Origin of the sequence: Brevibacterium sp. FME37 (assembly GCF_014897485.1) — a bacterium.
In the GTDB taxonomy this organism is placed as follows: Bacteria; Actinomycetota; Actinomycetes; order Actinomycetales; family Brevibacteriaceae; genus Brevibacterium.
Window position 1 is genome coordinate 1 of sequence record NZ_JABUYE010000021.1, and the last position, 47,753, is coordinate 47,753.

At 58.2% G+C, this 47,753-nt stretch carries 48 protein-coding genes and 2 pseudogenes; 35 read left to right on the forward strand and 15 right to left on the reverse strand.

Annotation, left to right across the window (positions count from 1 at the left end):
* Positions 1-69 precede the first annotated feature (69 nt).
* From INT29_RS18125 to INT29_RS18150, 6 genes are all read left to right on the forward strand, one after another.
* Positions 70-1,530, forward strand: coding sequence for a hypothetical protein (locus tag INT29_RS18125; protein WP_193072768.1), 1,461 nt, complete (start codon positions 70-72; stop codon positions 1,528-1,530).
* A complete protein-coding gene (locus INT29_RS18130) occupies positions 1,530-2,918 on the forward strand; it encodes a MinD/ParA family protein (RefSeq protein WP_226842201.1) in 1,389 nt (462 codons plus the stop codon). Before INT29_RS18125 ends, INT29_RS18130 begins: the two co-directional genes overlap by 1 nt.
* A gap of 34 nt (positions 2,919-2,952) precedes the next feature.
* Positions 2,953-3,255 carry an ArsR/SmtB family transcription factor gene (locus tag INT29_RS18135; RefSeq protein WP_193072770.1) on the forward strand — a complete coding sequence of 101 codons (303 nt, stop codon included), beginning with the start codon at positions 2,953-2,955 and terminating at the stop codon, positions 3,253-3,255.
* Positions 3,256-3,420: 165 nt separating this feature from the next.
* Positions 3,421-3,738 (forward strand): ArsR/SmtB family transcription factor, encoded by a 318-nt coding sequence (locus INT29_RS18140; RefSeq protein ID WP_193072772.1) that lies wholly within the window; start codon positions 3,421-3,423, stop codon positions 3,736-3,738.
* A 628-nt stretch (positions 3,739-4,366) separates the two neighbouring features.
* Entirely contained in the window at positions 4,367-5,413 is a 1,047-nt protein-coding gene (locus INT29_RS18145; protein ID WP_193072774.1) for a helix-turn-helix domain-containing protein, read from the forward strand.
* 32 nt (positions 5,414-5,445) lie between these two features.
* Entirely contained in the window at positions 5,446-5,994 is a 549-nt protein-coding gene (locus INT29_RS18150; RefSeq protein ID WP_193072776.1) for a hypothetical protein, read from the forward strand.
* 247 nt (positions 5,995-6,241) lie between these two features.
* Here the strand turns inward: INT29_RS18150 and INT29_RS18155 are convergent.
* Positions 6,242-6,727: pseudogene (locus INT29_RS18155) on the reverse strand (recombinase family protein); the annotation flags it as partial.
* Between the two features lie 254 nt (positions 6,728-6,981).
* Between INT29_RS18155 and INT29_RS18160 the strand changes: the two are divergent.
* Positions 6,982-7,452, forward strand: coding sequence for a hypothetical protein (locus INT29_RS18160; protein ID WP_193072778.1), 471 nt, complete (start codon positions 6,982-6,984; stop codon positions 7,450-7,452).
* 102 nt (positions 7,453-7,554) lie between these two features.
* Here INT29_RS18160 and INT29_RS18165 read toward each other — a convergent pair.
* Positions 7,555-7,833: pseudogene (locus INT29_RS18165) on the reverse strand (hypothetical protein); the annotation flags it as partial.
* A gap of 164 nt (positions 7,834-7,997) precedes the next feature.
* Positions 7,998-8,597: a recombinase family protein gene (locus INT29_RS18170; RefSeq protein ID WP_096161814.1), complete on the reverse strand. Its 600-nt coding sequence runs from the start codon at positions 8,595-8,597 to the stop codon at positions 7,998-8,000.
* Positions 8,598-8,851: 254 nt separating this feature from the next.
* On the opposite strand from INT29_RS18170, the gene INT29_RS18175 reads away from it, so the two are divergent.
* Positions 8,852-9,094 carry a hypothetical protein gene (locus tag INT29_RS18175; protein WP_101584756.1) on the forward strand — a complete coding sequence of 81 codons (243 nt, stop codon included), beginning with the start codon at positions 8,852-8,854 and terminating at the stop codon, positions 9,092-9,094.
* Complete coding sequence (locus tag INT29_RS18180; RefSeq protein ID WP_101584757.1) at positions 9,091-9,633, forward strand: hypothetical protein; 543 nt, start codon at positions 9,091-9,093, stop codon at positions 9,631-9,633. The genes INT29_RS18175 and INT29_RS18180 overlap by 4 nt, the downstream gene beginning before the upstream one ends.
* Before the next feature lie 83 nt (positions 9,634-9,716).
* On the opposite strand, the gene INT29_RS18185 is transcribed toward INT29_RS18180, so the two are convergent.
* Positions 9,717-12,731 carry a Tn3 family transposase gene (locus tag INT29_RS18185; protein WP_114320267.1) on the reverse strand — a complete coding sequence of 1,005 codons (3,015 nt, stop codon included), beginning with the start codon at positions 12,729-12,731 and terminating at the stop codon, positions 9,717-9,719.
* 161 nt (positions 12,732-12,892) lie between these two features.
* Between INT29_RS18185 and INT29_RS18190 the strand changes: the two genes are divergently transcribed.
* The 18 genes from INT29_RS18190 (at position 12,893) to INT29_RS18275 (ending at position 30,012) form a co-directional block, all read left to right on the forward strand.
* Complete coding sequence (locus tag INT29_RS18190; RefSeq protein WP_193072780.1) at positions 12,893-13,480, forward strand: AAA family ATPase; 588 nt, start codon at positions 12,893-12,895, stop codon at positions 13,478-13,480.
* Positions 13,481-13,482: 2 nt separating this feature from the next.
* Entirely contained in the window at positions 13,483-13,767 is a 285-nt protein-coding gene (locus tag INT29_RS18195) for a hypothetical protein (RefSeq protein WP_193072782.1), read from the forward strand.
* A 516-nt stretch (positions 13,768-14,283) separates the two neighbouring features.
* Positions 14,284-14,544, forward strand: a complete 261-nt coding sequence (locus INT29_RS18200) for a hypothetical protein (RefSeq protein WP_193072784.1) — start codon at positions 14,284-14,286, stop codon at positions 14,542-14,544.
* A gap of 56 nt (positions 14,545-14,600) precedes the next feature.
* On the forward strand, positions 14,601-19,769 hold the full coding sequence (locus tag INT29_RS20695; RefSeq protein ID WP_193072785.1) for a helicase-related protein: 5,169 nt from the start codon (positions 14,601-14,603) through the stop codon (positions 19,767-19,769).
* Between the two features lie 72 nt (positions 19,770-19,841).
* Positions 19,842-20,414, forward strand: a complete 573-nt coding sequence (locus INT29_RS18210) for a hypothetical protein (RefSeq protein ID WP_193072789.1) — start codon at positions 19,842-19,844, stop codon at positions 20,412-20,414.
* An 85-nt stretch (positions 20,415-20,499) separates the two neighbouring features.
* A complete protein-coding gene (locus INT29_RS18215) occupies positions 20,500-20,757 on the forward strand; it encodes a hypothetical protein (protein WP_193072792.1) in 258 nt (85 codons plus the stop codon).
* Positions 20,754-21,881: a zeta toxin family protein gene (locus INT29_RS18220; RefSeq protein WP_193072795.1), complete on the forward strand. Its 1,128-nt coding sequence runs from the start codon at positions 20,754-20,756 to the stop codon at positions 21,879-21,881. Before INT29_RS18215 ends, INT29_RS18220 begins: the two co-directional genes overlap by 4 nt.
* Before the next feature lie 392 nt (positions 21,882-22,273).
* The gene (locus INT29_RS18225; protein ID WP_193072797.1) at positions 22,274-22,546 is read left to right on the forward strand and encodes a hypothetical protein; all 273 of its coding nucleotides are present in this window, start codon (positions 22,274-22,276) and stop codon (positions 22,544-22,546) included.
* A 60-nt stretch (positions 22,547-22,606) separates the two neighbouring features.
* The gene (locus INT29_RS18230) at positions 22,607-23,200 is read left to right on the forward strand and encodes a DUF6349 family protein (RefSeq protein ID WP_193072800.1); all 594 of its coding nucleotides are present in this window, start codon (positions 22,607-22,609) and stop codon (positions 23,198-23,200) included.
* A gap of 89 nt (positions 23,201-23,289) precedes the next feature.
* Positions 23,290-23,559, forward strand: a complete 270-nt coding sequence (locus INT29_RS18235) for a hypothetical protein (RefSeq protein WP_193072803.1) — start codon at positions 23,290-23,292, stop codon at positions 23,557-23,559.
* A gap of 57 nt (positions 23,560-23,616) precedes the next feature.
* On the forward strand, positions 23,617-23,838 hold the full coding sequence (locus INT29_RS18240) for a hypothetical protein (protein WP_193072806.1): 222 nt from the start codon (positions 23,617-23,619) through the stop codon (positions 23,836-23,838).
* Positions 23,828-24,364: a hypothetical protein gene (locus INT29_RS18245; protein ID WP_193072808.1), complete on the forward strand. Its 537-nt coding sequence runs from the start codon at positions 23,828-23,830 to the stop codon at positions 24,362-24,364. The genes INT29_RS18240 and INT29_RS18245 overlap by 11 nt, the downstream gene beginning before the upstream one ends.
* Positions 24,361-24,678 carry a hypothetical protein gene (locus INT29_RS18250; protein ID WP_193072810.1) on the forward strand — a complete coding sequence of 106 codons (318 nt, stop codon included), beginning with the start codon at positions 24,361-24,363 and terminating at the stop codon, positions 24,676-24,678. The genes INT29_RS18245 and INT29_RS18250 overlap by 4 nt, the downstream gene beginning before the upstream one ends.
* Positions 24,679-24,726: 48 nt before the next feature.
* On the forward strand, positions 24,727-25,080 hold the full coding sequence (locus tag INT29_RS18255) for a hypothetical protein (protein WP_193072812.1): 354 nt from the start codon (positions 24,727-24,729) through the stop codon (positions 25,078-25,080).
* Positions 25,077-25,493 carry a hypothetical protein gene (locus INT29_RS18260; RefSeq protein WP_193072813.1) on the forward strand — a complete coding sequence of 139 codons (417 nt, stop codon included), beginning with the start codon at positions 25,077-25,079 and terminating at the stop codon, positions 25,491-25,493. The genes INT29_RS18255 and INT29_RS18260 overlap by 4 nt, the downstream gene beginning before the upstream one ends.
* A gap of 50 nt (positions 25,494-25,543) precedes the next feature.
* Positions 25,544-25,723 carry a hypothetical protein gene (locus tag INT29_RS18265; protein WP_193072815.1) on the forward strand — a complete coding sequence of 60 codons (180 nt, stop codon included), beginning with the start codon at positions 25,544-25,546 and terminating at the stop codon, positions 25,721-25,723.
* A 393-nt stretch (positions 25,724-26,116) separates the two neighbouring features.
* Positions 26,117-26,887, forward strand: a complete 771-nt coding sequence (locus INT29_RS18270) for a hypothetical protein (RefSeq protein WP_193072817.1) — start codon at positions 26,117-26,119, stop codon at positions 26,885-26,887.
* 281 nt (positions 26,888-27,168) lie between these two features.
* A complete protein-coding gene (locus INT29_RS18275) occupies positions 27,169-30,012 on the forward strand; it encodes an SAM-dependent DNA methyltransferase (protein WP_193072819.1) in 2,844 nt (947 codons plus the stop codon).
* A gap of 74 nt (positions 30,013-30,086) precedes the next feature.
* On the opposite strand, the gene INT29_RS18280 is transcribed toward INT29_RS18275, so the two are convergent.
* The 3 genes from INT29_RS18280 to INT29_RS18290 are packed head-to-tail and all read right to left on the reverse strand — an operon-like array spanning position 30,087 to position 33,067.
* Entirely contained in the window at positions 30,087-30,992 is a 906-nt protein-coding gene (locus tag INT29_RS18280) for an AAA family ATPase (protein WP_101596691.1), read from the reverse strand.
* Complete coding sequence (locus tag INT29_RS18285) at positions 30,979-32,421, reverse strand: Mu transposase C-terminal domain-containing protein (protein WP_226842207.1); 1,443 nt, start codon at positions 32,419-32,421, stop codon at positions 30,979-30,981. Before INT29_RS18285 ends, INT29_RS18280 begins: the two co-directional genes overlap by 14 nt.
* A 19-nt stretch (positions 32,422-32,440) precedes the next feature.
* Positions 32,441-33,067 (reverse strand): recombinase family protein, encoded by a 627-nt coding sequence (locus INT29_RS18290; protein WP_135538707.1) that lies wholly within the window; start codon positions 33,065-33,067, stop codon positions 32,441-32,443.
* 238 nt (positions 33,068-33,305) lie between these two features.
* Here INT29_RS18290 and INT29_RS18295 point away from each other — a divergent pair, with 238 nt between their 5' ends.
* Both INT29_RS18295 and INT29_RS18300 read left to right on the forward strand, forming a co-directional pair.
* The gene (locus tag INT29_RS18295; RefSeq protein WP_101596696.1) at positions 33,306-33,707 is read left to right on the forward strand and encodes a VOC family protein; all 402 of its coding nucleotides are present in this window, start codon (positions 33,306-33,308) and stop codon (positions 33,705-33,707) included.
* 160 nt (positions 33,708-33,867) lie between these two features.
* A complete protein-coding gene (locus INT29_RS18300; protein WP_101596698.1) occupies positions 33,868-34,242 on the forward strand; it encodes a VOC family protein in 375 nt (124 codons plus the stop codon).
* Positions 34,243-34,398: 156 nt separating this feature from the next.
* On the opposite strand, the gene INT29_RS18305 is transcribed toward INT29_RS18300, so the two are convergent.
* From INT29_RS18305 to INT29_RS18315, 3 genes are all read right to left on the reverse strand, one after another.
* A complete protein-coding gene (locus INT29_RS18305) occupies positions 34,399-34,908 on the reverse strand; it encodes an NUDIX hydrolase (RefSeq protein WP_319020939.1) in 510 nt (169 codons plus the stop codon).
* A gap of 43 nt (positions 34,909-34,951) precedes the next feature.
* Complete coding sequence (locus INT29_RS18310; RefSeq protein ID WP_101596701.1) at positions 34,952-35,620, reverse strand: DUF402 domain-containing protein; 669 nt, start codon at positions 35,618-35,620, stop codon at positions 34,952-34,954.
* 186 nt (positions 35,621-35,806) lie between these two features.
* On the reverse strand, positions 35,807-36,511 hold the full coding sequence (locus INT29_RS18315; protein WP_167854374.1) for an O-methyltransferase: 705 nt from the start codon (positions 36,509-36,511) through the stop codon (positions 35,807-35,809).
* A 290-nt stretch (positions 36,512-36,801) separates the two neighbouring features.
* On the opposite strand from INT29_RS18315, the gene INT29_RS18320 reads away from it, so the two are divergent.
* The 3 genes from INT29_RS18320 to INT29_RS18330 all read left to right on the forward strand — a co-directional run bounded on the left by INT29_RS18320 (position 36,802) and on the right by INT29_RS18330 (position 39,556).
* Positions 36,802-38,259, forward strand: coding sequence for a hypothetical protein (locus INT29_RS18320; protein ID WP_193072821.1), 1,458 nt, complete (start codon positions 36,802-36,804; stop codon positions 38,257-38,259).
* A gap of 201 nt (positions 38,260-38,460) precedes the next feature.
* Entirely contained in the window at positions 38,461-39,060 is a 600-nt protein-coding gene (locus tag INT29_RS18325; protein WP_226842209.1) for a recombinase family protein, read from the forward strand.
* Between the two features lie 271 nt (positions 39,061-39,331).
* Complete coding sequence (locus tag INT29_RS18330; RefSeq protein WP_193072823.1) at positions 39,332-39,556, forward strand: glutaredoxin domain-containing protein; 225 nt, start codon at positions 39,332-39,334, stop codon at positions 39,554-39,556.
* A 59-nt stretch (positions 39,557-39,615) separates the two neighbouring features.
* Here INT29_RS18330 and INT29_RS18335 read toward each other — a convergent pair whose 3' ends face one another.
* Positions 39,616-39,912, reverse strand: a complete 297-nt coding sequence (locus INT29_RS18335) for a hypothetical protein (RefSeq protein WP_193072825.1) — start codon at positions 39,910-39,912, stop codon at positions 39,616-39,618.
* A 256-nt stretch (positions 39,913-40,168) separates the two neighbouring features.
* Here INT29_RS18335 and INT29_RS18340 point away from each other — a divergent pair, with 256 nt between their 5' ends.
* Genes INT29_RS18340 through INT29_RS18350 form a run of 3 tightly spaced genes read left to right on the forward strand, consistent with a single transcriptional unit; the run spans position 40,169 to position 43,232 of the window.
* Entirely contained in the window at positions 40,169-40,552 is a 384-nt protein-coding gene (locus tag INT29_RS18340) for a MobC family plasmid mobilization relaxosome protein (protein WP_226842211.1), read from the forward strand.
* Complete coding sequence (locus tag INT29_RS18345; protein WP_193072829.1) at positions 40,549-42,174, forward strand: relaxase/mobilization nuclease domain-containing protein; 1,626 nt, start codon at positions 40,549-40,551, stop codon at positions 42,172-42,174. Before INT29_RS18340 ends, INT29_RS18345 begins: the two co-directional genes overlap by 4 nt.
* On the forward strand, positions 42,171-43,232 hold the full coding sequence (locus tag INT29_RS18350) for a hypothetical protein (RefSeq protein ID WP_193072831.1): 1,062 nt from the start codon (positions 42,171-42,173) through the stop codon (positions 43,230-43,232). Before INT29_RS18345 ends, INT29_RS18350 begins: the two co-directional genes overlap by 4 nt.
* Before the next feature lie 51 nt (positions 43,233-43,283).
* Here INT29_RS18350 and INT29_RS18355 read toward each other — a convergent pair whose 3' ends face one another.
* From INT29_RS18355 to INT29_RS18370, 4 genes are read right to left on the reverse strand one after another with little or no spacing between them, the layout of a single operon-like run.
* Positions 43,284-44,045 carry a hypothetical protein gene (locus INT29_RS18355; RefSeq protein ID WP_193072833.1) on the reverse strand — a complete coding sequence of 254 codons (762 nt, stop codon included), beginning with the start codon at positions 44,043-44,045 and terminating at the stop codon, positions 43,284-43,286.
* Positions 44,042-44,479, reverse strand: coding sequence for a DUF4913 domain-containing protein (locus INT29_RS18360; protein ID WP_193072835.1), 438 nt, complete (start codon positions 44,477-44,479; stop codon positions 44,042-44,044). Before INT29_RS18360 ends, INT29_RS18355 begins: the two co-directional genes overlap by 4 nt.
* The gene (locus INT29_RS18365; RefSeq protein ID WP_193072837.1) at positions 44,472-46,211 is read right to left on the reverse strand and encodes a type IV secretory system conjugative DNA transfer family protein; all 1,740 of its coding nucleotides are present in this window, start codon (positions 46,209-46,211) and stop codon (positions 44,472-44,474) included. The genes INT29_RS18360 and INT29_RS18365 overlap by 8 nt, the downstream gene beginning before the upstream one ends.
* Position 46,212: 1 nt before the next feature.
* Entirely contained in the window at positions 46,213-47,502 is a 1,290-nt protein-coding gene (locus INT29_RS18370; RefSeq protein WP_193072839.1) for a hypothetical protein, read from the reverse strand.
* Positions 47,503-47,753: the final 251 nt, after the last annotated feature.

The following is a 47,753-nucleotide window of genomic DNA, read 5'->3' on the forward strand; positions in this document are numbered from 1 at the left end:
CAGGCAGGCCAAAAAGGAGAAACTCATGCAATCTGAATATGACACCCCACCGGTATACGGACTAGACAAATGAGCACATTCAATCCCGACCACGTTCCCCCATTTCCGATTCTGCAACTGGAATACGACGGCGATACGGTCACTCTCGACAAAGTGATTGTCGAGCCGGCCCCTGGCACTTCTGCAACCGATGCCGGGGTTGAAGCGGTCGCTCGCAAAGCCCAAGCGCTGGGACTGGATGCAGTTCGAGTCCGCGCCGCGACTCCTGACGGCACCCATATGATGGTCGTGAGCTCAGAGGGAGAAGCCATTGATGCCACTCCCCCAGAAGCCTCAACCGGTCGACCCCGCAATAGGCGTGCGTTCATCCTCATCACCGCTTGTATCTGTGCTGTGGCACTGACTGTGGCTGGTGTTGTGATTGGGAAATCCGTCATTGCTTCCCAGGAAGAACCAGTCGCAGCTCCTGCACCGCCCATTCCTGGTGAGGGTCAAACTATCCCGGTTGGTCTCCCTGCCGGATTCTCAACCGAAGCAACATGGGCCGTACCCATTGACGATGGCACCGACCCGCTCCCCCTGTCGAACGGCAACGTTCTCATCACCACTGCTGACAACCGGCTCCAGATTATTGACCAGAAACGAGCCACCGCCGTCTGGTCATCCGCTCAGGCACCGAATGGGACTAAACAGATAGTGGAAACGACATGGCGTGGTCGCCCCGTCCTCGCATCGTTTAGCGGCCGTCAGCTCACGCTCTGGCCACTCGACCTGCCCGATTCCACTGATGTGCCGCCAGTCTCTCTCGATGCTGAAGCTACCGGTGAAGCGTCGTTCGCGGGAACAGCGCCACTGATCGACCTTGGCGACTACACAGTGGCCGTTCCAGCCGATGGCACCGGGTTTAACCGCACCACCATTCCCCCAGGAACTCAACCAGTGGCAGCCGGCACCGACATCATCATCGCAGTGGGAGACAACACGATCACGCACACCGCCATCACTGAGGCGGGAAAGGATGCCTCGATCAGCTTTGACCGGCCCAAAGGAACGCGAGGAGCACCGACTAAAGCAGTGGGTCTTACTCCCACTCGCGCTCTGCTGACTTGGGAAACCGATAAATCTGCGATCACCGCAGTCCTTGATACCGAACACGGCGACATTCTTACCACCTTGGAAGGAAGCGCACCTTCGGACCAGACCCTCCCTCAAATCGACGCTGAAGCGAACACCGCTCTAGCCGATCCCTACTTCATCAACATGAGTTCAGACCATCCCGAGATTGTCGATCTGGACCTCGCTGCTTCCACAGACCTCACCTTGGCTGGGAATCACGTTTACACCACCAACGGTGACGGTGCTCTCGACCTGGCAGTGGAGGGCAAGAAGGTTGTTCCAGAACAGTGGGAAACAATGTCCGATGACGATCCGCCACCATCCGCTGTCTCCGCTACGGGAGCGTATGTCGTCGCGGAAAAAGTAGACACGTCCATTCTTTACCGAGCACCACGAGTCAGCCAGGAGAAATAATGATTGATATTCATCTTGACGCAGACGGACAGGGACAAATCACGCTGCCGACCGGCGCACGGACTATCGCGGCCAGCTCACTCAGTGCCGCGCGTAGTGAAGTCATCGTGATCCTGACCAATCATGCCCAAACCAGTGGGCGCATTCTCAACGCCACAGTCACTGCCCCAAATGAAGGAACCACGGCGCTTGAAGTCCACCCCAACGGCACGATCAATGAGCTTGACCAACCAGTCCAGCAGGAGGCACCCATGACAACGACCGAATCTCAAGAGCACAGTCCGACGCCAGAGCCGGTCGCAACCCCTGCCCCGGTTCCGCCACGGCCAGCCACTCCCCCGCAGGGTGATACCTCACCGCCGCCAGCTCCCCAGAATTCCGGTACCCCAACCGAGCCACAGGGCAATCCGTTTCTTGCGGCACAGGGCGTGTCAGATGGGAACGTTGTCACAACTGACGCGCCCGTTACCCGCAGCTTCGTCAAGCAGGCTAAAGAAACACCAGCAGCAGGTGTGCGCGGAATGATGTACAAAGCAACCGGAGGGCTGATCAATACCGGCCTCAGCCGCCGCGAGATTCACCAGCGGGAACTGTATCAACGAGTGGCAAAGCCCATCTCAGGGACCCGCAACATCGTATTCATGTGCCTCAAAGGAGGCATTTCTAAAACCTCGAATACTTGTGGCATAGGTCTGAGCCTGGCTGAACACCGCCCAGACTCCGTCCTTGCGATCGATACGAACCCCGATGCCGGAGACCTCGCAGACAGACTCATCGGTCACGACCAGGTGGAGTCGCTGAGCCCTCGCACAATCACAGACCTCGTCGGCGCTCTAGATGCTAAACAAATCGACAACCTCACAGACCTCAACCGGTTCACCCAAACATCTGGTCGCCTGCACTTCATCGCAGGAGAACAAGATCCCGAGGTATCCGAATCGCTGACCGCAGAACAGTACATTGCTGTCCGGGACACCGCTGACCGGTTCTACCCGGTCACTCTCACCGACTGCGGTACAGGAGTCACCCACCCGGCAATGAAAGGCATCCTCGAACGAGCCGACCAAATCGTCGTTGCATCCGGGTGGGCTGTCACAGGTGCAAAACGAGCACAACGCACCCTGACGTGGTTGCACGAGGCACACGGTGGTGCCTATCGAGAGCTTGCAGAAAACGCTATCGTTGTCCTAACTGATACCGGTGCTACCAGCAAGGATGTTGACAGAGATGCCATCATCGCCACTCTGGAACACCTGTGCCGCGACGTTCATCTCGTCCCATTCGATGCCGAGGTCGGAAAGGGGGACCTCATTTCCCTCGATGGTCTACGTCAGCCCACACGACAGGCTTATCTTGAAGTCGCCGGGTCCATTGTGGACGCACTCTAAACTTCCCTATTCTCGCCACCACGAAAGTAAACCAATGCAGAAAGACGATTGGATCAATCCGCTCCTACGACTCGCAGGGTCTAAGGAACGCCTGCTCATCATCTCGTTCCTGGCGTCGCAAAAGGAGGGCGTGCACGCCGCCACCATCTCGACGGAAACTGGCATTCGCCAGACCACGCTCTCACGTATGCTGCGCGAGCTCGAAGACCTTGGGTACATCCATGGGGATCTCGCTCAGAACGAGCGTCGCGGCCGTGCAGTCCGGTACAGCAGTCAGCCCACACATATACGGGCCGTTTTGCGCCATGCCGCCACAGCGCTGGGTGTGAAGCTCTAATCTCAGCATCATGCAAGCGGGGGCTGAACACATTGGCAGATGTGTTCAGCCCCCGCTCTTTTGTCCAGTTGCCACCACGCAACCGCTTTAATACTAGCGGATAGATAAACACTCCGCTAGTATGAGGGAGAAGAAACGGCGCGCAGATTCAGGCAAGATGGACACATGCCAAAATATGCGCGGCCAGCACACCCAGAGTCAGTGGAGGCTGCCATTGAAGCATTCGGAAACCGCGTTCGAGTCGCCATTCTCGGCACACTGCAAAAGGATGGACCTGGCACACGCGGCGAAATCGCCAAGCGGATTGGGGCTGTCGACAAGACCGTTCAGGTTCATCTGCGCGTTCTCGAAGAGCTCGACCTGGTCGCCTCGGACCCGCCGCCCGAAGCTCGCAAGAGCGGCCAGCGTGTTCGTTACCGGCCCCTCAACGCAAACATCGACATGCTCCTACAGGCGCTCACCGAAGCCGTGCGTGGCGCTTAGAGCAGTGCGGCAACTCCCCCAGGGAGATCAGGCGAAAAATGTTCACGGACACGCCGCGCAATTTCTAGAAATGAAACACCCCGCAAGGTATGTTTCAACTATGGCTACCGGACGACCCATAGTTCCCAATCGGGCTGAAAAATCTATCTCTACTCGCCTGCGTAAGCCGGTCGATAAGATCGTCCGCGCAGAAGCTGACGCGCTCAACATGCCGTATGGAGAATATGTCTCTTACCTTGTGGCCCTCCAGAAGGGACTGCCTGAGCACGCCCCACCACTTCCCAATTCCGAACACGAGCAGGGGGAAATCAATCTGAAGTCTGCCTAGACACCAAAAAAGTCACCCGCGCCAACGGGTGACCTTTTCTAAATGAATATGTGATCGAGTAACAGCTCGATCCGAATCCGAAAGGACTCGTTCTTGTTCCTAAAGACGAGTTCAGGATACCCCACACCCAAACGCAGAAGCAATGGCCGTGGCGCGTGTCCTGAAAAGACTCAGAGCACTGAGGGCACAGCCGCCCTAGCTATCCGCCAAGACTGGCGCACCAATCCCCCACTGCGTGTGCGCCGGCCCTCTCGCACTCAAGAGACCTCCGCACTCCATCGAGGCCGCGCTGTCCTGCACATGCAGGCTACTCTCGCGACGTCACAGACCACCTGGCTAAAAGCCGTAGACGGATGGATCAACGACCTGGACATGCGTGCTGACGGGCGCGAGAATCGCCGCCTTATTGCTCGTATCGTTGGCTTCAACGCTGATTGGTCAACGCTGACAACGAACACTCTCACCTGGGCCACCATTGCCAAACGTACCGGCATCAAAGAACGGTCAGTAGCTCGCCACCTTAAAGTTCTCCACGAAGCCGGGTGGATTGGACGAGTCGCAGCAGGCCGGAGCGCAGCAGCCAAACGGGCAGGCGGCTGGAAAACCGACGACGCATTCCTCAATGACGCACCGGTCTACGCACTGACCTGCCCTGTTGATGAAGTGCCTGTGGACATAAATGTCACCCCTCCCACACTTCGTGGCTATAAAGAATTCCCTGCACGCGCACGCGAGAAAGAAGCCCCCAGCAGAGCCGCTTCGCGGCCCTCATCACTGAAGGCGGCTCACCGCCACCCGACCATCGACCCAGCGAATCGCCAGAGCCCAGCTTGGCCCAGTCACGTAACACCAAGCAGCAAAGACGAACGCATTCTGGCTGGAAGTGAGTGGGCACGTCGCGTACCAGCGTTGGGAAAGCTCTCAGCGAAGCACCTAGCATTCCTCGCTAAAGACTTCTTTGCCACAGGCTGGACGCTAAGCGACCTGAAAACTGCGCTCGATTCCATGCCCGACGGTCGCGCCCACGGACAGCTGATCGAGAACCGGTGGGTGCCCTACACCGGAGCCGATGGAATCCCCGCCTCTCGCCTCGGTCACTGGGTCAATTGGCGACTCAACCGCTGGCGAGACGCTCATGGTGGCGTGGTCGCATCTCCCACCCAGGAGCGCATCCGCCGCGCTGAAGCTCGGAAACGGACGCATGAGATTCAACGCCGCGCCGAGGAAGCACGCCGCGCCGAAATTCACCGCCGAATGGCTACCCACGAGGGCCAAGACGCGAAAGCCAAAGCCATGGCGCAGATGACCAGCCGTCTCCCCCGCAAACGACTCGCACGCAAACGCTGAACCCCTCCGTCACACGAAGAAAGGAACCTCTCATGAGGAAAACGCGCCTACTCAGCACCACCCCACCACAACCAGTGGAACCAGTCGGCCCACAGACCACCACGAAGAACCCTTACCGTAAATGGCACATTGCCGTCTATACACCCACACTCGCACTCACTGTGATAGCGGGCATCCTCGGCTTGCAGGTTGTGGCCGAGGACCGATACTGGGCCACCGTCTGCATCGTTCCTTTCGTCGCCATACAGTTTGTTGAATACACGATCAGCGACAAACTTCTCGACGGCATCCACCGTCCTCTCTCACACAGGATCTTCGACTCCCCACTTACGGCCCTGTGGCTGCTTGCTTCGCTACTCACCCCCGCAGTAGTCGCTCAATGGCATGCCTTTCATGGTTGGCCCGATCGTGTACTCATGATTGGTCTACTCGTCATCGTCTACCTGGCAATTCTGGTGACCGCACACGAGATGGGAAGTCTTGGGCGAGTGGTGAAACCGAAGACTATTGAAGCGATGGATATAGACGTGCGTGAAGTCGTAGCGCAAAGACTAAACGAGAATCACTGCGAGCATCCATGAACATGGCTGAGGGACAAAGCGCGAAGCAAGCGTACTTAGATCAGCTCAGATGACGGACCCTAGCTTCCCGACTTGCCAACCTGGGGTCTGAGGAAGATCGGTACGGAAATTCACGCTAACGACATCCCGGTGTCGATCCTGGCGTGGATAGGGCTCGCGAAAAAGCGAAATGCCCGACGCAAAGCTTTCGCAGTGTGGGGCAACGGATGAGAGCCGCACGTCATCTTTCGGTGGTGGCAGGAAGAGGTCACGGATTGATTGTGCCGGTTTTCTTGCGTTGGTCGCGTTCAACGGCCCGGTAGATGGTGGATCGGCTGATGGAGAATAGTTCTGCCATTTCGGTCATGGTGTGTTTGCCGGCATCGTGCAGTTCGAGGAGGTGTGTTTCTTGTTTCACGGTGAGTTTTGGCTGTTTTCCCCGGAGTCGGCCGTTGGCCTTGGCAACCTTCATTCCTTCGCGGGTGCGCATGCTGATGAGGTCGGCTTCGAACTCAGCGATCATCGCCAGGACGTTGAACAGCAGTTTGCCCATTGGGTCGGTGGGGTCGTGGACGGAACCACCGATGCTGAGTCTGATTTCGCGTCTGGCGAGGCCGTCGGCTATCTCGTGGGCGTCTCGGACGGACCGGGCCAGGCGGTCGAGTTTGGTAACGACGAAGGTATCTCCGGCCCGGCAGGCGGCGAGGGCTTCGTGAAGTCCTGCGCGATTCTTGTTCCTGCCGGTAAAGCCATGGCCTCCTGCGACAGGCCGAGCGAACGGCGGTACGCGCGCAGGTGTGCACCGAACTGCTGCTTGAGAGGTGATGAAGTTGCGGGCACAACTACTAACTGCACCGCGGAAAGTGCTGGTAAACCAGCAACTAATACGTTGCTGGCCTGTACTCTGATGGGGTGCTAGTCGCGCGGCATGACGTGGCGTAGCACCCTCACCACGACGATTGGAAGGAGACGCGCCACCACCCTGCGCGCGAACAGACGATGAAGGACATGATCACCACGCCCACCCCTGCGCGCAGCCTGCTCACGGCACTCGCTCCCATCGCCATCCTCGGGATGGCTCTGACCGGATGTGGCAGCACGTCCAGCGGTATCGCCGACGGCGACTACTTCGGCACCTACGAGTGCGTCAACTGCGGCATCAAGAACAACAGTCTCGTGCGCCTGAGCATCGACGAGGGCTCTGTGGCCTTCGATCGCATCCAGTGCTACGGGATCGAGGAGACCGACTCCAGCGCTGGCACGCTCAGCGAAGACGGCGGCTCCATCATGTGGACGAGCTCTGGGGACTACTCCGGCTCCGACACACTGATCCGCAGCGAGAGCGGCGAACTGCTCACCCTCGATGGCACGGCGTTCTCTGCCGAGTCCTCTGATGCGGGTCAGACCACAGTGGGGACCTTCACCCAGGAGTGTGAGGCTTCCGCTGATGACGGCGAGTGGGTCAACCCGCTCGGCTGACCGATGAGTCGACAGCGACATCCTGCTCCATCCGACGGATCCGTTCCGTACCAGCGCCCCGGGGGTTCTTCCCTCGGGGCGCTCTCTTTGCGATGCGGCGGCCTACTTCCGCCAGCGCGGCCACTTCGGCATCCCGTGCCCCTTCCAGGTCTCCACGAGGCGAGCGACCCACCGGATGGAAGCGAACAGGCCGTAGCCGGCCGACGCGAGGCCCACGGCGACTACGAGCCAGCGACCGATTCCGAGCCACACGCTCCCGCCCACGTCGAGAGCCCACTGAGCGCCAGTGATGAGCCCGGCGATGCTCATCCAGAGTCCCGCGACGACCACGAGCACCGGCAGGAGTGCGAGGCACATCGCGGCGGCGGCCGACCAGAGCTGGGGTCTGAGGAAGATCGGTACGGAAATTCACGCTAACGACATCCCGGTGTCGATCCTGGCGTGGATAGGGCTCGCGAAAAAGCGAAATGCCCGACGCAAAGCTTTCGCAGTGTGGGGCAACGGATGAGAGCCGCACGTCATCTTTCGGTGGTGGCAGGAAGAGGTCACGGATTGATTGTGCCGGTTTTCTTGCGTTGGTCGCGTTCAACGGCCCGGTAGATGGTGGATCGGCTGATGGAGAATAGTTCTGCCATTTCGGTCATGGTGTGTTTGCCGGCATCGTGCAGTTCGAGGAGGTGTGTTTCTTGTTTCACGGTGAGTTTTGGCTGTTTTCCCCGGAGTCGGCCGTTGGCCTTGGCAACCTTCATTCCTTCGCGGGTGCGCATGCTGATGAGGTCGGCTTCGAACTCAGCGATCATCGCCAGGACGTTGAACAGCAGTTTGCCCATTGGGTCGGTGGGGTCGTGGACGGAACCACCGATGCTGAGTCTGATTTCGCGTCTGGCGAGGCCGTCGGCTATCTCGTGGGCGTCTCGGACGGACCGGGCCAGGCGGTCGAGTTTGGTAACGACGAAGGTATCTCCGGCCCGGCAGGCGGCGAGGGCTTCGTGAAGTCCTGCGCGATTCTTGTTCCTGCCGGTAAAGCCATGATCAACATAGACGCGTTCGGGTTCAACGCCGAGGGATGCCAGGGCATCACGCTGGGCGGTGAGGTCTTGCTCCTCCGTGGACACGCGTGCGTAACCGACCATGATCTTAGACATGTAGATCAGTGTGTCACATAGGGATCCTTCACCGGACAGTTCACCGTACACCCTATACGGACACTTCATAGGTCACCATTAGCAAAGCAGCAGGTCAGCGGTTGGCGTGTCCGGTGGAGGACCGGCTTACGGGACAGTCTGCTTGTGGCAACCTGCACCCGAGCGCAAGGGCGTCCTTTCGTCGCCAAATGAGCGAGACCCGAGAGCGTCAACATCTCCTTGACACCTTCGATGCGTCAACCTATCCTTGACACATGACTCCATCAACAAGAATTCGCACTGCAAGAAAAGTCCTCCTGGTCGCCCTCGCGCTCGGCATCTGCATGGTGGTGTTCGCAGCATTTATAGGCTTAGGGCTCCCGGGTTTCATCATCAGCGTGGCTGGGTGGATTGCCCTGATAGCCAGCTTGATCGGCTTCATAGTGGTTCTCGTTCAGAAATCCACCGCGGCTTCACGTGCAAACTCTTGGCGTCCAGCTGACAATGAAGAGCTATGAGCAACGAAGCCGACGTCGCCCTTTCCGTGCGACTATCGAAACTCGCTGCTGATCTGGAGCCAAGCCCCTCGGATGATGAGTCCATGCAATCACCGGAGGCCGTCCTTCGCTCCGTAGCCGTTTTTGGCGACATAGCCCGTGTATCCACACAGCTTCAATCGCAGGCGGTTGCGACAGCTCAAGATTCTGGATTGAGTTGGGCAAAAATTGGCAAAGCGCTTGGAATTTCCCGCCAGGCTGCCCAGCAGCGTTTCGACACCCGCCGAACCGAGGCAATGCAAGCCACGGAGACCATGCGGATCGTGGGTCCTGTTTCGCGCAATGAAGAAGTGGAACAGATCAATGCGGCCGGAAGACAAGGCTGGAAGCTAATCCGTTCGCTACACGGCGAACACGCACTCGAACTCGACGACGAGTCTTGGGAAGTCACGCGAGTCTCGATCTTTTCATTGCGCGCCTTGCCTGCTGCAAGTGACGGATGGGAAGCGGCTTCGACCAGGTTCCCCGACTGTTTCTACATTCGCAAGATTCTTAACTGAGCAGCAGACACACCTTAACTGCGGCTGTACCGCAGGTGGTTCCTCTTGCGGGCGTGGATATGTTCAGGGAAATGTTGCCTCGTTTAGGTCTCCAGGTCCTCATCGGGGTTCCTCAATGGCCGAAGTTCCGTTCCCGTGGCGCCTGCGGTGAAAGAGTAGCGGCCCAGCATATTGATGTGTTCCGAGACCAGCGGCGACAGGCGATGCACGTCCTCGTCTGCAACGTTGTGGCCGCGGTCGCGGAGCCCGGTCAGTGCGGCTTCCAGGTAGCGGGTGTTCCACAGGATGACGGCGTTCAGAACCAGGCCAAGGGCGCCGAGTTGGTCTTCCTGGCCTTCCCGGTAGGACTGCCGTATTTGGCCCCTCCGCCCGTGGAAGATGAGTCTGGCCAGGGCATGCCGGGATTCCTGCACAGTCAACTGGGTATGGATTTGCCGGCGGTACCCCTCATCGGCATCGATGAAGTCCAACAGATGCTCGGTCTTTGCAATCCTCCCGTACTCCGCCAACGCCTTCCCGAGCAGCGTCGGTGCCCCGCCTCCCTGGGTGACCCGCAGGACTTCGGAGGCGCGCACGGTCCCGGACGTCAAGGACCCAGCAAGGCGAAGCATGTCCGGCCAGTTCGACGAGATGAGATCCAGGTTGATGCGGTTGCGACCGGCTACCGCGTTCAGCTTCCCATAATCCGCAGTGGCGTCGATGCGCCAGAACCGTTGGTCCGGCAACCCGGCCAGACGGGGCGAGAACCGATATCCGAGCAGGGTGAAAAGCCCGAAGACCTGGTCTGAGTAGGAGGCCGTGTCAGTGGCGACCATCTCGGGGCGTTGGCCACCGTCAAGATCGAGCAGCCCATCCAAAATATGCAGGGAATCGCGGACCGTTCCCGGAACCACAACGGCACCCAGCCCGGAGACCTGGTCGTTGAGATAGTTCAGCCAGGTCAGGCCGCGGCCCTGGCCAAAGTAGCGCGGATTTGCCCCGGCATTGACGGTAGCCACCGGCACCACAAACCGCATCCCATCGACGGACGCCAACAAGCCGGTGCCCCAGCGCCGTGCGAGTCCGAGACCGGACTGGGCCTTGATCAGGCGGGCGTTAGCTGCGCGAAGCGTATCGGCACGCACATAGTTTTGGTCGACGTGGCTCAGGCGTCCACGTGTCAGGGCGGGGTGGCCATCCCTTACCACCGGTGTGAGTCCGACGTTGCAGGCCTCGGCCACCAGGATGGCTGCGACGGAGACATCAAGCTGGCCCATCCTCGCGGAGGTCTCCGAGACGTGGCTGAATTCCGAGAGGAATCCCGTCCAGGAATGTACTTCCAGCAGCACATCGGGCAGGTCCACCCTCGGCAGCATCCCGGAGACCAGCCCCCGCAACTGCGTCAGGGACTCCGGGACCGTCTTGGCCTCCAGGGGTGAGAGGTGGACTTTGCCGGCATCATCAATCCGTACCGTTGGATTGTCGGCCAACTGCTCAGCCGCCGCACGATAACGGGCATCAAGGCGGTGGCGCACACCAGCCAGATGCTCCGTTGGCTCTTCTGGCAGCTGGAGAGCCCTCAAAGTCTCAGTCTTGGTTTTCTGCCACGCAGGATCGGTGAGCAACCGCGCCCGAGGGTCTCCCCAGCGCCGCCCGCCAACCACGAAGATGTCCCTGCGCCGCAGCGCCTTATGGACGGCCACCGTCACCGCCACCGTGTAGGCCTTGCGGTCGATTTCCTCCGAAGCCGTGACAAGACGCTGCCAAGTCGGAGAGAGGACAGACAGATCAACCTCGGCAGGGTCTTTCTTGCGGCCGTCCAGAACCTCCGGCAGTGCCGTCAGCGCCGCCAACGTTGGCGTCCCGCCCGCGGTGGCCCCGAAGGGTGCCGCCGCGGCCAACGCCGGCAGGAACGAGCGCACGGTGGCGAACCGGCGCAGCATCTGCCCCGCAGTATCAGCCTCGGCACCCTCGGGATTCACCACTTCGTTCACCACCTGCAGCGCGGCGCGTAGCTCGGACAAGGAAACCTGATCGGCCAGCACCGAGGCGGCCTCTGCGCCGGAATATTCCGTGTTGTCCAACACCTCGACCAGTGTTTTCGCGGCCTTCGCCAATTGCAGTGAGGCCTTGGACAAACGGGGCAGGGATTTCAACCGGGCGGCAGTGGATTCCCTGGTTGCCTTGCGCAGAACGCGTTCGTTGACAATGGCGTCCAGGGCATCACACAAATCATCGGCAACCTCCGACGTCAATGCGCGCACGGCACAAAGCAGTGTCGCACCCCGGCGCTGTCCCGATAGTCCTCGAAGCGATGAGGCCTTGCCCGCCAATCCGTAGCGGGCCAGGGCGTTCATCCGGCCCTCGGGGATCATCTCCACATCAATGGACCCGGCACCCAGGGACCGCAAGCGGCCCAGCCGCTCCAACTGCCGCAACAATTCCGGCACCGAGACCCTCGAAGGCCCGGTCCGCAGCCGTTCCCACGCGGTCAACCGCGACCCATCCCCAACGCGAAGCAGACCTTCCAATTCCAGAATCAATGCGGGGCCGGCCGCGTCCACCAGCATGGAATGGAGGCGGTCATTTGCTCCGGCACGGACCTCTAAAACCAGTCGTGTCAACGTAGAGACGCCGGGGAGAAGGACCTTGCGCTCACGCAGCCAGAGCGCCGCCCGTTCAAACAAACGCACCGGTCCCTCCGACGAAGTCCAGGCCCGGGCCTCCAGAAACAGCCTCAGCTCTTCGTACCTGGCCGGATCGGAGAAATCCGCATACCCGTACTCGGTGGAGATTTCCGCGGCGTGTTCGTACCCGGTCTGTCCCCGCTGCGCATACAGCTTGAGCACGGAAGCATCGGCAATGCCCAGCTGCCCGGCCAGGGATTCCACCACCGGCCACGGAACAGCCAATGGATCCGTCAAAAAACGTCCGACTACCCGCACCGTGATCAGTTGAACAGCAAATCCCAGGCGATTGTGCATTCCCCGGCGGCGACCAACCACCGACAAATCGGCATCGTCCAACCAACAGAAACGTTCCAGGTCCTCCGCTGGTACCTCGTCGGGGAATCCGCTGAACCCTGCGACCTGCTCATCACTTAGAAAATCGACCGCCATGTCACCCATTCAACAGGCCGCTGACTCCTTAGCGTGAATTTCCGGGCGATTCTTCCCCAGACCCCAACCTATACAGGCCCAGGAATATGGGTTCCTGGTTCGCTGGCCATATTCCTGGTATCCTGGCCAGGAAGCCATAAACACAGAAAGGTGGTTTGCTGGTGATTCTTGCAATTCTCAATTCCAAAGGTGGAGTAGGAAAGACCACGTTCAGTCTTCTCCTGGCAGAAGCGTTGCGGCGCGGGCACGGCACCGCTGAGGTCTGGGATGCAGACCCGCAGGGGTCCGCAGGTGACTGGGCTGAGAACGCGGTTGAAGACGGCGACCCGCTGGGCTTCGCTGTCACTGCCGTCAACAAAGCTCAGTTGCGACGCCGAGACAGCGATGCAGACTACACGATCATCGACACTCCCCCAGGCGACCCAGAAGCCATCGACCTTGCAGCTCGACGGTCCGATTTCCTGATCATTCCTACCGACTCCTCGCCCATGGACATGAAGCGATCAGCGGCCACAATTCAGGCGCTTTCAGTGCCGTCAGCTCTGCTCTTCTACAAGGTCAACCCGAGAACTCAGCTGTACGCCACGGCTCAGCAATGGGCACGGGACGAAGATATCTCGTTCCTCGACGCGATCGTTCCCGTTCGTGAAGATGTAAAGAAAATTGTCGACACCGGCATCGGCTACTCCGATCTCTTTGGAGTTGAAGCTGTGGCTACAGAACTCATTGCGGCACTGAAAGGAATCTGATCATGGCAATCAAACCACCAGACGGCAAGAAACCGCGCTCATATGGGGCGAAGCCGAGCCTCGAGTCGAATGACGTTGGCAGCATTGGCAGTACCTTTCGTCAGGAGGAGCCAGCAAAGGAAAAGAAGCATAAGCAGCCCACCACAAAGACCACGCTCGACATGGAGACTGAACTCTTTAGAACGTTAAAGCTTCACGCTGTCGCTGAGGGCACCTCCATGCGGGACTTGGTGGATCAGTACATTCGAGCAGGACTAGAAAGCGACGGCATCACCGTAAAACCATAATCCCATATGGGAATATGGTTTTACGGTCCGGAGATGGAGAGCAATGGAATCTGAAATGATTTACGTCAATACACGAGCTGCAAAAGGCTCGAGGAGACTAGCTGGCTACGATGTGACTGTGTCCGCGCACACCGAGGACCGCGAGCTGGTTTTGCTCCAGTGGCAACGCAGTGATCGCGCTGCCGAACACAGGCCACCCATACAGATGGTTCTCAGCGCAGACGAGATGCGCGGAATTGTCGCGGCTCTCGATGAAGCTGGGGGAGTAGGAGAATGACGCACTTGTTCCCGAAACTGGGCTCGATCCGCGACTGAGAAGTACCGATATTCAGCACCAGCTGCTAGCGACAGGGCTTTTCGATAGCGTGTGATTCATGGCACGCGGACGCAAGAACACCCCGGTAGAGGGACAACTCGACATATTTGATGCACTTATGGCCATCGAGACTGATGAACATGAGCTGACTCCAGGAGAGGAACAGACCAGTGCGGACAGCCAACACGATCCAGGAATACGTGGAGAAGTACGCCCCGAAGCGGTACAGCAAGATTCAGAACCCCGAGACCTATTTTCAGGACTTGCTGAATCAACTCCACCAAACCCAGACGGACCTCCTGGAGGACATGGGGCCAGAACCCGAGACAGCCGATCCAATGAAGATCATCGGCCAACACCGCGCACGAGTCGCCCAGGCCAGGGAACTGGCCTGGGAGCGAATCGTGACGGAGAGCTTTCCAGCCGAAGTGGACGAGACAGGCCAACCGCTGGAACACTGACCCCCGCACAAACTGGCAACACCGAAACGGCTCAACTGTCTACTACCGACTCTGTGGTGGCCGCTGAGCCGTTTTATCTGTCTCAGGCAGACCAATACGCACCCTCGGGTGCGAAATCGCGGTACAAGGCCAATCTCGAAGCAATCCGCACAGTCCGGCAGCTCGAAACCGAAAACCGTCCAGCAACCCGCGCAGAACAAGAAGTCCTCGCAGCCTGGTCCTCCTGGGGAGCCGTGCCAGACGTGTTCGACCCGAACAAAGGCAGCTGGACAAACGAAAACCAGGAGCTGCGCGAAGTCCTCACCGACGAGGAATACGACGCAGCACGCCGCACCACACTCAACGCCCACTACACCGATCCGAAGCTCGTCACCGCCATGTGGGAGACCTTGAGCGACCTTGGCTTCGAATCGGGCCGAGTCCTCGAACCCGGCACCGGCTCAGGCAACTACATCGGAACCGCACCCGAGACAATGCAAATGGTCGGGATCGAACTCGATCCACTGACCGCCTCGATTGCCGCTCACCTGTATCCACAAGCCGACGTACGCACCGAGTCGTTCGCTGACACTACAGTTCGACAAGGTGAGTACGACGCAGCCATCGGCAACGTGCCCTTTGGCGACCGTTCACTATCTGACCCAGTGTGGAACCCCGATGGCCGGTTCACCATGCACAACCACTTCATGCGCAAGTCCATTGGGGGCCTGCATGACGGGGGAGTCATGGCCGTCATCACCAGCCAATACTCAATGGACTCGCAAAACCCCGCATTCCGAGCTGAGGTCTCCAAAGAAGCTGATTTCCTCGGAGCTGTTCGCCTACCCACTGGGACACATCGCCGGACAGCCGGCACTGATGTGGTCACCGATGTACTCATGTTCCGGAAACGGCTATCGGGGGAGGAAGCGACCCCGGAAACCCGGCAATGGATCAAGACCAGCAATATCGACGTTGATGACCATGGCATCACACGCACACCACGCACTAACGACTACTTTATCGCCCACCCCGAAAATGTTCTGGGGGAGTACTCCATCGGTGGGCAATTCCATACCTCGCTCCAGGTCACCACTGACGATTTGGCGGCGATCCCGTCACAGCTGCGGGAACGAATGGCATCTATTGCCGCCGATGCGCAGGCCAAGGGGCGCGGATACGTACCTCTGAGCGAAGAAGAACAGGTCATACAGGCCGAAGCCGTGCAGAACCAGACCGAGCTGACTGTCGGAACGATTGTGTTCGATGGCGGAGAGTTTAAACAGGTCTCTCCAGTACAGACCTTCGAGCCGTATCACGTACCCAAGGTCCACCACGCCCCAGCCAAGTCGTTGCTGAATCTGCGTGATCGTATGTCCGCTGTCATCCAGGAGCAGGCGGGCACAACCGCGGATACCGACCAGTCCATTGCCCTGCGCGATCAGGCACGCGACGCATGGCAGAAACACGTCGACCAGTACGGGCCAATCAACCGGTTCGACACCAGCTGGGTTGACAAGGTTGTCACGAACAAAGAAACCAAGGAGAAAGAAACCATCCGGGTGGAGAAGCGCAGCTTCCCACTCGTCAACAAAGCACTCTCTCCTGACCCGATGTGGTCACTCGTTCTCGCGTCGGAGAACTTCAACGACTCCACGCAGACCGCGCAGCCGGCCCACATTCTCACCCGACGTACCGTCTCGGTGAAGCGACCACTGCTGGGCGCAGACACAGCCGAAGAAGCCCTGGCACTGGTACTCGACCATACCGGGCGCACTGACCTCAACCAGATTGCCGCTCGACTCGGAGTAAGCGAAGAAGAAGCACGCGATCAGCTCGGCACCCTCGTCTTCGATGACCCCAATTCTGATGAGATCATCACTCGCGCCGAGTACCTCTCCGGCAACGTGCGAGACAAACTCGAGGAAGCACGCACCAAAGCCGAGGAAGAACCTGACAACGGCTGGAACATCAATGTCGAAGCCCTCGAAGCCGCACTGCCCGACGATGTACCGATCAGCGACATCGAAGCACAGATCGGGGCAGTGTGGGTTCCCGCCACTGTTCATGAACAGTTCCTCATAGACATCACCGATGACCACGAGGCCACCGTAATCAATCACGGCGGAGGGTATTGGGACGTTCATGGGTCACGTGACGGTCGCGCTGGATACCTCGCCACTTCCGACTGGGGCACTGACCGGCGACCCGCACACGACCTGTTCGATGCGCTGGTTAACAGCCGGGAAATCAAAGTCGAAGACAAAGACTCAACCGGCAAACCAGTTCTCAATGACATTGAAACCCAGTCAGCCAACGACAAAGCCGACGAAATCCGCGAACGGTTCAGCGAATGGGTTTGGGAAGACCCTGACCGGGCCGTCGAGCTTGCTGAGCAGTACAACCGGCAATTCAACTCCCTCGTGGCACGCGACTACACCGAAGAAGGCCAACGACTCAGCCTGCCAGGACTGGCCAGTGACTTTGACCCACACAAGCACCAGCGCACGGCAGTAGCACGAATCGTCTCTGAACAGGGTGTGGGATTGTTCCACCAGGTTGGCGCCGGAAAAACCGCCGTCATGGTCATGGGCGCAATGGAACTCAAACGACGTGGACTGGTCAACAAACCGGCCGTCATCGTTCCCGGCCACATGCTCGAACAATTCACCCGCGAATGGCAGCAAATGTATCCCCAGGCGCAGCTGCTCTCTGCTGGATCAGATGATGTGAAAACCGTAAAAGGAGATGCCTCCGCACGCCGCGCGTTCGTCGCACGCGCCACAACCGGAGACTGGGACGGGATCATCATGACCCACTCCGCGTTCGAAAAACTCGATGTCTCTGACACAACGTTGAGCTCCTACTCAAATCAGCAGATTGCGGACCTTCGGACCACCCTGGAGGCCATGCGCGATGACTCTGACAGCGAGTACAAAGGCACGATCAAGCAGATCGAGAACACCATTGCCAAGGAAGAAGAACAGCTGAAGAAAGCTCTCGACGGCCGAGACGTGGCCGGTCTGACGCTTGAAGAAACAGGCATAGACCATCTGGCAGTCGATGAGGGGCACTTGTTTAAGAACCTCAGAACACATTCGAAGATCAAGGGAGCCAGCATCACCGGCTCAGGTCGCGCTACCGACCTCGACATGAAACTCGACTGTCTTCGTAAAACATATGGGCACCGCGTCGTGACCATGGCCACCGGTACACCTATCGCCAACTCCATCACTGAAGCCCACGTCATGATGCGCTACATCCGGCCCGATCTCTTGCGAGAGACCGGTGTACAACGGTTCGACGATTGGGCCAAAACATTCGGAAAAACCGTGTCCCGATTCGAGCGCAACGCCGCAGGCGAACTCGTCACCAAAGAACGGTTCTCGAAGTTCCAAAATGTTCCCGAAATGCTTGGCGTATGGCAGCAGTTCGCAGACGTGAAAATGACCAAAGACCTCTCGTACCTCGACGTGCCCGAGCAGGCGATGAACAGCGATGGTGAACGCCGCCCTCAAATCGAAGTCGTGACCCGCTCAAACACGCTCGCAGCCTACATGGACGAACTCAAAGCACGCCTGGACAAGCTCGCAACGTCAGGGGGCCGGCCCGGGAAAGGCGACGATAATCACCTGACCGTCTACAGCGACGGGCGTAAGGCTGCACTCGACCCCCGGCTGGTCGATCGCGACCCTGGCGGAGAGTATTTGAAGGTCAACAAAGTCGCTAAGAATGTAGCGGAGATCTGGCGCGAGAACCGTGACAACCCGTATCCCATCTCAGATGCGAAAGAACACCGAGACATCATGTCCGAAGACCGTGGCGCTTTGCAGCTCGTCTTCTGCGATGTCTCCACCCCGAACCCGGAGAAGTGGAACTTTTACGATCAGCTCAGGTCCGAACTTGCCTCGTCTTACAGCATGGACCGCGACCGAATCCGGTTCATCCACGAGGCGAAAAACGATGAGCAGAAAGCGACCATGTTCAAGCAGGCACGCGAAGGGAAGATCGACGTGCTGATCGGCTCGACAGCGAAAATGGGCACAGGCGCGAACATCCAACTGCGGACGAAGGCCCTCCACCATGTCGATTGCCCTTGGCGACCGGATGAAGTCACCCAGCGCGAGGGCCGAATTCTGCGCCAAGGCAACGCCAACGATGAAGTCAATATCGTTCGCTATGCCACCGACAATTCCTTTGACTCAACGGCATGGGGAACCATCGCACGCAAAGCCGCACCGATCCAACAAATCATGCAAGGCCGGATCGACGTGCGCGAGGTCGACGATCCCGGAGATCTTGAAGCCGAAGCACAAGCAATGATGGCCGTCACCTCTGGGGACCCTCTGATCGAGGAGAAAGTCACCCTCGAAAGTGAAGTCGGTACCCTCGAACGCCGCGAGCGGTCATTCAATCGGCAGCAACAGGCCACACAGCATAAATACAACATGGCCAACAACTCCCATCAGTTCGCCACCGAAGCCCTGCCCGAAGTCCAAACACTCATGGATAAGACGCGAATCACGGAGGATTTCACTGCCTCAGTCAACGGGCGCAGCTATGACAAGCGCAGTGACGCACAGAGAGCACTCATTGCCGATGTCGTTGAAATCGCTGGGCGCGGACGCACGCAGGTGTACGTACTCACCGCAGAAGAGCACCAGGGCGTTATGCAGCTCAACGGTCACGACGTGGGCTGGAGCGTTGGGGGAGGCCCAGCCAGAAACGCGAGCGTGAAGTTCAATCTTGACGGGTCTGACCATGACGGAACCTGGACCAGTTACTCCTGGAACGATCTCGTGACCAGTGAAGCCGCCGCGAACATCATCGTGTCGATGGAGAACCGAGTGAAGAACCTCCCGAGCCTTCACTCGGACCTCGAACAGCGACTCGAAGACAGTTCCAAAGAAATGGCAGCCCTCGCGCCCAAGCTCAGCCTCGAATTCCCCCAGGCTGACGATCTCGCGTCCGCGCGAACGAAGCTACAAGACGTTGATCACCAGCTCGCAATCAAAGCACCAAATGCGAGTGCCGCTGAATGGCAAGAGCCGGTGCAGGTTGTCGACGGGGCATCCACTGGAAGCATTGATGACCAGGCGATGGCAGTGCTTGATCGCGTCCGTGCGAACCGTGGCACTGGCCAACCTGCTGCTTCCAGCGCACAAGAGACTCAGCCAGCGGCAAGCGAAAGAAGCTGGAGGTCTCCCAGCGGCAACGAATCGGAGACGTCATACATACGCGAATAGGACTCTCATAGTACGTACTTTCATAGTATAATGAAGGTGAAGAGTATCCAGATACGTTAGGAGTGATTGACCATGGCTATCCCGACCTCATTTCCGGTGAAATACAAATGTGGACACACCGAACAGCGGGACCTGTCCAACGTTGCAGCTTCGAAGCGCAGCCAGCTCGCAGAGTCAGACTTCTTTGCTACCAAAGCAGGGAGTGACGATGATGGAATGGTGTGCAACAAGTGCTTCAAAGAAACGCGGAAAGTGGACAAGGAAGCATTTCTCAGGCAACTCATGTTGGACACTGAAGCATTTGAGAACCAGCATGGCCTTCCTGAATTGACTGGCACAGAGAAGCAGGTGAGTTCCGGGCTGATCGAGTCCGCTCGCCGGGATCGGTTCACTGTTCTGGAGGCAATTCTCGAATCGGAAGACTTCGAAGACCGCAGAGACGATGCGCTGACTGCGGCGCGGACGTTGACTTGGGGCGGCTGGTGGACAAACCAGCTCGGCTACAAGGAACGACGAATCACTAACAACTATGGTCCAGAGGAATACTTGGAGCTCATTCTCGACGGGGCCGAGCAAGAAGCGAAGCGCGAACCCTCGGTCCGCATTGAAGCCGAGAACCCGCACGATTGGAATCCTGCCGAATAGCTAGTTCTAGTGCCTCCTGTTCGTTAGGAGCTAACGTAATAGAATCCGGACAAGCGCCACCACGCACCAGCCGAAGGAGGGCCTGATGAGCGACACGAACGCCTTAACTCCACAGCAGATTTTCACTGCTTACAGTGACGGGACGATGCCCCGCGAAAAAATGATCGAGCTGATTGCTCGGTTCCCCTTTGTCGAAGAACCGGCAACGGATGGATACGACTGGATCACCCCAGAAGCAGACGGGCCGACCTGGAGAGAAGTCTCTGCTGCCAAGTACGCGGGGACTATTTCTCGGGAGGACTACGCAGCGATCTTTGAACTGCGGCATAGTAAGCAGGCATGAGTATTAGTTCACAGCATCTCGAAGACATGGCAAGTCGCCATGTTCGCTGGGCAATGGATATGCAACGCCGCCCCGAGCTGGATGCGAAGAACAGCCCATACGCAAGCGTGAACAATCCACGCTGGTTCCAAGGCGGCGAACCAACGCCGGACCGGTCTGACTTTCACGATCAGCTCATGCGTGACCTAGTAGCCAATGCACCAAATGTTGGACAAGACAAACATGCAGTGGTGCTTGCCGGCCCCCCAGGAGCAGGAAAATCTCGGATCATGCAGGACTCCGACTACTACGCCAACATCCCCGGCTATGACCCGGACACGTTTATTTCGATAGATGCTGACTACTTCAAAGAGCGGATTCTCACGCGGGCCTCTAGCGATGGAAGTCTGCATCGGGACCTTAAGCCTGACTTCGTTAAGGACCTTGAAGAATCCGGTGAGGTGTTCGGCCCTTTGGAATTCGCTTCGCTGGTTCACGAGGAATCATCGACTCTAGCCAAGCGCGCCCGTGAGTTCTGCGTCGACCAGGGATACAACATCGTCGTTGATACCGTGCTCTCCAGCGCATCCTCCGCAGAAGCTATCGGAGACCTTCTCCAGCGCAATGGTTACTCAGTCAGCGTGGTTGATGTTGAAATACCTGCCGACGTCTCCAAAGAGGCCGTGGCACATAGGTGGCAGACCGGCTACATGGGAATGCTCAAAGGAGACCCCGATCAGGCGCTCGGTGGCCGCTGGGTGCCTTCGGAATATGTTGATGGAGTGTTCGGCAACGGACAGTCACAGCCAAGGGCAAATGCCGAAAAGCTGGCTACCGAATATTCCAATGTAAAGACGTATCAGGTGTATGAGCGACAGTCCGCCGTCGCTAACCCAGAGATGGTCGACGCGAAGCAGCGCAAAGTCATTGGGGCACCCCTCGAATCCGCCAAGCACGACTCTGTGGCGACGGGTAAAGACGCGACGCTAGGACTTGACCCTCAGACCCAGGCAGCGTTGGAGCTGATTAGGAAAAGTCGCTCACCGAAAACAACGAACCAGCAGGGCACACCCGCAGATCCGAGTCGACGGGATTTCTCATCGCAGTCACTACGGAATGATCGAAGCCAGGGACACGAGCGCTGAGCTGAGAAAGAGCCCGCTAGGCGGGAGATGTGACCGGGGAAGAGCTGCCGCCCAAAATCCCTCCGCTGCGCTCCGCGATTTCGGTTGCCCTGAGACAAACTTCTACCGCACTGACCGTTGTGGCTAGGAGATGCACGCCGTTCAGAGACATGTGACCATTCATTGGCTGTCCCTGCTGGGGTTGAGCGAGCAAAGACTAAGACGATTGATCCATAGCCGATGACGAAATGTTAGCTCTTGAGGCAACGACAAAACGGAGACACGACACCAAACCATAAACCCATAAATATTGCAATATTCCTTTCCTTCCTATTGCTACACCCTCATAAGAGGGTGTATACTGGAGGTGTAGCCAGGGGGACGGACCCCGGCACAGCCGAAAGGAAAACACCATGTCAAGCATCGTCTTCATTAACACAGACAACCTCAACACAGGCCGCGATGAGGCAGTGGAGGTCCATGCCCCGGACTGCCAGCACCTCGCTCGCTACCGCAGCCATCCCTTCTTCGACGTCGGCAGGCCAGAAGCCTGGGACTCCGCGCAGGCGTTCTTCGATGACTACAACGCAGATTTCATTGCCGAGGACGGTCCCGCAGGAGCCTGGGACATTCGATTCTTCGCCTGCTCTGGCCTTGTCTCCAAGTCCACCGTCATCACAGCCTGAGCCACCCGCGCCACAGCCGGGGGCCTCGGCCCCCGGCGCACGCCAAAGGAGGCGAATCCCATGACTGCACAGCTCGACATCTTCACCGTCCTCGAAGCCAACGAGCGCGCCGAGCGCACCGCACACCTGCCCCGAGCATTCACCGACAGCACCGAGTTCACCGCCGCTGAACTAGCTGACGCATACGAGGCGTGGGCTGACGAAAACGGGCGGTTCGACTGTGTGCGCCGCTCCCGCATGTGGCACCCCGCCTTCTGCGAGCCGTTCGGGGTCGATCAGCCGCACTCCGCCTGGGTAATGCAGGCCGACCTGCGATGCGACCACTACGGCGAGACTTGCTGCTGCGTGACCGGCTACCTCTACCGCGTGTACTGCTCCGACTGCCAGTGGTGGACACAGCCAACCGAGGGTGAGGGGGGAGCTGTCCGTTCCTATCATGACCACTGCTGGCCCGGATGGAGGGAGCTGCCGGTGCTCACTCGCCCCAACCTCGACCGCAAGCCGAAGCTTCCCTCCGACTACCCACAAGAATGGCAAGTTCCCGGCGCACCCATCCGCACTCATCGAACCGGAATCGGCACACGCAACGTCCCCGGCTACTCGCCGTTCGGCGGCTACGACATGACCGACCCGGACTGCCTCGAAAAAGAGTGAATCATCCTCTTGCTACACCCTCATATGAGGGTGTAGACTGGAGGTGTAGCCAGGGGGATGGACCCCGGCACAACCGAAAGGAAAACACCATGTTCAAGACATCCACTATCACCCGCGAACGCCAGGAACTCGTTCGCATCGTCAAAGCCGGAATCGCTGACTTCGAGGACTCCGTGCGAGACGATCCCCGCGTCCTCCGCGACTACCTCACCGAGCCGCTGAGCACGTACCGCATCCACCACGAGTGGGTGCTCGAAGCAGTCGAGACCGCCGCACGCGAAGACTGTGAACCGGTCTTCTCCGGCGACATGGAGCTCTACTTTGACCGCCTGGTCTACGACGGACTCAACGCAGGCTGACCACCACACACTTAGCCGGGGGCTTCGGCCCCCGGCACGCACCGAGAGGAACACATCATGAGCAAGTACACCGCTGAGAAGTCAGTCTGGATCAACGAGGGCGGCCGCGTCGTATGCCGCAACCACGGAGGCGATTACCTCCGTTCCGCTATCGCCCACGGTGACGGACCCCATATCCTCACACCCCTTGATGACTGGCTCTACCACTCACCGGAAATCGTCACACTCCATAACCTCACGTGCGAAGACTGCCAGAGGATTGAGGTGCATGATGGATGATCAGCTCGACCTCCTCGACCAGATAGCAGGGGAGACGCGAGGCAACGCAGCACAGGATCGCGCAAGCAAGCTGTTTGTGCTCACCGCTCTCCGCGACCAGATGCGACACTCGCTCCAATTCGTTGCCGCACTCGGACCAGACTGGCAACCCCGCTACAGCACTGACGAGAACATCGGACGGGCTGGTGAACGTATCCACTCCGCCTGGGACAAGCAGGGAATCAGTGTCAGAGCCAAGGAGCAGACTGGCCATATGTCTTGGGACGAACTGGCCGAACTGATCGAAGATCACCCCGACCGGCCCCGCGTGGTCGAGTTCTACACCAGCGTCCCTCATGAGAAGTCCGAGCGGTTCGCGCAGCACTCATTCGCTTGTTATCGCCCGTTCGAACTCATGCCCGAGGGGGCACCACACCAGTCCTGGATCGACAGCGAGCATGCACGACCCGACTGGAATGACAGGCTAGAGACCTGGAAGACCACTATCAAGATTCTCAACGATGCGATAAAAGAGGTGGAAGCATGATCGAACGACTTGAAGAACCAATGAGGGTAGAGGCGATGGGGATACGGCCTGCTGACCGGCTCGTGCTTGATCGGAATGACCCTCAAATTGCTTTCCATCTTCACCGTGATCGAGAGTTTGCTGACCGGCTCGAAAAAGCGGAGGGATTTGGGCGACCGCACGAGATTATCCATTGGAGGCGAGAGCATGGCGAGAATCAAGTGACAGTAAGCGTCAGAATAGATGATGGTTGTCCCGATGTTTGGCTTGGCTTCCACCCGGAAGCGTCCCTGTCCGTCATGCGCTTGGTGAAGTTTGTGCTGGCCGATGGATGACCCCCTGACGAAATCTGAAAGAAGAAGACTCCAATGAACAATGCAGAGATGAGATCCCGCCTCACGCTACTCGGGTTGAGCCTGAAGCAGCTCTCCACAATCACCGGCTGGGACTATCGAGAGCTACGCCGCACCGCGAACGGAGTCCGTGCCGTGTCGCCGCGAACGGTCGAGCTGATCGAAAGGCTCGAAGACTTGGCCGACAACGACCTCCGCGTCATGCAGGAAACAGTTGACGCAGGCTCACCCGTGGTCATTCCCCACTTCTCCGACGAGGGGCAATCCCCGTACTTCGCGGCCGGGGGAGTGATGCCCAGTTCGTACTGGCACGCACAGGCAGGAGCACTGCTCGCTGTCAACGAATCAGCGACCGTCATCTACAAAGAGGCTGATGAAGCATGAAGCTACTCCAGCTACTTTCCTGCACCGCCTATGCTGCGTTCGCCGCAGGATTCTTTTGGGTTGTGGATCATCCTGCCGAGCAATTGGCCACTTTTGTGATTCTCGTAGTCTCCGCTGCTGTGATGATCTGGCGCGCGGCATACGCGCGGCAGCATGGTCTTTGGGCGCGGAGCCTCTCATGGTCCGTAGAAGCTTTGAAGCCCGAGCGTACTGCCTTGGTGACGATGGGAGTCATCTTCGCGGTGGCGGCTGTCGGTGTGGCAGGGAACTTCTCTACACCCAGCGATGACAAGAGTGTCGGTGTATTGGTCGCCCTGTTCCTGACAGGCGGACTGTTTGCGGCCCTCATTACTTCACCACACAACCTTATCGAACTCGCTAAATCCGAGGGGAGGGTGGACAGTCCATCGTAGGTAATAATGAAGGAACTAAGTGTCGGGTCAGATGAGTAGAGGGAGCAGCAATGTCGGATATCGCAGAAGGTAAAGCCTGGGTTGCCGCCGCTTCGGAGGCGATGGAATATTTCCTCAAGCACGGACCAGAAGAAGCAATGTCTTCCGAAAAGCAGCGTCGCTGGAATCAGCTCGTAGAGGCCACTCAAGAGGCTGCGGATCGTCATGATACAACTCGAGGTTTTGAATGACCTCCATTGCAAATGGAACCGGACTCGTCGGACTGTGAGTGGCGCAGTCCGCCGTTGTGCCGATAACGCTCATTTTCGCTCCCACCACACATCACTGGGGTTCAGCCAAACTCCGGTAAATCTGCACCGAGAATCTGAAAGCTCAACAAATATTGCCACCTCCGGATCAAGGCGAGTCGCCCATCCCTCCTTCCACTCTTGGCCATCGACCTCCCATACAAGACGAGCCCAAACCTGTATTCTCGGCTTCTCAGGCAGATCCCGAGCTTCAAGCCCATTGAGGACACGTTGAGTGTTAGGAATGCTGCCACTGAACTGAATCGGCCTATAGGACATACGTTCTATTATGGCGCATGTGAGGTCCGTGTTTGTCACTAGTGCAAGGAAAACCAGTTGGACCCAATCACGGACTATCACAAAACGATTCGCGGATGGATCACCCGCTTCAGTAAGAATCCGAACTGCGATTTTGGATCTGCTCTTCACTCCGACAGCAGCCGGTATCCGATAGTTGAAGGAGGCGGCAACTTCGATGCAGGGAAGATGGTTGTCAGAGCGCTTAATACCGGAGTTGATGCTCTTCGTGCGATCGTAGATATGGAAAATCGTCAGAAACGTGCCGGTCTCAATGTGACGGGTCTTTCAGTGCTCTCACGAACCGGTATGGTGTCTGCATCTCTCGCGATCTGGCTGCTCGAACCTGACGACGCCGACATTCGCTTTGAGCATGGGCTCAGGTTGTCACGGGAGAACATCAAGCAGTTCAAAGCCTTTGCTGACAAAGACGGCGTATATACAAAAACCGTCGATCCAAAAATGACCGAGGTCGCAACAGCGTTTCGCGAACTCGCCAAGGCCGAGATCGCCGAGATCGAGAACGTTATGACTCAACACGGTTTCAATCCCGGTCGGCAGGTCGAGAATTCGGCAATACTCTTCGAGATTGCCGAACTTTTGAATGGGTGGGGTGGCGACGCGAACGACTACAGGAAGCCCATTCTTGATGCTTGGCGCAAAACTTCGGGCTTCGCTCATGCGTTGGCGTGGCAATACGAGATCGCATTCGATCTACCACCCGACGATTTCTATGATGATGTGGTTGCTGCACCAACCATTCTTATGGCGATAGCCATCGATCTCTTCGAAAGAAGACGAACAGCTTGATGGCTTAGCCCGAATAGCCGCAGCCGCTGATCGCTGTATGCAACACCGACCTACCCGTGCCGCATACGTCATTTTCGCTCCCGCCACACGCTATCAAGAGCCCGCCACACTCCGAGGATTGAGCAGCGCTGATCATGCGCGGATTCCTCTAGCAAAGCAGGAAGTGGTGTCATTACAAAAGCAGTCATGCTGTTCAATGCCGAAGTACAGTTGAGCAAGACGGTGGGGACGACGTTTCCCCGACAAGAATTTGTGGCTCAGTACACGGAGAGGCAGCACCTATGCACGAGGTCATCGACCGGCCCGCTATCCACCGTAAGCTAACTGAGTTCTCGGCCTTTTGGCGCAATAGGATCTCTGGGTGGCGTGCAGCCGGCACCCAATCCAGCTCGGAAAAGCGCCACGCCCAACAGTTCTGGTCCGACCTCATGCGCTGCTTCGACATCGATTCCGAACGCGTCGATGTGTTCGAACGCAACGCTAACCGAAGCTCTACTGGCGGGGCAGGATTCATTGATTTCTTCTGGTCCGGGATGGTCATAGGAGAAGCGAAAAGTCTAGACAAGGACCTTGATACTGCTTACGACCAAGCACTCGACTACCTCAACGGCGGCAGCGTCAGTTCCCATGAATGGCCACGGTTTATCATCTCTACCGACTTCGAGAACTTCCGCCTAGATCGTCTTGGAGATGAGTCATGGACGCTACGGTTCACCATTGAGGAAGTGCCAGATCATCTCGAACAGCTATTGTTCTTCGCCGGTGTCGAGACGCTAACGAAACGGGAACAGGAAAACGCCTCTATCGAGGCCGCCACAATCATGGCACGTTTGTTCAACACGCTAGCTGGAGAAGAGGCCGACGAAGAAGTCGGCGACGAAGCCCCGACCACTCCCGAAGACGAAGACGATGACACTGAACGAGCCTCCGTGCTCATGACCCGGCTGCTATTCCTCCTCTACGGCGATGACGCCGGGTTATGGGAGCAGGACCTGTTCTACCGATGGATCGAGTCCGTCACCTCGAAAAACATTGGCCCTGCTTTGGACGGACTCTTCGAACTCCTCAACACCGATAAGCCCACGCGTGCACGAAAGTACCGAGGTAACCTGCCCGAACTCGAGGCACGGTTTCCCTATATTAACGGTGGCATCTTCGACAGTTCGGGACAGCTCGGCTATTCCGTGCCTACAGAGTTCAAAGACGTGCTACTTGATGCGGCTAGATTCCGGTGGACTACGATCAGCCCCGCAATCTTCGGTGCCATGTTCCAGCTGGTAAAGAAGAAGGAAGCGCGACGCGGAGACGGGGAGCACTACACCAGCGAAAAGAACATTCTCAAAACCCTCAGTCCCTTGTTCCTGGACGACTACCGTAGAGAAGCCGACCGCCTCATCGCTGACACTTCCCAGGTTGCTCCACTGCAACGACTGCAGACCGAGATCGCTTCGAACATCTACGTTGACCCTGCATGCGGAGCCGGAAACTTCCTCAACGTCGCCTATGCTCACTTGCGCCAGATTGAGACCGACTTGATCGTGGAACGCAGGCGGAGAGAAGGCTCCATTACGGGCACGGTCGACGTCACCTTGGATCAGATGCTGACGATCGACAAGTTCTACGGTATTGAGCTGAACTGGTGGCCCGCCAAAATCGCAGAAACTGCGATGTTCCTCGTCGACCACCAGGCCAACCGAGAACTGGCTGCGCGAACTGGAGAGGCCCCGGACCGTCTCCCGATCACAATTACTCCCACCATCATCCATGGCAATGCGTTGGACCTGGACTGGAACGAAGAACTACCACAGCCAGCGGGTCGCACGTTCGTGTTCGGCAATCCGCCCTTCATTGGTCAATACACGAAGACCGAAGCGCAAACGGCGGACATGAAGCGGGCATGGGGCGCTGATTACGACGGTTATCTCGACTACGTGACCGCCTGGCACGCCAAGGCCAAAAATCTCCTCGCCGAACGCCCGGGTGAGTTCGCCTACGTAACCACGAACAGCATCACTCAGGGCCAGCCTGTTCCCGCACTGTTTGGACCCCTCTACCGCGAAAGATGGCGCATCAAGTTCGCACATCGCACTTTCGCCTGGGACTCCGAAGCGCCTGGTAAAGCCGCTGTGCACTGCGTCATCGTCGGATTCACCCGAGACTCAACGGCTCGGCAACGGCTCTGGGATTATCCGAATGTGAAAGGTGAGCCCAAGAGCCAACGTGTGACCGTCGGCATCAATGCTTACCTCGTCGACGGACCAAACGTCTTAGTCAGGAGCGCAACAAAACCACTCTCACCAGTGGCTCCGCCGGTTCGTTACGGGTCTAAGCCAGTAGACGGTGGGAATCTCGTGTTCAAATCTGAGGAAGGCACACGTGGGCTTGACGGCGACCCTGTTGCGGCGAAATACCTTCGCCGGTTCGTAGGGGCGTGGGAGATGCTGCACAACGTCGACCGCTGGTGCCTGTGGCTTGAGGACCTGACGGCAAATGATCTTCGTGCTTCTCCGGGTATGAGGCAGCACCTTGACGCAGTAACCGCTTTCCGCGCTGCCAGCAAAAAGAAGTCCACCCGCGAGGCCGCACGTACACCGGCCCTATTTATCGAGAACCGGCAGCCAGACGTGCCGTATCTTTGCATTCCTAGCGTTGTCAGTGAGAGCCGCCACTACTGGACGGTCGCTAGGTTTCAGCCAGAGGTAGTCGCTTCCAACCTGGTTTTTGTGGCGCCAGACAACGACGGGTTGCTGTTCGCTTTGCTCTCTTCGTCCATGTTCATCACCTGGCAAAGAGCGGTCGGTGGGCGGATGAAGTCAGACCCGCGTTTCTCAAACACGTTGACTTGGAATACTTTCCCAGTTCCTGAACTCGACGAGGGACTCCGGCGACGCATTGTTCAAACAGGAAAAACGATCCTCGACGCACGAAATGAGCGTCCCGATCAATCTCTGGCTGATCTATACGATCCCTACCTGATGGGCGGCTTCAAACGCCTTCAGAAAGCGCACGATGCCCTCGACGCCGAAGTCGACCGGGCTTTTGGGGCATCTCGACGCCTTACCAGCGACAAGCAACGGCTCGAGCTACTATTCCCCGCTTATCAGAAGCTGGCAGAAGGGAAATAAGAGAAACCGATAACGGTCGTATGCGGGACTGCTGTTGTGAGTCGCAGCGGTAAATGGCACGCTTCTCGCGGCGTTTAGTGGCCGATGAGGAGAGCCTGCCGAGCCGCCTCTACAACCTCGGGTGTCAACTCGTTGAGGTCGTTCACTGTCTGCACGCGCTCGATCTGGGTGAGTAAACGGTCCACGAGGCGGAAGTTGCCTGCGGTGATCCGGACGATAGTGGCGATGGCAGTTGCGTGGGCGACGCCGCCGTCGGTTGCGCCGCCTTCAGCAGGAAGTCGTCTGGCCAGGACAGCGGTGAGTTCGTCCGCGGTCAGCTGGCGGTACTCGTGGGCGAAGCCGATGCGACTGTAGAGCTGCGGGTAGCGGGCGAGGCGTTTCTCGATACCGGGCATGCCGATGAGGATGACGCCCATGTGGTGATGGTCGAAGTAGTCACGGACTTGTTCAAAGCCGGTGGCCTTGAGACGATCGGCTTCGTCAATGATGAGCAGCTCGGTGCGTCCGCTGGAGCGGGACTCGGTATGGACGTAGGGGTCGACGATGCCGTGCTCGGCGAAGTCGACGGCGAAGGAGATGCGTTGGCATGCTCGTGGCAGGCCCTGGTCTATTTGTTTCGGGGTGGCCATGACCGTGGGGGTGAAGAACGCGGTTCGGGCCTCGAGAACGCGTTCCGGCACAGGGCCGAGGGTGTCGGTGAAAAAAGATTCCCATTGTTCCCAGTCATCGACACCCGAGTAGTGCCGGGCGGAGAGTGTCTTGCCGACTCCCGGTGGCCCCCAGCACAGGCCGATATAGCGATGGGTGCGCACCGCGTTGGCGAACTCGGCGAAGCGGCGATGCTCATGAGTTGTCTGGAACGGTGGCAAGTCGGGCCGTGGCGGGGCGCTGGAGTTGATCTCCCCGAAATCGCCGAAAAGGAATCGGCTTCCGTCATCGTCCTTGCTGAGGAGACTGTGTTTTGGGTCAGTCGGTGGCATAGAGACGCAATCCGTGTCGTGGTGGGACTTCTTCGACGCCGACCGGTTCCGCTTCGGGTGGTTCAGGCGGGACGTAACGGTTGTCAATCGGCAGCGCGTCGGCGAGGCTGCGGCGGTGGCGCAGCTGTCGCTTGAGGTCACGGCGACGTCGCGACCGGGCAGCCTGCAGCTCTCGTAGCGAGACGGACTCGGCGGCGAGTTCGGGAGCGATCGCGCGGCAGAGGTAGTCATCGCTGAAATAGACGCGGATCTCGCCGACATCGCGCGGGTCGAACCGGACGGTGACCTGTTCACCGACGTAGGCGGCCAGTACCGGGGACACATACCGGGTGGAGGCGAACTGGATCCCGTCGCGTTGGACCTTCCTTGTAGCTGCCGCAGTCAGCAGAAGTAGGTCCAAGTCCTCCGGTCGTGCTGGTGCGCGCGGGATGAAGCCGGAGGTTGCCCAGCGGTGGGCGGGCGCTTGGTGGGTTTCGGAGTGGGGGCGCTGGTTGTATTCGGTGACGATGAATCTTTCCAGGATCGCGTCGAGTTGCTCAAGACTGAGCGTCGGGTCCGTGAGGGGTTCTCCGTTCGTTCCGTGCGGGATATACCCGGGTAGGTGCGGTAGGACCTCGGTGGTGATGGAGCCATAGAACCGCTCGATCTTCCCTCGTCCTTGCGGAACGCCGATCCGTGAGTGGATGAGCTGTATCTGTGTGTCCAGGCAAACTCGTTCGAGGCGGACGGAGGTGAAGTCCGAGCCGTGATCGGAATAGAGCACATCTGGCAGGCCGCATACCGGCCAGGCAGGATTTGTCTTCTGATTGACCGCTTGGTGTAGTGCCAGGGCTGTCTGTTCGGCTGATGGGGCACCCTGGAAGAGGGTGTAGCCGGCGACGGCACGGGAGTAGTCATCCAGCAGCACCGTCAACCACGGCCGAACCGGCACACCAGCTTGGTCGAGTACCGCAACGTCCAAGAGTGTGTGGTCGGCTTGCCATTGTTCGTTTGGGTTCGCTGTGGTGCGGCGGAAAACTAGTTCGAACTGGTCTCGGTAGGCGGCATCGCCGTGTTGGGCGAGTGTGCGCAGGCCCGGGTCGATAGCTCCAATGATCGCCCGGACGCTGGAGTAGCTTGGCGCGGGCAGTCCGCGATCGGCAGCGATGCCGCTGACTCGGCGATGAACGTACGCGACTGTGGGCTCGGGGCGGCGAAGCGCGAGAGCTTCGATTATCTCCACAATCTCGGGCAGTATTCGCCTGGTACCGTTGTCAGCTCGCCGGAGGCGTTGAAGGCCATTGGACGTCGGGATAGCGCGATACTTCGCGGCCCAGCGTGCCAATGTTCGCACTGGCACGCCTGATTCGGTCGCGATCTGTGTCCAGGGGACACCGTCATCGTGTTGGCGCATCAGAGCGAGCCTCTCTTGTGGGGTTCTCTGCGCCATGACGATCACCAGTCCAGGATTAGGTCTCGGGACCGGGATCGGCGGCAGTTTCCGGCGCGACTGTCACTGCTTCGGGAGGCCGCGGTGGTAGGTGGCGATACAGGCTGGTGCGAGTGATCCCGGTTTTGGCCACGATCTCGGCGATGGTGTGTCCGGTCGTGCGTAGGTGCTCGGCGTAGGCCAGTTTGTCCGGATCCACCACGGAGGGCCGTCCGATGCGTCGGCCCTTCGCGGTCGCTACCGCTCGAGCGTGGGCGGCACGCTCCAGGGTGTATGTGCGTTCCATCTGTCCGAACAATGCCAGTAGCACTACCGACAGCTGCGCCATTGGATCATCGGGGTTCGACGAGTCCACCCTGATCGGGTCGGCGAGGTTGCGTACGCCGATGTTGCGTTTGGAGAGGTCATGGATCAGGTTCAGAGTATCGCGAACGGTTCGCCCGAGCCGATCGAGGGTGTGGACGACGATCACGTCACCGTCGCGGGCGTAATCCATGACTGCGCGCAGTCCGGGGCGGTCGACCGTGGACCCAGACTTCTTGTCCACATAGATCCGTTCGGCCGCGATTCCGGTCTGGGTCAGAGCATCGATCTGTCGATCCAGGTCTTGTTTGACCGTCGAAACCCGCGCGTATCCCAACTCCATGCGCCCAGCGTACCAATATTCGTGTCTGCACGGAATAGATGGGACGTTGATCTGGGCCTTACTTATGGGACGGAAATTCAGGCTCTGGCCCGATCGATGAGGTTGCTCGTCTTCGGTGTCCCACTACCAAGGAACTGGGATGGTAGAGCAGTCATCTAGTCGACACCGACTTCAACCTCGCAGTGATAAAAAGGCCACTCTTGTTGCTGACGGGCCTACTTCCAAGGAAGATAGCGGGATGGGTGACTTCGGATTGCTGCATCACGTTGAGCTACAAGTCTCGAATCTTGAGGCATCCGTCGGCCCCTGGGCATGGATGTTCGACGTCCTCGGGTACACGCCTTACCAAGAGTGGAGTGGTGGACGCAGCTGGCGGCACGGCTCGACATACATCGTGCTCGCCAACGCTCCCCGAGACGGCACCCATGATCGCCGTGTTGCCGGACTCAACCACCTCGCTTTCCACGCGGGTACAACACGGGACGTAGATCGCCTGTGGAAGGCGGCACCGCAGCATGGCTGGAATCAGCTCTATGTCGATCGTCACCCGTGGGCAGGCGGCGATGAGCACTACGCCGCATTCTTAGACAACGCCGAGCGGTTCAAGGTCGAGCTCGTCGCCACAGATCCAAAGTATTAGCCGAGCCATCACCGACGAAACAACTGCCGGCACCTGTAGAGATGTCGATCTTGTTTCGACCTGTCCGGGCAGATTACACACCTACTCGCTCTCGGGAAAATGTATGCAAGTATTCAATCGGGTGGTTGCCATACCGGCTGCCTATGTCTAGGTTCGACACATGAGCTGTCGCCTTTCCGAACTTGTGTTGAACTGTCACGACCCCGAGATGCTGTCCCGCTTCTGGTGCGAAGTGCTCGGATATGTCGAGCTGGGCCGCGACGGCGGTGACATCGAGATCGGCCCGGAATCGGGATTTGGCGGTCTGGCACCGACCATCGTGTTCGCGCCCGTGGCCGAGAAGAAGGCAGCACCCTTGCGCCTACACCTTGATGTGAACCCGGTGGATCGCGACCAGGACGCCGAGTTGGACCGTCTGCTAGCGCTGGGTGCCTGCCCAACGAACGTCGGCCAGACGGGCGAAGAATCTTGGCAAGTCCTTGCTGACCCAGAAGGCAACGAGTTCTGCCTCCTCCGGCACCGACTGTCGAACTAGGCAGGCGGCGACTTCTTAACCAATGTATTCGGCGATATGTACAAAGTTGGTGGCATCTCTACAGCATCCTCGTCATTGGCCACTAGACACTGCGAAAAACCACGCCACTCACCGCTGCGACTCACGGAGTTGTCACCACCGAACGAGTTCGTCGTCTCATAAAACTAAAGGTTTAGGAGGCGGCATAAGTCCGCGGCTTGCGGCCATCGTTCGCGCAATGATCAGCGTCGGATCGACGATTTCACCTCTTGCAATCAACGAGTCCAACTCTTCTACTCGAAGCCAAACAGCGCTGACTTGCTCCGCGGGATCATCCCGGGCTGCGGTCCCCGTTGTCGCTACTCCTGAAGAGAAGAACACGTGCACGGGCCAGCTTGTCCGGCCAGGGTTCAAGAAGAAAGTGTGGAGGGGAACCAAGCTCACCGGCACAATCCCCGCTTCTTCCTCAAGTTCGCGACGGGCCGTGTCTACCGGCTCTTCACCATCTTCGGCCCCACCCGCGGGCAGATCGAAGATCCAGCGATCAATCGGGTAGCGGTATTGCCGAGTGACCAACACGTGATCGTCGATGAAGACGAGTGCCGCGGCTGCAAATGGAATGCTCTCGTCAACTTCGTAGTGAGTTGGCGAGCCATCGGGGAGAGTGACCGTGTGGTCGAAAAGCACCACACGCCCTTCGTGAACCAGGAGCCGATCGACAGTCTCCCACTTAGCCTCTCCCTGCGACATCCTCAAACTCCCAGTCGGCATCAGTGGGCAAAGTAGGCACCGTCCAATCCGGGTCCGGCTGGAAGCCCTCGTATCCGGCGTTGAACGGGAATTCCCAATGCTCGACATCTTTCACGGCTTGCTGTGCCACTTGTCTGATCTGCTCCACCTTAGCTGTCGAGAACACCCCAGCGCGGTGGGCGAGCTCAAGTTCATCCTCGTCTTTGAAAGTGCAGATGCGATCAGGACTCACCAGAACGTCGAGCACGAGGTCTGAAGTCTCGATACCGGAATCAGACCGTGTGAATTCTTCTTCGATGTTCACGTAATAAGAGTTACGGACTCCCGGCTTCGTCTCGAAGAACCAGACGGAGTACATGGTGTTTGCCTGGAAGACTGCAAGTATCCCGGAGCCTACCCAGTTTCTGACTGCTTGGGCCCGCGGGGCGGTGAAGCGATCTGTCCCGCTGAGGGAGCGCAGATCTTGCCCATCATTGCTGACCTGATAGAGCATTCGAGTCCCCGCGGCCATCCACACTGCAAGGTGTTGATCATCATCAGCGATTACAGTTACCGGCCGTTGATCCACGAGATCGGGGAAGTCTGGGTCGCGGTAAGTCCAGAAGATTCTGTCGCCTCGTTGCCAACGCTCATGCTGCCGATCACTCATGCTCGCAACCTACCAGGACATGCCGAGCCCCTAAAGCGTCTGGACCACCACTGTGCAATGGAAAGGCACCGCCTCGCTAAAACTCACAAATCGCACCTCATTAGAAGACAGGATGGAGCGCACATTGGGGAAGTATCCATTTGGGTAGGCCATGTTGAGCATTTCTGCGATTGGGCTACGGCTGGTTTAGCGTCGCCGGGCGATAATGAGTCCGTCCCATCCCTTTTCGCCTACTGTCTGGAGTGCCGTGCCGTCCAGGTCGGGATGGGCTGCAATATCTTCCGCGACAGCACGTACCCCTTGAACCCTAGGGTCAGCGCTGGCAGCGTCAGCGACAGCTCCGTTACGAACGACGTTGTCGATGACGATGACTGCACCGGAACGTGTGAGCTTTAGTGCAGCCGCGAGGTAGGCGGGGTTGTTTGGCTTGTCGGCATCGATGAATACGAAGTCGAAAGGTTCGGCACCATCATGGATCAGCCGCTCTGCCGATTCCGTTGCTCGTCCGACGATCGTCTCGATTCGATGTGAAACGCCAGCGATATGAAAATTTTCCTCAGCGACTGCAGCGTTCTGTGGTTCTAGTTCGAGCGTGACCACTTGTCCCTGCTCGCCGACTGCCCGTGCGAGCCAGATCGTTGAATATCCTGCTAGCGTGCCAAATTCAAGTACACGTCGAGCACCAGCGATCTGGGCCAACAACTCTAGGAACGCACCCTGATTAGCTGCGACTTCGGCATTCGGCATTGTTGTCTCGTCGCCCGAATCACGCGCCACGACTAGGGCACTGTCTTCCCCGACAAGAGTCGACGTGAAGTACCTATCGACCGTGCGCCAAGCGTCACTCGCTTCATAACGGTTAACCGGTGCAGATGGCTCGAATTCGTTCATGGGCCCATTCTTACGCATTGAGAACCATCGACCATAGCGGGTACTCATTGGAAGTTCCGGCTTGCGTATAGAGAAGTGAACGACCGTCACAGAGCGCTGAAAGAACACCGCCATTTATCGCTGAAGCTCACAGACTGCTGTAGAGATTGGGGCACGGCTGTGCCGAAATACATGTCCCGAATCAATTGTCCCGTAATCCCGTGATACCCCCCTATTTCGGTACATTACCGGTAGAATCGGCAGTACATAGTTCTCTACACATTCAGGTATCGAACGATAGGAGCACGATCATGATCAGCCCCCGCACTCTGCACACGTTTGAGATGGAAGCAGCTGAGCTGCCTGCCGGTGATTGGACCGCGCATCGGGAGTTGGCTCAATCTGCCGTTGAGTTCGGTTATGCTGCCGAGCTCACTCAGGAAGTCAGCAACGACGCGGCCGATCCGACGCCGCTGACTCATCAACTCCGCTTTCTTGAATCAGACGCGGTGGATGTGTTCACTGAGGGGATTCAAGATGTGGAAGACGCTATGGGTGGAAGCGTGTCTGTCGAGCAGTTCACCCCTGATAGGCCTCACGGCTACTTTGGTCAGCGCACGCCCTTGGAATTTTCGCCGAATCAGGAGGACTGGCCGGACATAGCAAATGTTCGCCTCAGTCATGGTGGCAAGGAGTCGGTGCATTCGACGTTGACTCAAGCGCTGGAGACAGTGCTGGGTGGTCAGAACGATCTTGCTTGGATTCCGCCGAAGGACCATTCTCAGTTCGATAGTGACGGCCCTTTGCGAATAGATAATGAGTCTCCGGTGTTGCTTGATTCTGATGGTGCTGTCGTTGCCGAACATGTCCTCGACGCGCTGCGCGTGGTTGCGGCGAGCGAGGGTCAGCGCATCACGATTGGGACTGGCCGCGAGGACGCGGGAGCGGTATTCAGTGCTGATTTCGGCCCGGACGGACACTGGAGTCTTGGAAGATACGGTGTTGAAGACAGCCACACCATGCAAGACTACGGTTCGCTGCCTTCGTACCGAGTGACCGGTGAGTTCTCTGATGCGCTGGAGACTCATGTTGAGTACCAGGGGCGCGTGACGAGAGAGGACGAGCACAGCGCCTTTGAGGAAGCACAGTCGGAGGGAAAGGAATTGGCATCGCGGTTGCTCACCCCAAGTGACGAAGTTGGTGCCGAGGCTCAGGACGCGCGCTTAGCTCATGCCGAGAGCTTTGTGGCTGATTACGAAGCACGGCTCGACGCCGCATACGCGAATGCTCCATCGTCGACGCAGGAGCCTGATGTTGGTCCTGAGCCAGACCTGGAAAAATTAGTGGTCGCTCATGCTGGCGATGTGCAAGCAGCTGTTCGGTCGGAAGATTTCGCATCCGTCGTTCAGCAGACATTGGGGAAGAATCCGCACGAGCGTTTCATAAATGATGAAGACGGGCAACGGTTCGAAACGTGGCTGCCGAGTGAGGATGACCACGCGCACATTGCGACCGTTGTTGACACTGTGAGGAAACGTGTCGGGGCGGAGGCGGTTGATGGTCTACCGACTAAATCACCGGTGACGAACGCTGTTGATACTCAGGCGATGAGTTCGTTTGAGAAGGTGTTGAAGAACCGGCCCCAGTCCGGGCCTAAAGCTGGTCTCAGGGCCAGTGCGCAGCAGACCGGGCAAGCGTTTCGGCAGTCCGAACCTCTGTCACAAGCGAAGAACCAAGACCATGGCCTCGCGGGAGAACCACCATTTTGAGATCAGCACCCAACTGTTGCTGATCGAGAGCCGGCTATCGCCACGGAGATGATGCAGGCACCACACAGCGAGTTAATGGGCGTGTTGAACCGCCGCAGATGAGGTACGTCGTGATCGCGTGCGGTAGCTGTTCTTGTGAGGGCAACTGGATTCTAGCGAAGCGAATCCAGGCGGCAGATTGTTACGAGAGGGAGTGGGCTGTTGACGGCCTATGGGTACGTTCGTGTTTCCACCGTGGATCAGAATCCACAGTTACAGTTCGACGCGCTGCGCGCGTTAGGGATTGACGATGACCACATGTTCATCGACCATATTTCCGGATCGACGAAGACTCGTCCAGAGCTGGATCGACTAATGACCACGATAACTGCGGGTGATGAGGTTGTCGTGTGGAAGCTCGACCGGCTGGGCCGCTCGACGCAACATCTCATCGAGACTATCGAAACGTTCAAGACCAGAGGAGTAGCGTTCCGATCCGTGACGGACCCAGTCGATACGACAACGCCAGCGGGTAATCTTGTGTTCCAAATCTTCGCCGCGTTGGCTGAGTTCGAGCGTGCGCTCATTGTAGAGCGCACCCAAGCTGGCCTGGAGGCCGCTCGCGCGAATGGCCGGCACGGTGGCCGGAAGTCGAACATCAGTCCCGAGGCGGCCGAGCACATCCACAAGCTGCGTGAGGAGAAGTGGACGGTGCGTCAAATCGCGAAAGTGGTGCGCGTGAGTCCGTCCGCCGTGAGTCGTTTGCTTCGCGGGGAGATCGCGGCTAACCCCGATCTGGGGAAGAAGCGACGTTCCGTCTAGTCCATGTTCGACAGTAGAAGCGATGTGTGTTTCTTGGCGTCGGTGTGGCTGAGTCTCCTGTGCTGCGGGTGATTTCTTCCACGATGCTGAGGCAGGAGTATGGCCGGTGTCAATGTCGGCACAGTGTGCCCTCCTACGGCGAAACCTTTTCTCTGGGACGCTCGTTCCTCGCTGAGAAAACATTTCGTCTCCGTCGGGTTCCCTCGGTGACGTCGGCCATACTCCTGCCTCCGGGCGCTTCGTGCAATCACCCACAGCACAGGAGGACATCATGAACATCGAATTCTGGACAAAAACACGCTGCCCAAAGTGCAATTCGACAGCACGAGTTCTCAAGGAACGGAACGTGACGATCACCTACCGCAGCTTCGATGACGAGCCGGGTCTCGTGGACGAAGCAAAAGCTCGCGGGTTTTTCGAGGCCCCGGTTGTCATCACTCCGGATGATGCTTGGTCCGGGTACCGGCCCGACAAGTTGGTCGGGTTGCCGAAGTGACTCGGCAACACCGAGGCCCGCACCAAATGATGCGGGCCTCAGTTGCTTGCTGGTGTCGTCTACGCCGACACTTCTTGACCGTTGATTGGTGTCACCGATGCCGATGAGTCTGTAGTTCTCTTGGACTTTCGGGGACCGCTTTTGCGAGTAAAGCCCATCTTCTTCAACTCCGACTGCGACCATCCAGACGCCAATGCCAGCTCGTAGGCATCGCCCTCATGCTTTTCAACGTCGGCAATCTTCGCTTGCAGCGCCGTCTTTTCCTCGCCGAGCTTCGCCAGTGACTTCACCGTGTCACGGCGTTCCTTCATCATCGCCTCGGCTACGGCCAACGGATCAGTCGTGTCGGTACTCATGATCAACTCCTTCGGTATTGTCTCGGTGACCTAAGTCTCTCACGCGTGCTGAACCGTTTCAACGGAATCCACCAGAATGGACACTCGATTTACCCGGATCCACGAACGCTCCGCCTCAACACCGTAAGGTACCCCGGGCGGAGCGAGCTATACACTTATGGTCCCATAAGTGGCTCTGAGCCTTGCGCTGCGCTTGGCCCGCTGTCACACTGGATGGAGCACAGTGTGTCGTTGCACTAGGCCAGGAGGTGAGTCAATGTCAGAGCGGAAGCGGCAACAGAACGTTGCTGGTGGTCGCCCGGTGACCCGGAAGCTGACTTTGACTCCGGTGCAGGATGGGCAGCTGACCGTAGCTGCTGAACGTGCTGGTCGGACAGTGCCGGCCTTTCTCGTCGAAGCAGGGCTGAAGGCCGGCGGTTTTCAGACCGAAACCGAACGACGCGAGTCAATTTTCGCTCTGTTCCAATTGCGCGAGCAGCTGGCCAGGATTGGCAACAACCTGAACCAGATGGCTCGGTTGCTGAATTCCGAGGGGGAAGTCGACGCAGACCTGCGCGCGACTCTGGCTGACATTCGGGAGAAGATCAGTGCCGTTGATGGCACTGTTGACCTCTTTGCTGCGGAGCGTGAAGAAGCATGATGCCGAACATCACCCGTGGCGGGAAGATGCCGGGACTTGTCATGTATCTAGCAGGGCCGGGTAGGGCAAACGAGCACACGAATCCACACATCGTTGGTGGGTCTGATCACGTGACGGTGATGGTCGACTCTGGTGTGGAGCTGACGCACGATGACTCGCTGGATATTGCTCGGTCGTTGGACCAACCGAGAAAAGCCTTTGGCACACACGTGACCTCTCCGATTAAACAGTGGAACGAGGAAACCCGGAAGCGCGAGACGGTGGGCCGGAAGGACTCTCACGTCTGGCATTGCTCTCTTTCACTTCGTGAAGACGAAGGGAAACTGACCGACGCTGCTTGGGGAACAATCGCAAATGAGTTCGCTGGACGGATGGGCTTCATTGATCCCGATGGTGCTAAGTCATCTCGCTGGGTAGCGATACATCACGGCGCGTCGAAGAACGGCAACGATCACATCCACCTGGTGGTTCAGATGGTGACCGAGGACGGGTCGAAGGCTCGGGTTCATAACGACTTCGACCGTGCTCAAAAGATCTGTGGCGAACTTGAGAAAGAGTTCGGTCTTGCGATCACGGAGGGCAGGGAAACCGGCCAGGTTCTCTCGGCTGAGAAACCGGGTGAGAAGCGTCGGGCAGATCGCGAGAAGGCTCCGTGGGTGGACAAAATCGAACTGCGTCGTCGGTTGCGAGCAGCCCTGTCGAACGCAACTTCCGAGGCCAACTTCGTCTCACGCGTTTACCAGGCTGGTGTCATCATCCGCCCTCGCTTTGCTGAGGGACGGACCAACGAAGTCACCGGTTACAGCGTGGCTCTGCCAGCCGCTACTGGGAGCGGTCGAGACCCGATCTTTTACGCGCCCAGCAAGCTGGACAAATCATTAAGCCTGCCGAGAGTCCGTGCAGCTCTTGGCACGTATGCCAACGGCGATCCAGACGCGCTTGGCGTCTGGCAAGAACACCACAACTCCACCCGCACCACAGACCGTCCGCGCACTGGGGGAATCTCCAAAGAGCTACGGCAGAAGACGAGTGACGGAACTGTCACTCACGCTGACCTCGCTCGGATCTTCGCCGCTGGCTCCATGAAATACGAGCGAGACGAGCCGGGGCCATTAGCAGAGATGAGCGAGCACCATGCCCAGCTTGCAGTGAGTCCACCTGCTTACGGGTACATGGCACGCCAGCTCGACCGGGCGATGTCTAAGAACGCAATGGAGAGCTGGAATGCTTTGCTCATCCAAGCAGCACGACTGTCCCGAGTCATGGCTGAAACCGGGTTCGGAGGGAGCCGGCCCCAACTCGGAGCGGCGAATACGGCAATAGCCACGGTTGTTATCGCTACGGCCCAGGAACGTTTAAACGAGCAGGCCGAGCGAGTAGCGACACGACAGGCTGAAGAAGCGGAGCAGTCGGAGGCTCAACCTGTGCAGGAGCCAGAGCGTCCTGACTACATGTCTCCGTCCGAGTTCGCCGACCTCACCTCCGCGCTACAGAAACGACCGCGCATTTCTCCAGACGTGGGTCAGTCCCCAACCGAGGCGAACAACGCACAAGAGCCAGACCATGCAGGGGCCGAGCGTGAACATGGTGCAACTACAAATAGCGAGGGAGTAACACGATGAGCATCAACATGAACGAGGAAGAATCCGAGGTCGTTGAAGGCATCAGTCGGATCATTCGCGCCGCAAGCATGAGCGCCATGCAGCTGCGCGAGGCAGCGGAGCGCCGTCAGCAAAAGGCCGAGAAGATGACCGAAGCTGAACGCGCACAGCAGGCACAAGAACAGCACGCGAAAACCGCCACAGACAGGCGCGTTGCCGATAGCGTCTACAAGTCCGTACAGTCTCCGATGTTCTGGAACCACGCGGACAACGCACGTATTGCTGAACGTATGACTGTTGCTCAGCAGCTCGCCGGAGAACACGGGAAGGCAGATTCAGCATTCATGCTTGCCTCCGATGTGCTCCGCGATAAGTACGGTATTGATGCAGTGTCGATCATGCACGGCCAGGGAAGCCCGATGGATCGGCAAAAGGAACTTCTTGATGCTCTCGACCACCACAACGCAGCCGGTCGACTTCGCGCCGAATCCAGCAATGCTGACCAGACGGCTGACAAAGCCTCGCAACAATCGGAGGCGGCCGCAGAACAAGACGCTCCGAAATATTCTGATCGAGCATTGGCCGCTGCCGAGGTCGAGTCCGAGCCGACCAGTTTGAACGCCGAACAGTACCTTGACGCGCTTTCTGACGAACAGCGCGAGAGCCTGCTTGATGAGCACACACGTGGCATCGAGGATTCCCCTGAGCGTGACGAGAGGCTGGAAGCAGCTCACACCGCGTCTGGCGCCGACGAAGCTCCAGCCGCCGAAGAACCGGCTCAGAGTCAAGAGACTCGGGCAGACACGGCACGCGATGACGCTGCCATGGCTGAGCAGGCGGAGACCACAAGTCTCTCCCGGGCGGCGAAAACAGCGGATGTTCAAACTTCAAGGGAGGGCCATCTCGCGGGTGTAGCGGCTCATGACAAGCAGGCAGCTCAAGCTCGAGCGTTTTCACTGAAGAATGTTCCTGGCTCAGCAGGTGACTACAAGCTCAGGTCGATGAGCTCCAACGCAACACCACGCAAAGCATCTGCCTCCAGCCAGGCTCCAAGCCGTGAACACGTCCATCAACGCTGAGTACACATGAGTGTGGCCCCGAACCTCCTTTGAGGTTCGGGGCCACACTCATTAGCCGTGGGCTTGTTGCCAAGCCGTTCTACTCGCACGCAGTATTAAGTTCGCCTTGATAAGAGCTTTCATCTTCTTCCGTGCTCTCCGGCGGCGGTTCATTTGCTGCCATTTACGTCCCAGCACAACAGCTATCTTGTCCTGCATCAGGTTTCGTTGACCAATTCGTTTGCACTCTTCTGTGATGGCTTTGGAAGGGTTCACCAACAGCATCTGATGATTTTTCTCCTGTGCCACAAGCGAGTCGATGACTTCCAAAATGCGTCGGTTGCATCTCGCGTCATAGGCACTCGAAAAGATCCCGAGGACAGAGGCAGCGAGCAAAAGGAACCCTAGCAGTTCCAGTTGGCCTCCAGTTTTAACTGCTTTGAGATCCGCAGCTAGAAAGAAGACGAAGACTGCAACAAGCGGGTACACGATCAGAATGAGAATAAGAAACCACTTCAGCTTCCGACTCACCGCGTCATACGCCTCCTCGCGAACCACGAAGCTTTGTGCCGCACGGGTCATTCCCGCTGGCCCACTGCTATTGGCGTTGCCTACCCGTTCCAGAAGCTCCCACGCTCGTTTCCGTCGTGTCAACGGAATGGGTGCAAACGCGCGAGGCAACCACCGATAGAGTGCAGGACCAATGACCACGATCGCTCCGAGCGCGGTGATCCAGCCACCCTGATCCGTGATCCACCCGTTTGCCTGTTCATACCAAGCATTAGTTGTCGGTGGTGCACTCCCAGCGGCGACTAGTGGGACCATGCCAATCACAGCAGCTCCATGAGTCCTGGAGGCATGTCTGTGTGGGGCAATGGCTCGGGCATGACCTCTCTCGGACCATCAGACTTGGTCTTATTTGGGTAGTACGTATGGAATGGTCCCAGCGGGTCGAGGATCACCCGCATCATCGGATCGAGGTAATCGCGGTAGAACACGACCATTGAAGGACCGCCCTCGAGTCGCATCTTCTCCCACGAGATCCATAGTGGCTCCAAGCGCATCACTACTTCGGGATAGCGCCACCACTGTGGGTCCCACCGGAAGCGAGTGACGTCTTCTAGCGGACGAGAATACGACGGCAAGAGCCAATCGGTCACCCACTCACCGACATTCGCATACACAGTTTCAGGTTCGTCAGACATTGCCTCCGCTGAGGAATCAGCCGGCCCTTCGCCAACCGAGTTGAGGTACTCATTCTCATCCATGTTCGCTCCCTGAAAGTTGAGACTCGTAGTATCGCTGGGACTCCTTGACCTCATCGCCGTATGGTTTGGTCGAGAAGTGCTGGAGGGCCAACAACGCGGCAGGCTGTCCAGACGCTGTCATAATTGCTCGTCCGCGTGGGAGCTGCCCAATATCGGACGGGTCGAACACACGCTCACGCTGAATATTCGTTGTCGTTGACCGCCCTCCCCGCTGACTCGAGGCACTTCGTTTGGTCACATCTCGGTCACCGACCAGTGATGAGAGAAACGGCAAAAACTTGTCCTCAGACAAGCCACTGCCAGCAACACGAATATTTGCGGCAGACCACAACTTGTTCATCCCTGATTCCCCGTAGGCTTCAATGCCTTGGGCGTAGGACTGGAAGAACGTTGACACCACGATCCCGCGTGAACCGTAGTGTGAGTACACGTCTGGGAGTTCCTTCCAGCGCACCACGTTTGCCGCTTCATCCAGGACAGCCATAAGGGGTGTGTTTAACCGCCCCGCATGGGCATGTGGACCAGGGACGGCGGCGATTTCTTCTGCTGTGGTTAGCAGTGCCATAACAAGGGCCGCGGTGATCGCTCGTGCGCTTCCTCCACCCTCGCGAGAGATGAGGTAGAGCGTGTCTGTCGAGCGTACAAACGCCGCTGGGTCGAACTCGGGGCGTCGTTGAGAGTTGGGTCGGACCCACGCTGCAATTTTCGGATTCCCCAGCACCGCGACCCATGTGCGGACTTGACCATACACGCCGTCACGCTGCTTCTCTGTGACCATCTGGTCCTTTTCCAGAGCTTGTGCGACAGTGCCTTCACCAGCTTCGCGGAGAATCGTCTCAGCGGTGAAGTCCTTCTCATCGTTGACCCAGCGGTAGACGTCGGTAATCGGCCGGCTACCCAACGCTGCCGCGTAGATGTAGCGCGTGAGAAGTGACTTCGAGGCAGGTCCGAAGTAGGCATCTTCCCGCGCATCTGCGGCGGTACTCGATGTGCGGAAGACATCTGCCAGCTTCTCAGCAGTTTCGAGATCTCGCACAAACGTTAGCGGATTCCAGTACCAGGACGGTTCTTCCCCGATGATGGCCTGAGCATCGTGAACCCATACGTTGCCCTTTGCAGAACGGGGTCCTCGGGTGAGGTCGACAATGTCGCGTTTGTTCGACGTGGCAAGCACTGGTCCCTTAGTTTCTAGAATTTGGGGCACGCATACGCAGCTGGTCTTTCCTGCGCGCGGACCCATGATCCAAATCTGAACCCACTCCCACGAGGCCCACAGAGACTGCATATTGTTGACCAGCTTGCCCAAGGGCACTCCATCACCGGCGCTGGTAGCCTCTAGCCGCTCTGCGTCCTTCTTGGCCGCTTTGTTCCCCAGCTCGGCCATGTCCTTGACCCGCGTCATGTCCCGAGCCCGATCATCAACGCGAGACTTCGTACCGCGAGTCCTTCGCCAAGCAACGAAGATGAGAACACCGACAGCTGCCAGCAACACCAACTCCCCAACGAAAACAATGATCTGGAGAACCGTCATCGGTGACCTGCCAGTGATTTGAGCTGCGAGCATCGTTTGCACGCTCGATGAACCAGCCGCCTCGCGGATTCCTAGATCAACGTAGAGCGACACCACGTACATGCCGATAATCATCACAACGACAGCCATGATGCCGCCACCGATCAGCCAGCCTGTGTCCCCGGACATCGGCTGGTGCTTGCGCCCTGCCTGCTGCGTCATATTAGGCCGCCATTCTCCATGCTTTGTTGGTGTCGTTGACCGACATTTCGACTGAAGTCAGTACCGTCTTAAACGGCACACCTGGTTTCTTTCCGATCTTGAGTAGGAACTTGCCGCGCCCTGGCGGTTCGGCAGCAGTGCCAGTGTCTGGATTGATCATGGCCTCGGCTGACCAGTCCGTAATCATTGATTTCTCCGCACTGGTCATGGCAAACACTTCCTGGAGATTTCCCATCTCTCGTTCGGCCAGTCCTCCCATGAAGACCTGAGCCGAGCGTTCGACAAACCCCCAGGCGATTTCAGTCAGGTGGGCGCTGGAGAGTTTGAGGTCGCTCATCGTGTGGGTGCACATGATCTGAGCTAGACCGCGCTGCCTGTTCAGACGAGTCAGCGCATCAAGGAAGTGCACCATCACTTCGGACGCCTTGAGCATCCGCCATAGCTCATCCATGATGAGCAAGTAGTGACGCTGGTCGCGACCCTCCGCCTCGGCAAGATACTTCTCCGCTGAAACTGTGGCTGATCCGTGCGCCCAACACACCGACTGCACAGCAGCCCCGAGTTTCGCATCGGCATCGTCAATACCGGAGATGTCAAAGCACATGGGCACACCTGGTTCGATGTGTTCGTCAGTGTGCTCCGAGAACAGGTCACCGAACTGCCCGTTTGATGACAGTGCGACCAGACCATCCATGAGACCTCGAATGCGCGAATCGTATTCGTGGTCATCGTCAACGGCCAGAGCTAAGGCACGTAGCCCTGCGGGACGGCTGGCGATGTACTCGCGGAGATCGTCGACCCGCTGGATATTGTCGAAATCGGGATCGAGCTGGCGCAACGTTTCAGAAAGAACCGTGCTCTCGTGAGCCTCCAGTCCTCGGTCGAGGACCAGGCTCAGAAGACCAGAAATCGTCGTGAGCCGACGTCCTCGCATTTCTTCCAACGCTTCACGGCGCTTATCTTCGTCCTTAATCGCCCGTAGAGACGCGACCATTGGCCCAAGATCGAGAGGGTTGCGGTGTCCGCGCCCACGCGCCATTTTGATGACCTGACCGTCCATCGCTGCGATCAGATCGGCATAGTCAGGCTTGGTATCCGACAGCACCATAGGGATCACTCCCCATGCAGCGAGAATAACAACCATGCGACGCATCAAAGACGACTTACCGAGTCCTGGTCGACCAAGAACGAAAGCTGAAGGATTGAGAATGAGGTTCGACAAGAACCACATCACCGGATCGGCACACACGATAGTGCCGCGCTTCAGGTGATAGCCCAAGGGTGTTCCCACAACCGGATTAGACGAGCCCGCGATGAATGGCCACAGGCCACACACCTGCACCGTTGTCCCCTGGTACTCGATAGGAGACTCCACATAGTTGACGTGCCCACCGCCTGGGACGTTCCACCCTCGTGACCCCGGCCTGTTCCGAGACACTTCACGCGCATCACGACTGTTACGAAGCCACTGCCCAATCACGCCAGGTTGAGGTTAGCCTCGAATAGTGGACACCCAAGGTAGCGGGATTTCAGGTCCTGCTG

Coding starts and splice junctions, on each gene's coding strand:
- INT29_RS18125 (WP_193072768.1), top strand. CDS start 70: ATGAGCACATTCAATCCCGACCACGTTCCCCCATTTCCGATTCTGCAA.
- INT29_RS18130 (WP_226842201.1), top strand. CDS start 1,530: ATGATTGATATTCATCTTGACGCAGACGGACAGGGACAAATCACGCTG.
- INT29_RS18135 (WP_193072770.1), top strand. CDS start 2,953: ATGCAGAAAGACGATTGGATCAATCCGCTCCTACGACTCGCAGGGTCT.
- INT29_RS18140 (WP_193072772.1), top strand. CDS start 3,421: ATGCCAAAATATGCGCGGCCAGCACACCCAGAGTCAGTGGAGGCTGCC.
- INT29_RS18145 (WP_193072774.1), top strand. CDS start 4,367: ATGCAGGCTACTCTCGCGACGTCACAGACCACCTGGCTAAAAGCCGTA.
- INT29_RS18150 (WP_193072776.1), top strand. CDS start 5,446: ATGAGGAAAACGCGCCTACTCAGCACCACCCCACCACAACCAGTGGAA.
- INT29_RS18160 (WP_193072778.1), top strand. CDS start 6,982: ATGATCACCACGCCCACCCCTGCGCGCAGCCTGCTCACGGCACTCGCT.
- INT29_RS18170 (WP_096161814.1), bottom strand. CDS start 8,597: ATGTCTAAGATCATGGTCGGTTACGCACGCGTGTCCACGGAGGAGCAA.
- INT29_RS18175 (WP_101584756.1), top strand. CDS start 8,852: ATGACTCCATCAACAAGAATTCGCACTGCAAGAAAAGTCCTCCTGGTC.
- INT29_RS18180 (WP_101584757.1), top strand. CDS start 9,091: ATGAGCAACGAAGCCGACGTCGCCCTTTCCGTGCGACTATCGAAACTC.
- INT29_RS18185 (WP_114320267.1), bottom strand. CDS start 12,731: ATGGCGGTCGATTTTCTAAGTGATGAGCAGGTCGCAGGGTTCAGCGGA.
- INT29_RS18195 (WP_193072782.1), top strand. CDS start 13,483: ATGGCAATCAAACCACCAGACGGCAAGAAACCGCGCTCATATGGGGCG.
- INT29_RS18210 (WP_193072789.1), top strand. CDS start 19,842: ATGGCTATCCCGACCTCATTTCCGGTGAAATACAAATGTGGACACACC.
- INT29_RS18215 (WP_193072792.1), top strand. CDS start 20,500: ATGAGCGACACGAACGCCTTAACTCCACAGCAGATTTTCACTGCTTAC.
- INT29_RS18220 (WP_193072795.1), top strand. CDS start 20,754: ATGAGTATTAGTTCACAGCATCTCGAAGACATGGCAAGTCGCCATGTT.
- INT29_RS18225 (WP_193072797.1), top strand. CDS start 22,274: ATGTCAAGCATCGTCTTCATTAACACAGACAACCTCAACACAGGCCGC.
- INT29_RS18230 (WP_193072800.1), top strand. CDS start 22,607: ATGACTGCACAGCTCGACATCTTCACCGTCCTCGAAGCCAACGAGCGC.
- INT29_RS18235 (WP_193072803.1), top strand. CDS start 23,290: ATGTTCAAGACATCCACTATCACCCGCGAACGCCAGGAACTCGTTCGC.
- INT29_RS18240 (WP_193072806.1), top strand. CDS start 23,617: ATGAGCAAGTACACCGCTGAGAAGTCAGTCTGGATCAACGAGGGCGGC.
- INT29_RS18245 (WP_193072808.1), top strand. CDS start 23,828: ATGATGGATGATCAGCTCGACCTCCTCGACCAGATAGCAGGGGAGACG.
- INT29_RS18250 (WP_193072810.1), top strand. CDS start 24,361: ATGATCGAACGACTTGAAGAACCAATGAGGGTAGAGGCGATGGGGATA.
- INT29_RS18255 (WP_193072812.1), top strand. CDS start 24,727: ATGAGATCCCGCCTCACGCTACTCGGGTTGAGCCTGAAGCAGCTCTCC.
- INT29_RS18260 (WP_193072813.1), top strand. CDS start 25,077: ATGAAGCTACTCCAGCTACTTTCCTGCACCGCCTATGCTGCGTTCGCC.
- INT29_RS18265 (WP_193072815.1), top strand. CDS start 25,544: ATGTCGGATATCGCAGAAGGTAAAGCCTGGGTTGCCGCCGCTTCGGAG.
- INT29_RS18275 (WP_193072819.1), top strand. CDS start 27,169: ATGCACGAGGTCATCGACCGGCCCGCTATCCACCGTAAGCTAACTGAG.
- INT29_RS18280 (WP_101596691.1), bottom strand. CDS start 30,992: ATGCCACCGACTGACCCAAAACACAGTCTCCTCAGCAAGGACGATGAC.
- INT29_RS18285 (WP_226842207.1), bottom strand. CDS start 32,421: ATGGCGCAGAGAACCCCACAAGAGAGGCTCGCTCTGATGCGCCAACAC.
- INT29_RS18290 (WP_135538707.1), bottom strand. CDS start 33,067: ATGGAGTTGGGATACGCGCGGGTTTCGACGGTCAAACAAGACCTGGAT.
- INT29_RS18295 (WP_101596696.1), top strand. CDS start 33,306: ATGGGTGACTTCGGATTGCTGCATCACGTTGAGCTACAAGTCTCGAAT.
- INT29_RS18300 (WP_101596698.1), top strand. CDS start 33,868: ATGAGCTGTCGCCTTTCCGAACTTGTGTTGAACTGTCACGACCCCGAG.
- INT29_RS18310 (WP_101596701.1), bottom strand. CDS start 35,620: ATGAGTGATCGGCAGCATGAGCGTTGGCAACGAGGCGACAGAATCTTC.
- INT29_RS18315 (WP_167854374.1), bottom strand. CDS start 36,511: ATGAACGAATTCGAGCCATCTGCACCGGTTAACCGTTATGAAGCGAGT.
- INT29_RS18320 (WP_193072821.1), top strand. CDS start 36,802: ATGATCAGCCCCCGCACTCTGCACACGTTTGAGATGGAAGCAGCTGAG.
- INT29_RS18330 (WP_193072823.1), top strand. CDS start 39,332: ATGAACATCGAATTCTGGACAAAAACACGCTGCCCAAAGTGCAATTCG.
- INT29_RS18335 (WP_193072825.1), bottom strand. CDS start 39,912: ATGAGTACCGACACGACTGATCCGTTGGCCGTAGCCGAGGCGATGATG.
- INT29_RS18340 (WP_226842211.1), top strand. CDS start 40,169: ATGTCAGAGCGGAAGCGGCAACAGAACGTTGCTGGTGGTCGCCCGGTG.
- INT29_RS18345 (WP_193072829.1), top strand. CDS start 40,549: ATGATGCCGAACATCACCCGTGGCGGGAAGATGCCGGGACTTGTCATG.
- INT29_RS18350 (WP_193072831.1), top strand. CDS start 42,171: ATGAGCATCAACATGAACGAGGAAGAATCCGAGGTCGTTGAAGGCATC.
- INT29_RS18360 (WP_193072835.1), bottom strand. CDS start 44,479: ATGGATGAGAATGAGTACCTCAACTCGGTTGGCGAAGGGCCGGCTGAT.
- INT29_RS18365 (WP_193072837.1), bottom strand. CDS start 46,211: ATGACGCAGCAGGCAGGGCGCAAGCACCAGCCGATGTCCGGGGACACA.